The 57,636-nt window shown below is 70.6% G+C and carries 42 protein-coding genes (1 of these 42 running past the window's edge); 27 read left to right on the plus strand and 15 right to left on the minus strand.

Translation table 11 applies throughout. The features are described from left to right. The 4 genes in view from ACFV9M_RS11475 to ACFV9M_RS11490 are tightly spaced (at most 60 nt apart) and all read right to left on the minus strand, a layout consistent with a single transcriptional unit that may run on beyond the window. Positions 1 to 402, minus strand: the beginning of a protein-coding gene (locus ACFV9M_RS11475) for an RNaseH domain-containing protein (protein ID WP_385062687.1). Its footprint begins 2,406 nt before the window's first position; 402 of the gene's 2,808 nt are visible here — the first part of the coding sequence; its start codon is at positions 400 to 402; its stop codon lies off the left edge, out of view. A 16-nt stretch (positions 403 to 418) separates the two neighbouring features. Continuing rightward, positions 419 to 3,730 (minus strand): hypothetical protein, encoded by a 3,312-nt coding sequence (locus tag ACFV9M_RS11480; RefSeq protein WP_385062685.1) that lies wholly within the window; start codon positions 3,728 to 3,730, stop codon positions 419 to 421. Beyond that, entirely contained in the window at positions 3,727 to 4,974 is a 1,248-nt protein-coding gene (locus tag ACFV9M_RS11485) for a hypothetical protein (protein ID WP_385062684.1), read from the minus strand. Before ACFV9M_RS11485 ends, ACFV9M_RS11480 begins: the two co-directional genes overlap by 4 nt. Positions 4,975 to 5,034: 60 nt before the next feature. Further along, on the minus strand, positions 5,035 to 6,327 hold the full coding sequence (locus ACFV9M_RS11490) for a helix-turn-helix domain-containing protein (protein WP_385062682.1): 1,293 nt from the start codon (positions 6,325 to 6,327) through the stop codon (positions 5,035 to 5,037). Positions 6,328 to 7,175: 848 nt separating this feature from the next. Between ACFV9M_RS11490 and ACFV9M_RS11495 the strand changes: the two genes are divergently transcribed. Continuing rightward, the gene (locus ACFV9M_RS11495; protein ID WP_385062680.1) at positions 7,176 to 8,408 is read left to right on the plus strand and encodes a DUF6907 domain-containing protein; all 1,233 of its coding nucleotides are present in this window, start codon (positions 7,176 to 7,178) and stop codon (positions 8,406 to 8,408) included. Positions 8,409 to 9,480: 1,072 nt separating this feature from the next. On the opposite strand, the gene ACFV9M_RS11500 is transcribed toward ACFV9M_RS11495, so the two are convergent. Beyond that, positions 9,481 to 11,010, minus strand: coding sequence for a helix-turn-helix domain-containing protein (locus ACFV9M_RS11500; RefSeq protein WP_385062678.1), 1,530 nt, complete (start codon positions 11,008 to 11,010; stop codon positions 9,481 to 9,483). A gap of 83 nt (positions 11,011 to 11,093) precedes the next feature. Then, positions 11,094 to 11,294 carry a DUF4236 domain-containing protein gene (locus tag ACFV9M_RS11505; protein WP_385062676.1) on the minus strand — a complete coding sequence of 67 codons (201 nt, stop codon included), beginning with the start codon at positions 11,292 to 11,294 and terminating at the stop codon, positions 11,094 to 11,096. A 777-nt stretch (positions 11,295 to 12,071) separates the two neighbouring features. Between ACFV9M_RS11505 and acnA the strand changes: the two genes are divergently transcribed. Beyond that, positions 12,072 to 14,789 carry an aconitate hydratase AcnA gene (gene acnA / locus ACFV9M_RS11510; RefSeq protein ID WP_385062674.1) on the plus strand — a complete coding sequence of 906 codons (2,718 nt, stop codon included), beginning with the start codon at positions 12,072 to 12,074 and terminating at the stop codon, positions 14,787 to 14,789. On the opposite strand, the gene ACFV9M_RS11515 is transcribed toward acnA, so the two are convergent. After that, complete coding sequence (locus ACFV9M_RS11515; protein WP_385062672.1) at positions 14,786 to 15,031, minus strand: hypothetical protein; 246 nt, start codon at positions 15,029 to 15,031, stop codon at positions 14,786 to 14,788. The genes acnA and ACFV9M_RS11515 overlap by 4 nt on opposite strands. A 57-nt stretch (positions 15,032 to 15,088) precedes the next feature. On the opposite strand from ACFV9M_RS11515, the gene ACFV9M_RS11520 reads away from it, so the two are divergent. From ACFV9M_RS11520 to ACFV9M_RS11535, 4 genes are all read left to right on the plus strand, one after another. Next, the gene (locus tag ACFV9M_RS11520) at positions 15,089 to 15,814 is read left to right on the plus strand and encodes a response regulator transcription factor (RefSeq protein WP_385062670.1); all 726 of its coding nucleotides are present in this window, start codon (positions 15,089 to 15,091) and stop codon (positions 15,812 to 15,814) included. Beyond that, a complete protein-coding gene (locus ACFV9M_RS11525; protein WP_385062668.1) occupies positions 15,811 to 17,328 on the plus strand; it encodes a sensor histidine kinase in 1,518 nt (505 codons plus the stop codon). Before ACFV9M_RS11520 ends, ACFV9M_RS11525 begins: the two co-directional genes overlap by 4 nt. A 404-nt stretch (positions 17,329 to 17,732) precedes the next feature. Next, positions 17,733 to 17,945 carry a DUF4287 domain-containing protein gene (locus ACFV9M_RS11530; protein WP_385062667.1) on the plus strand — a complete coding sequence of 71 codons (213 nt, stop codon included), beginning with the start codon at positions 17,733 to 17,735 and terminating at the stop codon, positions 17,943 to 17,945. A 240-nt stretch (positions 17,946 to 18,185) separates the two neighbouring features. Further along, entirely contained in the window at positions 18,186 to 19,256 is a 1,071-nt protein-coding gene (locus ACFV9M_RS11535; RefSeq protein ID WP_385062665.1) for a lytic polysaccharide monooxygenase, read from the plus strand. A gap of 147 nt (positions 19,257 to 19,403) precedes the next feature. On the opposite strand, the gene ACFV9M_RS11540 is transcribed toward ACFV9M_RS11535, so the two are convergent. Further along, positions 19,404 to 20,432, minus strand: a complete 1,029-nt coding sequence (locus tag ACFV9M_RS11540; RefSeq protein WP_385062663.1) for an acetylxylan esterase — start codon at positions 20,430 to 20,432, stop codon at positions 19,404 to 19,406. 228 nt (positions 20,433 to 20,660) lie between these two features. On the opposite strand from ACFV9M_RS11540, the gene ACFV9M_RS11545 reads away from it, so the two are divergent. The 6 genes from ACFV9M_RS11545 to ACFV9M_RS11570 all read left to right on the plus strand — a co-directional run bounded on the left by ACFV9M_RS11545 (position 20,661) and on the right by ACFV9M_RS11570 (position 28,494). Further along, positions 20,661 to 21,650: an ABC transporter permease gene (locus ACFV9M_RS11545; protein ID WP_385062661.1), complete on the plus strand. Its 990-nt coding sequence runs from the start codon at positions 20,661 to 20,663 to the stop codon at positions 21,648 to 21,650. Then, positions 21,644 to 22,525 (plus strand): carbohydrate ABC transporter permease, encoded by an 882-nt coding sequence (locus ACFV9M_RS11550; protein ID WP_385062659.1) that lies wholly within the window; start codon positions 21,644 to 21,646, stop codon positions 22,523 to 22,525. Before ACFV9M_RS11545 ends, ACFV9M_RS11550 begins: the two co-directional genes overlap by 7 nt. 101 nt (positions 22,526 to 22,626) lie before the next feature. After that, the gene (locus ACFV9M_RS11555) at positions 22,627 to 24,264 is read left to right on the plus strand and encodes an extracellular solute-binding protein (protein ID WP_385062892.1); all 1,638 of its coding nucleotides are present in this window, start codon (positions 22,627 to 22,629) and stop codon (positions 24,262 to 24,264) included. After that, positions 24,261 to 25,772, plus strand: coding sequence for a xylan 1,4-beta-xylosidase (locus ACFV9M_RS11560; RefSeq protein WP_385062657.1), 1,512 nt, complete (start codon positions 24,261 to 24,263; stop codon positions 25,770 to 25,772). The genes ACFV9M_RS11555 and ACFV9M_RS11560 overlap by 4 nt, the downstream gene beginning before the upstream one ends. Further along, positions 25,769 to 26,452 (plus strand): hypothetical protein, encoded by a 684-nt coding sequence (locus ACFV9M_RS11565; protein ID WP_385062655.1) that lies wholly within the window; start codon positions 25,769 to 25,771, stop codon positions 26,450 to 26,452. Before ACFV9M_RS11560 ends, ACFV9M_RS11565 begins: the two co-directional genes overlap by 4 nt. Then, a complete protein-coding gene (locus tag ACFV9M_RS11570; RefSeq protein ID WP_385062654.1) occupies positions 26,449 to 28,494 on the plus strand; it encodes a beta-galactosidase in 2,046 nt (681 codons plus the stop codon). Before ACFV9M_RS11565 ends, ACFV9M_RS11570 begins: the two co-directional genes overlap by 4 nt. On the opposite strand, the gene ACFV9M_RS11575 is transcribed toward ACFV9M_RS11570, so the two are convergent. After that, complete coding sequence (locus ACFV9M_RS11575; RefSeq protein ID WP_385062652.1) at positions 28,488 to 30,491, minus strand: alpha-glucuronidase; 2,004 nt, start codon at positions 30,489 to 30,491, stop codon at positions 28,488 to 28,490. The two genes, ACFV9M_RS11570 and ACFV9M_RS11575, sit on opposite strands and share 7 nt — an antisense overlap. A gap of 346 nt (positions 30,492 to 30,837) precedes the next feature. Between ACFV9M_RS11575 and ngcE the strand changes: the two genes are divergently transcribed. The 9 genes from ngcE to ACFV9M_RS11620 all read left to right on the plus strand — a co-directional run bounded on the left by ngcE (position 30,838) and on the right by ACFV9M_RS11620 (position 43,253). After that, entirely contained in the window at positions 30,838 to 32,301 is a 1,464-nt protein-coding gene (ngcE, locus tag ACFV9M_RS11580; RefSeq protein ID WP_385062650.1) for an N-acetylglucosamine/diacetylchitobiose ABC transporter substrate-binding protein, read from the plus strand. A gap of 28 nt (positions 32,302 to 32,329) precedes the next feature. Continuing rightward, the gene (locus ACFV9M_RS11585) at positions 32,330 to 33,256 is read left to right on the plus strand and encodes a carbohydrate ABC transporter permease (RefSeq protein WP_385062648.1); all 927 of its coding nucleotides are present in this window, start codon (positions 32,330 to 32,332) and stop codon (positions 33,254 to 33,256) included. Between the two features lie 2 nt (positions 33,257 to 33,258). Beyond that, a complete protein-coding gene (locus tag ACFV9M_RS11590) occupies positions 33,259 to 34,200 on the plus strand; it encodes a carbohydrate ABC transporter permease (protein ID WP_385062646.1) in 942 nt (313 codons plus the stop codon). Positions 34,201 to 34,507: 307 nt separating this feature from the next. Beyond that, the gene (locus ACFV9M_RS11595; RefSeq protein WP_385062890.1) at positions 34,508 to 35,707 is read left to right on the plus strand and encodes an ROK family transcriptional regulator; all 1,200 of its coding nucleotides are present in this window, start codon (positions 34,508 to 34,510) and stop codon (positions 35,705 to 35,707) included. A 123-nt stretch (positions 35,708 to 35,830) separates the two neighbouring features. Further along, the gene (locus ACFV9M_RS11600) at positions 35,831 to 36,922 is read left to right on the plus strand and encodes a sugar ABC transporter substrate-binding protein (RefSeq protein ID WP_385062644.1); all 1,092 of its coding nucleotides are present in this window, start codon (positions 35,831 to 35,833) and stop codon (positions 36,920 to 36,922) included. A 278-nt stretch (positions 36,923 to 37,200) separates the two neighbouring features. Next, positions 37,201 to 37,992 carry an ATP-binding cassette domain-containing protein gene (locus tag ACFV9M_RS11605; RefSeq protein WP_385062642.1) on the plus strand — a complete coding sequence of 264 codons (792 nt, stop codon included), beginning with the start codon at positions 37,201 to 37,203 and terminating at the stop codon, positions 37,990 to 37,992. Next, positions 37,989 to 39,386 (plus strand): sugar ABC transporter permease, encoded by a 1,398-nt coding sequence (locus ACFV9M_RS11610; RefSeq protein ID WP_385062640.1) that lies wholly within the window; start codon positions 37,989 to 37,991, stop codon positions 39,384 to 39,386. Before ACFV9M_RS11605 ends, ACFV9M_RS11610 begins: the two co-directional genes overlap by 4 nt. Before the next feature lie 208 nt (positions 39,387 to 39,594). Next, positions 39,595 to 41,523 (plus strand): 1-deoxy-D-xylulose-5-phosphate synthase, encoded by a 1,929-nt coding sequence (gene dxs / locus ACFV9M_RS11615; RefSeq protein WP_385062638.1) that lies wholly within the window; start codon positions 39,595 to 39,597, stop codon positions 41,521 to 41,523. 206 nt (positions 41,524 to 41,729) lie between these two features. Then, positions 41,730 to 43,253 (plus strand): amino acid permease, encoded by a 1,524-nt coding sequence (locus ACFV9M_RS11620; protein ID WP_385062636.1) that lies wholly within the window; start codon positions 41,730 to 41,732, stop codon positions 43,251 to 43,253. Between the two features lie 12 nt (positions 43,254 to 43,265). Here ACFV9M_RS11620 and ACFV9M_RS11625 read toward each other — a convergent pair whose 3' ends face one another. After that, the gene (locus ACFV9M_RS11625) at positions 43,266 to 43,655 is read right to left on the minus strand and encodes an NTP pyrophosphohydrolase (protein ID WP_385062634.1); all 390 of its coding nucleotides are present in this window, start codon (positions 43,653 to 43,655) and stop codon (positions 43,266 to 43,268) included. Positions 43,656 to 43,735: 80 nt separating this feature from the next. Between ACFV9M_RS11625 and ACFV9M_RS11630 the strand changes: the two genes are divergently transcribed. From ACFV9M_RS11630 to ACFV9M_RS11640, 3 genes are all read left to right on the plus strand, one after another. Then, positions 43,736 to 44,758 (plus strand): hypothetical protein, encoded by a 1,023-nt coding sequence (locus ACFV9M_RS11630; protein ID WP_385062632.1) that lies wholly within the window; start codon positions 43,736 to 43,738, stop codon positions 44,756 to 44,758. 309 nt (positions 44,759 to 45,067) lie between these two features. Then, positions 45,068 to 45,757, plus strand: a complete 690-nt coding sequence (locus ACFV9M_RS11635) for a hyaluronoglucosaminidase (protein ID WP_385062630.1) — start codon at positions 45,068 to 45,070, stop codon at positions 45,755 to 45,757. A gap of 12 nt (positions 45,758 to 45,769) precedes the next feature. Continuing rightward, positions 45,770 to 45,922: a hypothetical protein gene (locus tag ACFV9M_RS11640; protein ID WP_385062628.1), complete on the plus strand. Its 153-nt coding sequence runs from the start codon at positions 45,770 to 45,772 to the stop codon at positions 45,920 to 45,922. 51 nt (positions 45,923 to 45,973) lie between these two features. Here ACFV9M_RS11640 and ACFV9M_RS11645 read toward each other — a convergent pair whose 3' ends face one another. The 4 genes from ACFV9M_RS11645 to ACFV9M_RS11660 all read right to left on the minus strand — a co-directional run bounded on the left by ACFV9M_RS11645 (position 45,974) and on the right by ACFV9M_RS11660 (position 52,865). Then, positions 45,974 to 48,103 carry a 3-hydroxyacyl-CoA dehydrogenase NAD-binding domain-containing protein gene (locus ACFV9M_RS11645; RefSeq protein ID WP_385062626.1) on the minus strand — a complete coding sequence of 710 codons (2,130 nt, stop codon included), beginning with the start codon at positions 48,101 to 48,103 and terminating at the stop codon, positions 45,974 to 45,976. Beyond that, positions 48,100 to 49,317 (minus strand): thiolase family protein, encoded by a 1,218-nt coding sequence (locus ACFV9M_RS11650; RefSeq protein ID WP_385062624.1) that lies wholly within the window; start codon positions 49,315 to 49,317, stop codon positions 48,100 to 48,102. Before ACFV9M_RS11650 ends, ACFV9M_RS11645 begins: the two co-directional genes overlap by 4 nt. A 123-nt stretch (positions 49,318 to 49,440) precedes the next feature. Next, positions 49,441 to 50,478, minus strand: a complete 1,038-nt coding sequence (locus tag ACFV9M_RS11655; protein ID WP_385062622.1) for a LacI family DNA-binding transcriptional regulator — start codon at positions 50,476 to 50,478, stop codon at positions 49,441 to 49,443. Continuing rightward, positions 50,475 to 52,865: a glycoside hydrolase family 2 protein gene (locus tag ACFV9M_RS11660; protein ID WP_385062620.1), complete on the minus strand. Its 2,391-nt coding sequence runs from the start codon at positions 52,863 to 52,865 to the stop codon at positions 50,475 to 50,477. The genes ACFV9M_RS11655 and ACFV9M_RS11660 overlap by 4 nt, the downstream gene beginning before the upstream one ends. A 208-nt stretch (positions 52,866 to 53,073) precedes the next feature. On the opposite strand from ACFV9M_RS11660, the gene ACFV9M_RS11665 reads away from it, so the two are divergent. The 3 genes from ACFV9M_RS11665 to ACFV9M_RS11675 are packed head-to-tail and all read left to right on the plus strand — an operon-like array spanning position 53,074 to position 56,164. Beyond that, complete coding sequence (locus ACFV9M_RS11665; RefSeq protein WP_385062618.1) at positions 53,074 to 54,387, plus strand: extracellular solute-binding protein; 1,314 nt, start codon at positions 53,074 to 53,076, stop codon at positions 54,385 to 54,387. Then, entirely contained in the window at positions 54,387 to 55,337 is a 951-nt protein-coding gene (locus ACFV9M_RS11670; protein ID WP_385062616.1) for a carbohydrate ABC transporter permease, read from the plus strand. The genes ACFV9M_RS11665 and ACFV9M_RS11670 overlap by 1 nt, the downstream gene beginning before the upstream one ends. After that, the gene (locus ACFV9M_RS11675) at positions 55,334 to 56,164 is read left to right on the plus strand and encodes a carbohydrate ABC transporter permease (RefSeq protein ID WP_385062614.1); all 831 of its coding nucleotides are present in this window, start codon (positions 55,334 to 55,336) and stop codon (positions 56,162 to 56,164) included. The genes ACFV9M_RS11670 and ACFV9M_RS11675 overlap by 4 nt, the downstream gene beginning before the upstream one ends. 72 nt (positions 56,165 to 56,236) lie before the next feature. Here ACFV9M_RS11675 and ACFV9M_RS11680 read toward each other — a convergent pair whose 3' ends face one another. Continuing rightward, positions 56,237 to 57,526 carry a ribonuclease D gene (locus tag ACFV9M_RS11680; RefSeq protein WP_385062612.1) on the minus strand — a complete coding sequence of 430 codons (1,290 nt, stop codon included), beginning with the start codon at positions 57,524 to 57,526 and terminating at the stop codon, positions 56,237 to 56,239. Positions 57,527 to 57,636 lie beyond the last annotated feature (110 nt).

Consider the following 57,636-nt stretch of genomic DNA (forward strand, 5'->3'; position numbering starts at 1 on the left):
CGGAGTCCTTGCGATGCGCACCGCGAGCTCGGGCGGCTGCCGAAGATCAATCATCTCCACCTGCTCGCCGAGGGCGAGGCCGTAGGTCAGGGCGAAGGCTTTACACAGCAGAGCGCTGTCGATCGGCTGCCGAGATACCAGAAACGGTGCCGCGCCCTTGGGCTCAAAGTGCACGTAGCCGCCGGTAATCACCTGGAGCACGGTCGTGGCGATCGTGTACGGCGCCTGGGCCTCCTCCTTGCCGAAGCGCTTCCTGCACTGGCCGGTGAAGGTGCCCCACAGCTTGGCCGTCTCCGTGTCCAGCCGGCGAACATGAACCGTCGCGTTCCCCACCAGATCGGGAGTGCAACGGTAGGCCAGGGTGTGCAGGTACTTACCCGGCTCGAGGTTCTGGTCGTTCACTCGTCCTCTTCTCTTTTCAGTGGGTGAGGGTCGGGTCGATGCCCGCATAGGAGAGGAAGGCGTTCAGGGCTTCCCCGTACAGGTCGTTCATCTGCCGTTTCACCGACGGCGGCCACTGCTCGTGGATACGGCGCAGGACGGTTTCCAGGTCCGAGCTCCAGGTGTCCTCGTGGAAGGCGTAGTCGACCAAGTGCAGGACGGCTTCAGTGCCGCCGCGACGGGCCCGTCCGGCCAGCTGGATCAGATCGACGACGACACCCGCGACGACCTCTTCCTGGAGCGACTTGGGCATGGAGGTGAACTGGGGCGTCGCGCGCAGGATCAGTTCGAGCCGCTGCCATGCCGCAGTGCGTGCTTGCTCCAACGCCTCGTCGGGGTCCGCGGTACCGCCCTCCGGGAGTGCGTGCAGCCCGGCTGCGTTGACGCTCGCGTACATCTCCGCAGGTTCGGCGAACAACGCCAAAGGACGGACGCAGAGGTAGACCGAGCGCACAGCGGAGCGGATACCGACGACGATGTTCAGACCGCGGGCGATGAGGGCCAGGGGGACGACCAGGACGTTTCCGTAATCCGGAAAATCCTCGAACTGCTCGGCAGTGAGGCGAGTGGCGATGTTCTCCCGAGGCAGGTCGGCATCGGGGCTGTGCCGGTCGCCGTCCCTCACGGCCACGCAGAGCCCTTCGCGGTAGGCGCCGGCCTGAGCGATACCTCGGGCCAGCCAGGAACACTGCTGATAGGAGTTGGCCACGACCAGGACGTGCGCGCGGTCCTTGTCCTTGGCACGCTGCCGCTCCAGCTCCCGATGGATGTACTGGTCGTACAGCTCCGAGCCGAGCTCGATCAGGGCACCCTTCTTGCGGCTGGGGTGCTGGCCCGAAATCTTGATCGGCTCGCCGTACATAGGGTGTCCCTCGCCGTACTCGATACGGTGACGCCGAGCGCGGATCGAGCGGGCCTGGGCATCGGTCATCCACCAGCGCACCGGCGCGTGGACGTGCTCGCGTACCGCCTGGGGAAAGTACGCAGTGGCGGACAGGCCCATGACGGGACGCTCGATTCCGGCCAGGCACAGTGAGACAAGGCCGCCCAGCTCGGCGGTGAAGGTGTGCGGGTCGCCGGCGATGCTCTGCGCGACGAGCTCGGCTTCGCTCTCCTTCTTGTCCAGGCCGGTTACCCGATATCCCGTGATCGAGCGCCCCAACAGGCCGAGCGGGAGGACGGCCGAGACGGCGCTCGGGCTGAGCGCCTCAGCGATCCGCTGTGCAGAGCGAAGCCCCGAAGGGCGGTAGTGCTGTACGCAGGAGCGCAGTTCAGAGAGTGCCTCGTCCAGCTCGGTCATGGTCGCCCGGGTCACGAGCAAGTTAACCGCCTGGGCGCGCTGATGCGGGTCCTTCACCCGTGACTCCAGCAGCTGGTGCAGATCGAGCTTCACAGCGTCGAGCAGTTGCTGGCCACGCGGAGCCACCAGCGCCTCCAGCGCACGACGAATCTCGTCCCACCCCACTTCTGTCGGATCGCTCTCTCTGGAGCGTGTCTGCAGGTAGCGGGCGGGCATGAGGTCTCGGAGGCGCCGAGCGAGATCAGCCGGAAGATTCGCCTCTCCGGAGGCGGCCAGGTCCGGCCAGAGCAGACGCACCAGCTGCCGGTCGCGACCGCGGGCCAGGTGCCAGCGCAGCCCGGTGCGGTCCGGCACACGGTTCCCTGCGCGGTCGTCGTCTCGGACGTCCAGGCGCAGCGCGTTGCTACACACGGCGAGCAGGAGAAACTCAGCCATCAGGCGTACCTGGCCCACCGACGGCAGCAGGTTGGCCTCACCCGAGATCGGCAGCCTCTTCGCGTCCGTGTCCATCTCTTGCGGAGCCGCCGTCCAGTGCCTCCGCGAGTGCAGGATCACCTCGCCAGCGCATCGGTCTACCGCCCTCGACTGGAACTGGTCAACCTCGTCGACCAGGACGGCGTGACAGGTGCGCAACGCGAATTCGGCAACGCTCACCCCCTGGACGGGACGCCCGTCAAGGTTCACGCCGATACGCAGGTTGCCCTGGAGAAAGGCGAAGTGATTCGTCACTACCACGTGCGCCGAGCAGGCTTCGTACACGGGGGCGAACTTGCCGCAGGTGGGAATCCAGGGGCAGGCGGATGCCCCCAGGTCCTGCCGGTACAGCGACAGGCAAGGCTCACGGCCAGGCGGATAGTCGGCGTTGGACTCCAGTAGCGGTCGCTGGGCGCATCCGTAGGAGAGGGGGTCCACGTCGCGTTCGCCGTTCTCCCCCCATTCTCCCGGCGCCTGCGGATTTTCTTCGATGAGCCGGGCCAGCTTGTGCGCACGGTCGTGCATGCCTGATGACGACATCAGGTGCGCGCAGCCGGTCTCGTGCTTGATGACGTCGAGACCCTGCAGAACACGCAGGTCGGACCGGATCTTGCGGGTGATGGCCAGACACGCCTTGATGTCGGGCAACACGATGGCCACCCGGTGGCCCTGCTGGGCGAACCATGCGGCCAGGACTCGTACCAAGACGCTCTTGCCCGTCCCGGTTGGCGCGTGGAAGATCTCCAGGCCGCCAGCCGTCAATCGCAGGGCTTCTTGGGGGCTGATGGAGTCGGACGTCTGCAGGACGGAGAACAGGCCCTTGAGGACGGTGTGGAGGTACCGCTTCCCTTCCGGTTCGCCGCTCTCGATCTGCGTGGCCAGTTCGAGTAGATCTTCCGTAGGGATACGCGGGTCGTCCAGCGGGGACACGGTGTCGACATGGGGCAGCCGGTCATGGCCGAATGCCTCGGTGAAGCCGGGATAGGTGGGGATCGTCAACTGGCCATGCACCTGACCGACACTCTGCACGCTGATCTCCCCCGTCTTCCAGAACCCGGGGCCGGCGAACTCGGGAGGTTTCGGCCGCGCGCTGGGCCGCCGGTATCGGGAGATCTGCCGGTCGACGTAGGCCAGCAGGTCACCGCCGACCCGAGGGATCGCCGCCTCGGCAGTGAGCGGGTCTCCGCCTGCGGGTTCGAAGGTGAGCAGCTTCTGGGGCCCATCAGGATCCTCGTCGCCGAGGGCGGTGAGCAGTGCGCGGGCGGCGGGGGTGAAGTTCCGTACATCGCTGAACTTGCCGGGGGCGGTGCGGTATACGTCGACGATGCGACGACGTTCCTCGCTCGTCAGTTTCGGCCACCGGTCCCAGGCCCTGAACTGGCCGGACAGCAGGAAGGCCGCCTTCCTGAAGGGAGCGGCGGGCGCATCGTTGTCAGCGGACGTGTCAGGGAAGTAATAGGCGGCCAGCGCGAGTGAGGCGCACACGGATGTCTGCTCTACGGAGGGCTCGCTCATGACCAGGCCACCCCCGAACGCTCGCAGACCATCTCGCCGAACTCGGACGCCGTGGCCACCTTCAGCCCGTATTTCGCCCCCACTCCCGACAACAGGTGCACCTGGCTGCCGCGGTGGTCCGGAACCACCAGCCACTCTGCTCCCCCGCTGTCGCCTTCCTGAGCGTGGATCAGTTGCGCGAGCGCGGTGCCTGATGTGTAGTCCTTCACGTCGACGCGCACTTGCTCCTTCTTCCGCGCCCGCTTGGGGCCGACGTGTACGCACAGGTCGTAGGCGTCAAGGGCGGGCCACAGTTCCACCTTGAGGCCGCGTTCGACCAACCGATCCCGCAGTGCCAGTTCTGCCAGCCCAGGGACACAGGTGTACCGCCACACACCCCGGACCAGGGACTTGTGCGCCTCAATAGGTTTCGCCTCCGGGATGCGCTCCAGGTCGGGCCAGAGGACTGCCCCCCGCTCGTCCGGGGGCGGAGGGGACGGCTCCGGTAGCAGCTCAGGCGGCACAATTCCTTCTACCGGCCGGAAGCGGTACGTGGCGCCCATCTCCTGGTGCGGTGCGTGCCAGCAGGCGACCACACCGATCTGCTGCCCCGCCTCGCGGCGCAGCGCGACGCGCATCGGCCACCGGCATACGGGGCACGCGAACCACCAACCCCGGTACCTGGAGGCATAGGGGATGTCCTCGTACAGATCCGCGACCAGCGGCGGCAGCCTGAGCTCGCTCAACTCACTGACCGGGCCCGCCGGGTAGCGGATCAGATCGGTACGCCCGCTCTCATAGACCTTCTGGCTGCCCGCCTTGCATAGCTGAGTGAAGGCTGTCTCCTGCGCAACCTCGTCGTCCAAATCCCTCCCGCTGAGCAGCCCGGCACCCCGGCCGCTCTTCTGCAGAATGCGAAGCACCAGGCGCTGCTCAGCGGCGATGTCGAAAGCGTCCTCCGTTACGTACCCGTCGGCATCGACAGCGCGGAGTTCATCGACGTCCCACCCAGGCACACCTTCGGGCAAGAGCAGGGAGGGATCACCACGCACCTGACGCCGGAAATCCGCAAAGGACAGCTCACTGCCCGGCCCGCGCGCCGCCAGCAAAGCGCCATGACACTCCATCAAGACCCCAAGGCGGGCGGAGGGGCTCACGCCAGGGGCCGTCATCGCGTCGGCGGCACGAAGGACCGAGCGAGCTACCAGGGACTTCACCCATAGCTCGTCGACCGGCCGAACGCCATTGTTCGTCGCGTTGTCCATGAGCCCAAAGGGTAAGAGCTGCCACTGACAATTCGCCGGGCCTCGTACGAAACAGACGCATTATGAGCATGCGTCAGCAAGCGCAACGACACCCGTGGTATCAACATTCGGATACCGAAGGCGGTACTCGTCCAGATACTCAACCGCGTGACGTAGACCGACCGGCGTCAGCCTCCACCGGTACCCGACGACGTGACTCCCGTCGGTCGCTAGTACCGGTACTTCGTCGATGAACCCCCGGCTCGGCCGCCCTGCGGATCGGTTCTTGTAGCCGACGCCCAGGTAGAACGGAGCCCGGCCGGACAGCGAGTCCCGGTCCAGCCCATCTGGGCCCGCCTCGGCCACCCGGGCCATGACGCCCCAGAGCCACTCGGACAGCAGAGGCACGTCCGGCTGCTGCTCCGCATGCTCACCCAGTCCAGCGCGGGCGGCCGCCCTCCCTCGCCTTGTCATTTCCACCCGAACCCTGCTCACCTCGCCGGCTTCAGGGTGATGCACCAGATCAGTGCTGGTCACCAGGAGCCCTCGGCGCGCCAACGCGTGTACCGTCGCCCCGGCTCCAGGGTCATGAACTCCGTTGTGCCGCAACCGTTCCTGCAGCCGGGTGTAGCCCACGACGTTCGCTGGTGCGTGGAGAGCGAGGGGGAGCTTGCGCCACTCCGCAGGACGAGGCACAGGCAGATGATGAGTACGGCGCATCCACACCTCCGTCTCCGTCATGCGCTCGTCCCGCAGGATCTCGCCGAGGTAGACCTGCTGCCGTGCGTTCAGTGATTGCCAGGCAGCCTCGGCCGAATCGCTCGAACTCTGCTGGGGCTGACGCCTCGGGCGTACCGGCGCCAAGTCATTAGGACGGGAACGCATCCATGCGTCCACGACCATGCGCACGGGCACGCCGTATGTCTTGGCGAGCGCGGCAGGCAATCGCCCCACTATGTCGCGATCGCGCCAATTACGCCCCAGCACGGGGCGTCCCTGCTCCAAGGCGGAGAGCCTCGGGGCCGACAGACACAAGTCGCGCCCGACGGGCGTCCGGCGCAGCATTTCCACCGCCTGATCGAGCGTCAGGCCAGCAGTAAACCGCAGGTCGACGAGCCCCTCTTCGCCGCGGCGAACCCCGGTGAGCTCCTCCACGTCGCAGTGCAGCGCCGCCGCCATCCTCTGCAGTCGCTGCGGAGTGGGCGTGTGTCGCCCTTGCTCGTAGAAGAACACCATGCGTGTCGAGACCCCGATTCGCCAGGCAAGTTCAGCCTTCGACAACCCCGCACGCTCCCGCAGCGCCACGAGGCGGCTGGGAGTGATCACGCGAACAGGCAAGGGCATCTCTCCATGGAACTGCAATGAAGACTTCATGGCAATGGGCTTACCGATGTCGACTGCGAACGGATGCTTCGTCCAGCCTGTAGCCGACCCGGTCCGTGGGCTCCATGTGATCGACTCAAGCAGGTGCTTCTTGCTGGGCTACAGCCTGGAATCTGTGTGAGCGATGCGTGAGCGGACGGCGCGACATGTGGCGGACGGAGCAGCGCGAGTGAATGCGGCACCACTTCGCTGACCTGTGTAAACAGGATATGGCGGCAGGTGGCGACACCCGTGTCACGATCATGCAGGCTCGAAAGCGGCTCCATGCTGAACCCCGGGTCTCGCCTCTGAGCTGGCATTTCTTAGACCGGCTCCCGGTCAACCGCGAAATTGGTAGTTCGTTGGGGGCGATGGTTGTGGCGTTCCGGCAATGGGTGCGTGCTCTTTGGGCACTCCCAGGGGATGAGCCCCGATCGCGTCCTGGTGTCGAGCGCGCCGCGGTCGCCCGCATCCGCCGCGCCGCCGGCGCCCACCGCGTACGCCACTACATCCGCCCGCGGGTTGACCAAATCGCCCAAATCGCCGCCGCGTACAAGCCGCGCAAGGCCGGCCACGAGGCGGCGACCGACTGCCTCGCCCCCACCGTCACGACGGCGCAGGCAGCGCGGCGCCTCGGGGAGAGCTGCCGCCCACGACGCTCAGGATCTTCGAAAGCGCGCATTTTACGCCCGCCCTACTGGACGGTAACCGGCCTTGGGTGGCGCCCACCTGAACGGAGAAGGGGCACCTCCACCCGATCCGCCAAGGCCACTAAGAAGAAGAGGCAAGCGGCCTCGGAGCCGATGTCCACGGGAACCGGTCCGAGGCCTGACGAGAACCTGAACCAACCAGGAGTGAACGTGAACCCTGCACAGTCCGCCGCCGCCCTCGCCGCCCCGTCACAGTTCGACACCGACGCCCGTCCCGCCGATCCCACCGTCCGCGACCGCGCTGCCCTGGCCCTCATCCCGTCCGCGCCGGCGTGCGTCGCCTGGTCGTGGTGCACCGCCACCGGCAACCACGAGATCCACACCTCCCACGATGTCACCATCGACCAGCCCGGCGGCAGGACCGTCCTGCAGGCCTGTGTCATGGCCGAGGGCGGCTGCGACGGCGACCCCGGCCTCGCCCCGTTCATCGCGTACTGCGAGACCGACCTCACCCCCGATGGGCTGCGCACCGAGGTCGCCCGCATCCGCGCCACCTTGCCCCGTCTGGAGGCGCTGGCGGACATCGTTGACGGCACCCGGACAAAGCTGTCGGCCGCCCAGGTTCTCGACAACCTCGACCGATTCCTTACCACCGACGGAGAGCCGAAGGTCACCGCCTTCGTCGACTACGTCAAGGAACTGGTCGGCGAGTCCGACGACCCCGCCGCAACGGTGCAGGACATCGCCTTCACCATCGCCCACTACAAGGCCGGCGAGGCCGCCGCAGCCCGCCGAGCCCTCACCGAGTTCCTCGCCGGGCGCGACATCACTCAGATTGCGGCCGACGGCCCGAACGGTGACTTGCTGACCGAGCCGCTCTACTTCCGCGAGCGCGATGGCCGCCGCTTCCTGGTGACGCCGGTCGGTGCGGACCCGGCCGCAACGCTGGAGTACCTGCGCGGTGTGTTCACCGCCGAGGAGCCGACCGCGCCAAAGGCACGCACCTGGTCCATCAGCACCGAGAGCGGGACGACCGTGAGCGGCCACCTCCCGGCGTGGGCCGAGGACGACCCGAGCAAGACCGATCTGCCCGACGACAAGCTGCACATCCACCTCGCCGATGTGACGCATTACCAGGCCTTCCCCGGCCAGCCGATGGTGATCAACACTCCGTTCGGCATCGATGGGGGGCGCGACATCTACGAAGAGAACGTGTTCCGCGCGACGATCACGTGCTCCCCGCATTCTTCCGTCCCCGACCACCGTGTCCCGACCGCGACCATTGCGGTCGTCGAGGACTGCGTCATGGAGGACTTGGACGCGAAGGGCGTCACGGACATCGCGGCCAAGCTGCGGGCGCAGGCCGACCGCCTCGACCAGGTCGCCGTCGACCTGGCCGGCGCTCGCGCCGACTGGTCCGAGAACGCCCAGGTGACGGCCTGACCGAGCAGCGGCCCGGTGTCCCAGCGCCCCGACCGTCCCCCTGGAATGGCTTGCGAGGCGTCGACGACCAGGGGGAATCCCCTGCGCCCTGGCGTTCGCCAGGGACTTTTCGGGCACTTTCACGTCTGTCCCGGGGACATCCGAGGGACTTTCCGCTGAGTAAACAGGGAAGGCACGGACAGCGACCGAAAGAAACGAACGCGCTGGTCAGGGCCTGTTTCCCTAGCACTCGATGATGTTCACCGCGAGCCCTCCGCGCGCCGTCCCCTTGTACTTCATGGACATGTTCGCGCTGGTGTACGTCATGGCCTTGATGACCTTGCCGGCCTCGACATACGTGTGTGCCCTCCATCTCGTTGGCAGGCCCCCGTGAACCGCCCGCCCGCCCGCCTTCGCCACCCGCCGTGCCCTTGCCGTCCTTGTCTTGGCCGTGTGAACCGCCTTGGCCGTGGCACTGATCAGCGAACCGGAGGTTAGGGCGAATCGCCCGGTTTCGAGGCGGCTGGGCGGAGGTTCGCCATTACGAAACCCGTGACGCCGTTCTCAGTGCCGCGTTCGGGTCCTCGTCTCATACTCACCACCTGCTGGCGGGACTCTATGACGGCGGCACGCATCTCACTGCTCACCTTGCCGCGCTGCAGGGCGGGGCCGTCGCGGATGCTCTCGGCGGGCGCCCCGGTCGGCAACCACCAACCCGGACGTGGGGGTCAGCCGGATGATCGAAGGAGCACCGGTACGCGTGGTGGTCCGGGCCGGAACTGGCCTTAGTCGGTGCGGTGCGCTTGATGCGCGTGCGCGGCGAGGACTGAACTACGGATCTAAGGAGCGCCGGTGGCACCGCCGGTTCGGGCATTGCGAGGCCCCTTCGGCGAGCACTCTCCGTGAAGACTGGGGGAGGATCAGGTGCTTCTGATGCTCCGTCACCATCTCAAGATCATCTTGCACGCGCGTTGCACAAGGTGATGAAAAACAGCGATGACCAATGGAAGAGCGCGAAAGGGTGTAACCGCAGGTCAGTAGGTGTTTAGGAGTGTCGTGCCCCTCGTCTCCCAGGAGCACGACACTCCGCCGGTCAGATGTCCCGGAAGATCTCGATCTGCGCCCCCACCGAGTTCAGCCGCTCGGCCAGGTCCTCGTACCCCCGGTTGATGACGTACACGTTGCGCAGCACGGACGTGCCCTCCGCCGCCATCATCGCCAGCAGGACGACCACGGCGGGGCGCAGGGCCGGTGGGCACATCATCTCGGCGGCGCGCCAGCGGGTCGGGCCCTCCACCAGGACGCGGTGCGGGTCGAGGAGCTGGAGGCGGCCGCCGAGGCGGTTGAGGTCCGTCAGGTAGATGGCGCGGTTGTCGTAGACCCAGTCGTGGATGAGGGTCTTGCCCTGGGCGACGGCGGCGATGGCCGCGAAGAAGGGGACGTTGTCGATGTTCAGGCCGGGGAACGGCATCGGGTGGATCTTGTCGATGGGCGCCTCCAGCTTGGAGGGCCGCACGGTCAGGTCCACCAGACGGGTGCGGCCGTTGTCGGCGACGTACTCGGGCGTGCGGTCGTGGTCGAGGCCCATCTCCTCCAGCACGGCCAGCTCGATCTCCAGGAACTCGATCGGCACCCGGCGCACGGTCAGCTCGGACTCGGTGACCACGGCGGCGGCGAGCAGGCTCATCGCCTCGACCGGGTCCTCGGAGGGGGAGTAGTCGACGTCGACGTCGATGTGCGGCACGCCGTGCACGGTGAGGGTGGTGGTGCCGATGCCCTCGACCTCGACGCCGAGCGCCTCCAGGAAGAAGCACAGGTCCTGGACCATGTAGTTGGAGGAGGCGTTGCGGATGACCGTGACGCCGTCGTGGCGGGCGGCGGCCAGCAGGGCGTTCTCGGTGACGGTGTCGCCGCGCTCGGTCAGGACGATCGGCCGGTCCGGGCGGACGGCGCGGTCGACCTGGGCGTGGTACTGCCCCTCCGTCGCGGCGATGTCCAGCCCGAACCGGCGCAGCGCGATCATGTGCGGCTCGATGGTCCGCGTGCCGAGGTCGCAGCCGCCGGCGTACGGCAGCTTGAAGGCGTCCATGCGGTGCAGCAGCGGGCCGAAGAACATGATGATGGAGCGGGTGCGGACGGCGGCCTCGGCGTCGATCGCCCCCATGTCCAGCTCGGCCGGCGGCACGATCTCCAGGTCGACGCCGTTGTTGATCCACCGCGTCCGGACGCCGATCGAGTTCAGCACCTCCAGCAGGCGGTAGACCTCCTCGATGCGGGCGACCCGGCGCAGTACCGTGCGCCCCTGGTTGAGCAGTGCGGCGCACAGCAGGGCCACGCACGCGTTCTTGCTGGTCTTGACGTCGATGGCACCGGACAGCCGCCGCCGCCCCACGACGCGCAGATGCATCGGCCCCGCGTAGCCGAGCGAGACGATCTCGCTGTCGAGGGCCTCACCGATCCGCGCGATCATCTCAAGGCTGATGTTCTGGTTGCCGCGCTCGATGCGGTTGACGGCGCTCTGGCTGGTTCCGAGCGCCTCGGCCAGCTGTGCCTGTGTCCAGCCCCGGTGTTGCCGGGCGTCACGGATGAGCCTGCCGATGCGTACGAGGTAGTCGTCTGCCATGAGGCTGAGGTTATCTCAGATATGAGATCGTACCTCTCTCAGGGGGCCATTCGGGTGACGGCGGCGGTGACGGTGACGGCCCGTCAGCGGCGCTTGGCCGTCCGCGTGCGGCGCCACCCGAAGGGGCCGGGCAGGTCCATCGACGTCGTACGGCGTCCGGTGCTGCTGTGGGTGTGGCGCGGGCCGTGCGAGCCGCCGCCGGTGGTGATGGACCACGACCGCCGGTTGATGTTCAGCCGAACGCCCGGCAGGATGCGGAAGCTCTTGCGGAAGGTGAGGGGCATCGGAACCTCCTTCTGTGGACCGTGGGAGTGTGCTTCGCCCTTCGTCTACCCCGGCCCCGCCGCGCCATGACCGGCTCTCACCGGCCTTACGCCGTCAGGGACTTGACTCGGCGTAGCGTCAGCACGGTCTCCGCCTCGCGGACCGGCCGTCCCGTCGCGGCGGCTCCGGCACCGCCCGGTCGGCGGCGTCGTCCAGGGCGACCGGCGTCCTCGCCGTGGGCGGTGGCGCGGGCAGGTGTGGGGCCCGCTCCTCGCCGGGGCCGAGGGCGCTGAGCTTGTGCGGCCGGCGCGGGGAGGGAGTCGCCGTAGTGGGCGCGCAAGGGTGCGCAGACGCCGGTAGCGGCGCGCGACGGTCTGGTCGGAGACGCCCGGCACCCGTGCGATCCGGCTGAACGGCCCGCGCCGGGACTGCGGCGGACTGTGGCGGGGCTGCAGCGGGTCCGCAGCCGGGACTGCGGCGGGTCTGCGGCGGGACTGAGGCAGGGCTGCGGCGGGTCTGCGGCGGGACTGAGGCAGGGCTGCGGCGGGTCCGCGGCGGGACTGAGGCAGGGCTGCGGCAGGGCTGCGGCGGACGCCACGGGGAACCCGGGCATGACCAAACAGCCCCCATGTACTAGAGTTATCTCGACATCGAGATATCTGCCGAGGCGCACCGCAGCCGCACGCACATCGGTCTGGCAGTAAGGGTTACCTAACTTAGCCTTACCTTAGCGGATTGGCCAAGCCCGCGTGGCGGCAGAGTGCGGTGGTACGCGCACATCAATGAAGGAGACTGTCGTGTCGGCGAACAGCTTCGACGCCCGCAGCACGCTGCAGGTGGGCGACGAGTCGTACGAGATCTTCCGGCTGGACAAGGTGGAGGGCTCGGCCCGGCTGCCGTACAGCCTCAAGGTCCTGCTGGAGAACCTGCTCCGCACGGAGGACGGCGCGAACATCACCGCCGACCACATCCGCGCCCTCGGCAACTGGGACTCGCAGGCCCAGCCCAGCCAGGAGATCCAGTTCACGCCGGCCCGCGTGATCATGCAGGACTTCACCGGCGTGCCCTGTGTCGTGGACCTCGCCACGATGCGTGAGGCCGTGAAGGCGCTCGGCGGCGACCCGGCGAAGGTCAACCCGCTGTCCCCGGCCGAGATGGTCATCGACCACTCCGTCATCGCCGACAAGTTCGGCACGCACGAGGCCTTCGCGCAGAACGTCGAGCTGGAGTACGGCCGCAACAAGGAGCGCTACCAGTTCCTGCGCTGGGGCCAGACCGCCTTCGACGACTTCAAGGTCGTACCCCCCGGCACCGGCATCGTCCACCAGGTGAACATCGAGCACCTGGCCCGTACGGTCATGGTCCGGGGCGGCCAGGCCTACCCCGACACCCTGGTCGGCACCGACTCGCACACCACCATGGTCAACGGCCTCGGCGTCCTCGGCTGGGGCGTCGGCGGCATCGAGGCCGAGGCCGCGATGCTCGGCCAGCCGGTCTCCATGCTCATCCCGCGCGTCGTCGGCTTCAAGCTGACCGGTGAGCTGCCCACCGGCACCACCGCCACCGACCTCGTGCTCACCATCACCGAGATGCTGCGCAAGCACGGCGTCGTCGGCAAGTTCGTCGAGTTCTACGGCGAGGGCGTGGCCGCCACCTCGCTCGCCAACCGCGCCACCATCGGCAACATGTCGCCGGAGTTCGGCTCCACCGCCGCGATCTTCCCGATCGACGACGAGACCCTGAACTACCTCAAGCTCACCGGCCGCTCCGAGCAGCAGGTCGCGCTCGTCGAGGCGTACGCCAAGGAGCAGGGCCTCTGGCTGGACCCGAAGGCCGAGCCGGACTTCTCCGAGAAGCTCGAGCTGGACCTGTCCACCGTCGTGCCCTCGATCGCCGGCCCGAAGCGCCCGCAGGACCGCATCGTCCTCGCGAACGCCGCCGAGCAGTTCAAGCAGGACGTCCGCAACTACGTCGACGACGTGGACGAGGCGGGCAAGGAGTCCTTCCCGGCCTCCGACGCCCCGGCCGTCCACCCGAACGGCGCCCCGTCGAACCCGGTCACCGTCACCGCCCCCGACGGCTCGACGTACGAGATCGACCACGGTGCGGTGACGGTCGCGGCCATCACCTCCTGCACCAACACCTCCAACCCGTACGTCATGGTCGCCGCCGCGCTCGTCGCGAAGAAGGCCGTGGAGAAGGGCCTGACCCGCAAGCCGTGGGTCAAGACCACCCTCGCCCCGGGTTCGAAGGTCGTCACCGACTACTTCGACAAGGCCGGTCTGACCCCGTACCTCGACAAGGTCGGCTTCAACCTCGTCGGCTACGGCTGCACCACCTGCATCGGCAACTCCGGCCCGCTGCCGGAGGAGGTCTCCAAGGCCGTCAACGACCACGACCTCGCCGTCACCTCGGTCCTCTCCGGCAACCGGAACTTCGAGGGCCGCATCAACCCCGACGTCAAGATGAACTACCTGGCCTCCCCGCCGCTGGTCGTCGCGTACGCCCTCGCGGGCTCCATGAAGGTGGACATCACCAAGGACGCCCTGGGCATCGACCAGGACGGCAACCCGGTCTACCTGAAGGACATCTGGCCCTCCGAGGCCGAGGTCAACGACGTCGTGGCGAACGCCATCGGCGAGGACATGTTCAGCAAGTCCTACCAGGACGTCTTCGCGGGCGACGCCCAGTGGCAGTCCCTGTCGATCCCGACCGGCGACACCTTCGAGTGGGACCCGGAGTCGACCTACGTCCGCAAGCCCCCGTACTTCGAGGGCATGACGATGGAGACCACCCCGGTCTCCGACATCACGGGCGCCCGCGTCCTGGCCAAGCTGGGCGACTCGGTCACCACCGACCACATCTCCCCGGCCGGTGCCATCAAGGCCGACACCCCGGCCGGCAAGTACCTCACCGAGCACGGTGTGGAGCGTCGTGACTTCAACTCCTACGGCTCCCGCCGAGGCAACCACGAGGTCATGATCCGCGGCACGTTCGCCAACATCCGCCTGCGCAACCAGATCGCGCCGGGCACCGAGGGCGGCTACACCCGCGACTTCACCCAGGACGGCGGTCCGGTGTCGTTCATCTACGACGCCTCCCGCAACTACATCGAGCAGGGCATCCCGCTGGCCATCCTGGCCGGCAAGGAGTACGGCTCCGGCTCCTCCCGCGACTGGGCGGCCAAGGGCACCGCGCTCCTCGGCGTCAAGGCCGTCATCGCCGAGTCCTACGAGCGCATCCACCGCTCCAACCTCATCGGCATGGGCGTGCTCCCGCTCCAGTTCCCCGAGGGCGCCTCGGCCCAGTCCCTCGGCCTGACCGGTGAGGAGGCGTTCTCCTTCACGGGCGTCGAGGAGCTGAACAACGGCACCACCCCGCGCACGGTCAAGGTCACCACCGACACCGGTGTCGAGTTCGACGCGGTCGTCCGCATCGACACCCCCGGTGAGGCCGACTACTACCGCAACGGCGGCATCATGCAGTACGTGCTGCGCAACCTGATCCGCAACTAAGCGGTCGGGCAGGCGGCCCGCAGGGCGGCGAGGGCCGCATCCCCGGTGACGGGGGTGCGGCCTTCGCCGTGCTGCCGGTGGGGGTGCGGCCTTCGCCGTGCTGCCGGTGGGGGTGCGGCCTTCGCCGTGCTGCCGGTGGGGGTGCGGCCTTCGCCGTGCTGCCGGTGGGGGGTGCGGCCCTCGCCGCCCTGCCGGTGGGGGTGGCGGGAGAAGGCGGCCTTCGCCGCGTTCGCCCCGGTCATCACCCACCCTCAGGTGGAACACAGGGTTCCCTCAGCGGGCCGGGACAGGATCGGGACATGACTGCCGCCTCCAGGTCCCGAACCGGCCGCGTCCGCGTGCTCATCGTCGACGACGAGCCCGCGCTCACCGAGGTCCTCTCCGTGGCCGTGGCCGAGGCGGGCTGGCGCCCCTACCCGGCCCCCGACGGACAGAGCGCGCTGCGGCTGGCCCGCGGCTGCGCCCCGCACGCCGTCGTCCTCGACGGGATGCTGCCCGACCTGGACGGCATCCAGGTCCTGCGCCGCCTGCGCCACGAGAACCCCGGGCTGCCGGTGCTCATGCTGACCGCACGGGACACCCTGGAGCACCGCATCGACGGGCTGGAGAACGGCGCCGACGACTACGTCACCAAGCCCTTCTCGCTGGAGGAGGTCGTGGTGCGGCTGCGCGGGCTGCTGCGCCGCGCCGGCGCCGAACGGACCCGCACCGACGACTCCGTCCGGGTCCTCGGCGACCTCGTCGTCGCCGTCGAGTCGCGCGAGGTGCACCGCGACGGCGACCGGATCGCCCTCACCGCCAAGGAGTTCGACCTGCTCGGCCTGCTGATGGACCATCCGCGGCAGGTCCTGAGCAAGGCGCAGATCCTCGACCACGTCTGGTCCAGCTCCTTCGACGGCGGCGGCAACCTGGTCGAGGTGTACATCTCCAGCCTGCGCCGCAAGATCGACCGGGGCCGCGCGCCGATGATCCACACCGTGCGCGGCCTGGGGTATGCCATCCGGCCGGGGGAGGACAGGAGATGAGCCGCCGGCCGAGGCTCGGCGCCGGCTCCCTCCGCACCCGCCTCCTCCTCTTCATCGGCGTCACCCTGATCGCCGTCTGCGCGGCGATGGCGCTCACCACCGTCCTCGCCCAGCGCGCCTACCTGCTGGGCAACCTCGACGACCGGGTCTCCAACGCCGCCGAGCGCAGTCTGGGCGGGGCCTCGCTCCATCCCGGCCTCACCCGCGACCTGACCTTCCTCCACGAGAGCGGCCACCCCGCCGGCATGCTCGCCGCCCGCGTCGACGCGGACGGCACCGTCCTCGCGGCGGCGACGGTCGGCCAGGACGCCCCGCCACGGAACCTGACGGCCGCCCAGGTCGCGGCCGTCTCCGGCATCGCGGCCGACGGCCGGCTGCACACCCGTACCGTCCCCGGCCTGGGCACGTACCGCATCACCGCGCTCGACCGCGACGGCGTCCGCGTGCTGGCCGGGCTGCCGATGGACGACGTCCAGGACGTGATCGGCCGTCTGGTGGTGGTGGAGGCGCTGGTCGCGACGGCCGGCCTCGCGGTCGCGGGCTGCGCCTGCGCCGTGGTGATCCGGCGGCAGCTGCGCCCGCTGGGCCGGGTCGCGGCCACCGCCGTCGAGGTCTCCCACGCACCCCTGTGCCACGGCGAGGTGATCGCGCTGACGCGGGTGGCGGAGCGCGACACCGACCCGGGCAGCGAGGCCGGGCAGGTCGGCGCCGCCCTCAACCGCATGATCGACCACGTCGAGTCCTCGCTCGCCGCCCGCCAGCGCAGCGAGGAACGGGTCCGCCGCAGTGAGGAACGCATGCGCCGCTTCCTCGCCGACGCCAGTCATGAACTGCGCACCCCGCTCGCCTCCATCGCCGGGTACGCGGAGCTCATGAACCGCGGCACGGACCGCATCGAGCCGGGCGTGGCCTGGCGCCGGGTGACCGCCGAGTCCGCGCGGATGACCGGCCTGGTGGAGGATCTGCTGCTGCTGGCCCGTCTGGACGAGGGCCGGCCGCTGGAATCCGCCGAGGTGGACCTGGCCGCGCTGGTCGCGGAGGCGGTGTGGGACGCGCGCGCCGCGGGCGGCGACCACGACTGGCGGCTGGAGCTGAGCCTGGACCCCCCGCCCCTGGTTCTCGGCGACGGGGCCCGCCTCCACCAGGTGGTGGCCAACCTGCTGGCCAACGCGCGGGCGCACACCCCGGCGGGCACCAGGGTGACCACGGTGGTGACCGCGCTGGACGGCCTGTGCGCCGTCCACGTCCGCGACGACGGCCCCGGCATCCCGCCGGACCTCCTGCCGAGCGTCTTCGACCGCTTCACCCGGGCCGACACCTCGCGCGCCCGCACCACCGCGGCCACCGGCGCGGGCCTCGGCCTCGCCATCGCCGCCGCGATCACCGCGGCGCACGGCGGGCGGATCGACGTCCGCAGCGAGCCGGGGCGCACGGAGTTCGTGGTCGAACTGCCGGCCGTGGGGGAGACGGAGGCGGACACCCTGACGTGGGGGGCGGAGGCATCGGTCCCATGAGGACGGGCGCGCACATCGGATGGCCGGGGCGAGGAGGGGTGCGCACATCGGACGGCCGGTGCGAGGAGGGGCGCGCACATCTGACGGCCCGGTGCGAGGAGGGGCGCGCACACCGGATGGCCGGGGCGAGGACGGGCGCGCACACCTGACGGCCCGGTGCGAGGAGGGGCGCGCACACCGGATGGCCGGGGCGAGGACGGGCGCACACACCTGACGGCCCGGTGCGAGTGGCGTAGATCACTTCGCCGGGGCGATCACTTCCCCGCGCCGGGGCGGTCGTAAAGGACGACACCGTCGACACACCGTCGACACCGTCGACACACCGTCGACACCGTCGACACACCGTCGACACCGTCGACACACCGTCGACACCGTCGACACACCGAGGAAAGGACCCGATCGCCATGACCGCACCCGTGAAGGGCCCCGCCGGCTACTTCCCGTCGATCGAGAAGAAGTACGGCCGTCCCGTGGCGGAGTGGAAGGACCTGATCCGCTCCTCACCGCTGGCCAAGCACATGGAGCTGGTGAACTGGCTCAAGGCCGAGCACGGCCTGGGCCACGGCCACGCCAACGCGCTCGTGGCGCACACGCTCGCCGAGGACGCCGGCAAGTAGCGACGTCCGGCCTGTTTACAAGCCCTTCCTTCCGCGCTACCTTCCGCCACAGGTGGAGTGGGAGCGCTCCCATCCGGCGGACCGGAACCCGCCCGGAAGTGCTCCCCCTTCACCCATCCCCTCCCGGTCGGTCCGGGGCATCCCCCTCTCCGCGCCACACCGGTGCCCCGTCCGCCCGTACCCCCTGTACCCGCACGCCGGTCCGTACACGGAAGGACGGACTCCGCCATGAATCATGTCATGATCACGCCATGTATCACCCGCTCGGGATCACGTACCAGAGCCCTCTTCCTCGTCCTCGTCTCCCTCCTCGCCGTCGTCCCCGCCCTCGGCCTGATCGTCGTCACCACCGGCAGCGAGGCCGAGGCCCACGGCACCCCCATGAAGCCCGCCAGCCGCACCTTCCTGTGCTGGCAGGACGGGCTGACCGACACCGGTGAGATCAAACCGGTCAACCCGGCCTGCGCCAACGCCCAGCAGGTCAGCGGCACCACGCCGTTCTACAACTGGTTCTCGGTGCTGCGCTCCGACGGCGCCGGCCGCACCCGCGGTTTCGTGCCCGACGGGCAGTTGTGCAGCGGCGGCAACACCAACTTCACCGGCTTCGACGCCCCCCGCGACGACTGGCCGCTCACCCATCTCACCTCGGGCGCGACGGTCGACTTCTCCTACAACGCCTGGGCCGCGCACCCGGGCTGGTTCTACGTCTACGTCACGAAGGACGGCTTCGACCCGACCCAGACCCTCACCTGGGACGACATGGAGGACCAGCCGTTCCTCACCGTCGACCACCCGTCGCTCAACGGCACCCCGGGCACGGTCGAGGCCAACTACTCCTGGAGCGGCCAGCTCCCGGCGAACAAGTCGGGCCGCCACATCATCTACATGGTCTGGCAGCGCTCCGACAGCCAGGAGACCTTCTACTCCTGCTCCGACGTCGTCTTCGACGGCGGCGACGGCGAGGTCACGGGCATCCACGAGCCGGGCGGTCCGACCGAGCCCGTGCCCGGCACCTGTACGGCGACCCGCAGGACGACGGGCACCTGGACCGGTGGCTACCAGTCCGAGGTGACCGTCACCAACTCCGGCGACGTCCCGATGCTCGGCTGGATGGTCGACTGGACCCTGCCGGCCGGCCAGACGGTCGCCAGCCTGTGGAGCGGCAACGCCACCTACGACGGCCAGGCGGTGATGGTCCACAACGCCGACTGGAACGGCTCGCTCAGTCCGGGCCAGAGCACGACCTTCGGGTACGTCGTCTCCGGCACCGGCGGCGACAGCGCCACCACCCTTCCCTGCCGGGTCGGCTGACCGGCGACCGCACGGCCGGCCGGCGGCCGCCGCCGGCCCGGATCGGGTGGCTGCACCTGGCACGAACCCGGCGACCGTCGCCGGCCCGGACCCGGTGGGCGCACGAGCCGCGTGCCCACCGGGTCCGGTCACGGCGCACGGCAGGGATCAGGCGGCTCCCGCCGGCTCCCGCCCCAGCACCCCCGCCAGCCACCCCAGTTGCCGCCGCACCTGCTCGGCCTCGCCGCCCTCGTGCCCGTTGTACGGATACGCGTGCATCTCCTTGCGCACGCCGTCCCCCTCGCCGTCGCCCGCGCCGCCGCCCGTCTCCCCGTACCGGTTGAAGGCCGCGTACGTCCCGCTGGGCGGGCACACCGTGTCCCGCAGGCCGGTGCCGAAGTGGGCCGGGGCGTGGGCGCGGCGGGCGAAGGAGACGCCCTCGACGTAGGAGAGCGTGCGGTACGCGGCCCGTTCCCGGCCCCGGTGGACGGACAGGTACGCGGCGATCTCGCCGTAGGGACCCGCGTCGGTGAGGTCCAGGGCGCGGCGGATGCCGCACAGCAACGGGGCGGTGACCAGCGCGGCCGCCAGGCCGGGGACCAGGCCCGCGACGGCCAGGGCGAGACCGCCGCCCTGGCTGTTGCCGACGGCGGCGATCCGCGTCCCGTCCACGCCGGGCAGCGACCGCACCGCCGCCACCGCCCGCACCGCGTCCGTGATCAGACGGCGGTAGTGGTAGTCGTGCGGGGCGAGGAGGCCGCGGACGGCCGGGCCGGGGCCTCCGGGCGCGACGGCGTGCGGATCCGGGGTGGCGCCGCCGTTGCCGTACTGGTCGCCCTGGCCGCGGTTGTCCATCAGCAGATGCGCGTACCCGGCGTTCACCCAGGTCAGCCGCTCGTGGGGGAGGCCGCGGCCCCGGCCGTAGCCGACGTACTCCACCACGGCGGGCAGGGGGCCGTCCGCGTCGGCCGGCCGGCTGAACCAGGCACGCACCGGCTCGCCGGCGAAGCCGCGGAAGGCCACGTCCCAGGTGCGGGTCAGCCGCAGGCCGGTCTCCACGGGCGCCACGGACACCAACGGCTCGTGCCGGGACGCCTCCTGGAGCGTGTCGTGCCAGAACGCGTCGAAGTCGTCGGGCTCTGCGAGCGGCGGACGGTACTGCTCCAGCTCCCTGGGCGGCAGGTCGAACGCGGGCACGGCGACACCTCGCAGGAGTCGGTGACAGGGGGAAAACTTGCGGGGACGGCCGGCGTGGACTCCCGGGTTCTACCCCGCTGTCCGGGCGTTCCAACGCCGCGTCCGTGTCGCGGATGATCCCCGCACGCCCATTGACAGCGCTTTCTGGGTGCCCCTAAGTTGCCGCGAAGTTACCGGTAAGAGCTCGAAAGTTTCGGTTCCGCGTCCCCCCCCACGGGAGGCCCGAGCATGAGCACCTCCACCACGCCGGCACCACCCCCCGGCACCCAGGACCCACCCCCCGACCGGACCCCCCGCCCCGCACGGCCCGCCGCGCGCACCGGCCTGCGCGGGGCGCTGCGCCGCGACTGGCAGCTGTACTCGCTGGCCGTCCTGCCCCTGCTGTTCTTCCTCGTCTTCCGCTACCTGCCGATGATCGGCAACGTGATCGCCTTCCGCCGCTTCGAGCCGGGCGGCTCGATCCTGGGCGAGCAGTGGGTGGGCCTGCGGTACGTGGAGATGTTCCTGTCCGACCCGACCTTCTGGCAGGTCTTCCGCAACACCCTCTGGCTGGGCGCGCTGACCCTGGTGTTCTGCTTCCCGGTCCCGATCGTGCTGGCGCTGCTGCTCAACGAGGTGCGCCGCACGGCGCTGAAGCGGTTCGTGCAGTCGGTGTCGTACCTGCCGCACTTCCTGTCGATCGTGATCGTCGCGGGCATCACGATGCAGATGCTCGCCACCGACGGGCCGGTCAACCACGTCCTCGGCTGGTTCGGCTACGACCCGGTCCGGTTCGTCCAGGAACCCGAGTGGTTCCGCACGGTCTACGTCGGCTCCGAGATCTGGCAGACCGCGGGCTGGGGCACGATCCTCTACCTCGCGGCGCTCACCACGATCGACGACGACCTCTACGAGGCCGCCCGCATCGACGGCGCCAACCGCTGGCAGCAGATCTGGCACGTCACCCTGCCCGGCATCCGCCCCACCATGATCACGCTGCTGATCCTGAACATCGGCACCTTCATGGCCGTCGGCTTCGAGAAGATCCTGCTGCTCTACAACCCGCTGACCTACCCGACGGCCGACGTGGTCTCCACCTACCTCTACCGGACCGGCGTGGAGTCCAACAGCTTCAGCTACGCCGCCGCCATCGGCCTGTTCGAGGCGGTCATCGGGCTGGTGCTGATCACCTCCGCGAACCGGCTGTCGCGCCGCACGGTGGGGACGAGCCTGTGGTGAGCCCCGGCCGGCCGTCCCGCGGCCACCGGATCTTCCAGGGCGTCAACGGCGTGATCCTCGGCCTCGTCGTGCTGGTGACCCTCTACCCCTTCGCCACCATCGTCGCCCGCTCCTTCAGCGGCGAACGGCAGATCCGGGCCGGCGAGGTGACGCTGTGGCCCAAGGGGTTCGACCTCACCACCTACGACATCGTCCTCAGGGACGCGATGTTCTGGCGCAACTACGGCAACACGGTGCTCTACACGGTCGTGTCCACCGCCGTCGCCATGACCCTGACGACCTGTTACGCCTACGTCCTGTCGAAGAAGAACCTCAAGGGGCGCGGGGTCCTCGTCGGCGTCGCCGTGTTCACCATGTTCTTCTCCGGCGGTCTGATCCCGCACTACGTGCTGATCACCAGCCTCGGACTGAAGAACTCCGTGTGGGCGATCGCCCTGCCGAACGCGATCAGCGTCTTCAACCTGCTGGTGATGAAGGCGTTCTTCGAGAGCCTGCCGGCCGAGCTGGAGGAGGCCGCACAGATCGACGGCCTGAGTACGTACGGCATCCTGCTCCGGATCGTGCTGCCGCTGTCCAAGGCGGTCATCGCGACGATGGTGCTGTTCTACTCGGTGTCCTTCTGGAACTCCTGGTTCTCGGCCTTCCTCTACATGGACCGCACCGACCTGATGCCGGTCACGGTCTATCTGCGCAACCTCATCGCGGGCGCCACCGGCGCCACCAGCGCCGGTGCCACCACCGAGCAGGGCACCCAGGTCGCGGCGAACATCCAGGCGGTCACCATCGTGCTGACCTCGCTTCCCATCCTCTGCGTGTACCCGTTCGTCCAGCGCTGGTTCGTCTCGGGCGTGATGCTCGGCGCGGTCAAGGGCTGACGGTTCCCCACCCGACGTACGGACCCAAGGGAGTATCCGTGAAGAACGCGGCACAGAAGAAGGCGGAGCGGAAGAAGGCGGAGCGGAAGAACCGCGGACAGCTGTCGCGGCGGCAGGTCCTGGCCGCCGCCGGCTTCATCGGCCTCGCCGGCCTGACCGGCTGCGGCAGCGGCGACGACGGAGGGGGCTCCAAGGACCTCTCCAAGAAGCGGAACGGCGCGATGAAGGAGTACCGGGCCGGCCAGCAGTTCAAGGCGGCCGGGGCACTGTCCTTCTCGGTCCTGCACAACGACAACCCGGGCTACCCGATGAAGAAGGACTGGCTGTTCTGGAAGGAGCTCACCCGGCGCACCGGCGTCACGTTCAAGCCGGTGTCGGTGCCGTTGAGCGACTACGAGAAGAAGCGCAGCCTGCTCATCGGCGCGGGCGACGCCCCCTTCCTGATCCCGAAGACGTACCACCCCTCGGAGGTCGCGTTCGTGGCGTCCGGCGCGATCCTCCCGGTCAGCGACTACACGCACCTGATGCCCCACTTCCGCGACAAGGTGAGGAAGTGGGGTCTGGAGCCCGAGCTCGACTCCATCCGCCAGTCCGACGGCAAGTACTACCTCCTGCCCGGCCTGCACGAGAAGGTCAAGTCCGGCTACTCGCTGTCCCTGCGCACCGACGTCCTCGACCGGCTCGGCCTGGCCCTGCCCACCACCTGGGACGAGGTGCACACCGTCCTCAAGGCGATCAAGGCGGAGTACCCCGACCGCTACCCCTTCACCGACCGCTGGAGCACCAACACGCCCTACCCCGCCGCCGCCCTCTTCAGCTACCTCGGGCAGGCGTACGGAGTCCGGGCGGGCTGGAGCTACGACAACATCAGCTGGGACGAGGCGGCGGGGGAGTTCGTCTTCACCGGCGCGACGGACGGCTGGCGCGAGATGCTCGCCTACCTGGGGAAGCTGGTCGCCGAGAAGCTCGTGGACCCCGAGAGCTTCACCCAGACCGACGACGACGCGGTGAAGAAACTGCTGTCCGAGAAGGCCTTCGCGATCAGCGCCAACCCCCAGGAGCTGGTGCAGAACTACCGCTACAACCTCGAAGAACAGGTCCCGGGCGCGACGATCGAGATGATCCCGGTACCGCTCGGCCCGGCCGGCCCGGTGGTGATCGGCGGCGCCCGGCTGGAGAACGGCGTGATGGTCTCCCGCGAGGCGCTCGACAGCGACAGCTTCGTCGCGATGATGCAGTTCGTGGACTGGCTGTGGTACTCCGACGAGGGCCAGAGGTTCGCCAAGTGGGGCGTCGAGGGCGTCACCTACACCCGCTCCGGCGACCGGTACACGCTCGAGGACGGCATCAGCCTCATGGGCTCCGCCCCCGACGCCCCGAAGGACCTCCAGAAGGACTACGGCTTCTTCAACGGCGTCTTCACCTACGGCGGCAGCTGGGCCCTGGTCTCCTCCTCCTTCAGCGCCGACGAGAAGACGTTCCAGGACGCCATGGCCGAGCGGCGGCAATTGCCCATCGGCCCGGCCCACCCGCTCCGGTCGGTGGAGCAGGAGCAGGCCACCCTGTGGGACACCCCGCTGCGGGACCACGTCACCCAGAACGCGCTCAAGTTCGCCCTCGGCAAGCGCCCCCTGTCCGAGTGGGACGCGTACGTCGGTGAGCTGAAGGCGAAGAACATGGACCAGCTCGTCACCCTGCACAACAAGGCGCGCGAACGCTTCGAGGAGGAGAACGGGTGATCCGCGTCCCCGCGGAGGCCACCGGCCGGCTCTCCGACGCCTGGCGGCACTGCGTCGGCACCGGCCGGACCGAACTCGCCCTGCGCCGCGACCACCAGGACTCCCTCGCCCTCCTCCAGCGCGAGATCGGCTTCCGGCACATCCGGGGCCACGGCCTGTTCAGCGACGGCATGGGCGTGTACCGCCCCTACGAGCACCAGGGCGCCCGCCGGGTCCACCACTGCTTCACCTACGTCGACCAGGTCGTCGACACCTACCTCTCCCTCGGTATCCGCCCCTTCCTCGAACTCGGCTTCATGCCGAAGGAGCTGGCCTCCGGAGCGCGGACGGTGTTCTGGTGGGCCGGCAACGTCACCCCGCCCCGCTCCCACCGCGAGTGGGCCGATCTCGTCCGCGCCACCCTCACCCACCTCGTCGACCGCTACGGCCTCGCCGAGGTCCGCACCTGGCCGATCGAGGTGTGGAACGAGCCCGACCTGCCCGACTTCTGGCAGGACGCGGACGAGAAGGCGTACCAGCGGCTGTACGAGGTGACCGCGCACACCGTGAAGGAGGTGGACGCGGGCCTCCAGGTCGGGGGGCCCGCGATCTCCCCGGGCGCCGACGACTGGCTGGTCCGGTTCGCCGGGTTCGCCGAGGACCGCGCGGTCCCCCTCGACTTCGTCTCCCGGCACGCCTACACCTCCGGGCCCGCCCAGCACGTGCCCTTCGGCGTCCACCAGACGCTCGGCCCGGCGAGCGGCCTGCTGGAGCAGTTCGCCACCCCGCGGCGCCTGCTCCGGGGCTCGCGGTACGCCGGACTGCCCGTGCACATCACCGAGTTCAACTCCTCCTACCGCCCCGACAACCCGGTCCACGACACCGCGTTCCACGCCGCCTACCTGGCCCCGGTCGTCGCCGCGGGCGGCGACCACGCCGACTCGTTCTCCTACTGGACCTTCAGCGACATGTTCGAGGAGACCGGCGTCCCCACCGCCCTCTTCCACGGCGGCTTCGGTCTGCTCACCCACCGCCAGGTGCGCAAACCGACGTACCACCTGTACGCGTTCATGGCCCGGACCGGCCCCGAACTGCTCGCCCGCGGCGACGACCACCTCGTCACGCGCCACCCCGACGGCCGGGTCGCCGTCCTGGCCTGGGCGCCCGTCGACCCGACCGGCGCCACCCCCGGCCCCGACCGCCACGACCTGCGCCTGTCCGTCCCCCTCGCGGCCCGCGGCGAGGCCTTCGTCCGCCGGTCCACCGTGGACGAGGAGCACGGCAACGCCCACACCGCCTGGCGGCACATGGGCAGCCCGCGCTCGCCGGGCCCCGGGCAGCTGGACGTCCTGCACGAGGCCGCCGAGCCCGCCCGCAGCCACCACCGCCTCCCCCTGCACCAGGGCCGCGCGGACCTGCGCCTCACCCTCGCCCGCCACGAGATCACCCTCGTCGAGCTGACCCCGCTCACCGACGAGACCCCGCCCTGGTGGGACGAGCGCCGGCTGCTCGGCCGGGAGGTGTCATGAGCACCGTACGCATCGCGCACCCCGGCACCGGACCCCTCTCCCGCGCCGCCGCCCTCCTGCACACCCTCCTCACCGTCGAGGCCCTGCTCCTGGCCACCGCCGCCCCCGGTCTCGCCGTCCTGCTCCTGCTCGGCCCCGACCCCGCCAACCTGCCCCTCGCCGCCGCCTGCCTGCTGCCGCTCGGCCCGGCCGTCTCGGCCGCCGTGTACGCCCTGCACCACCGCGGGCGCGACCTCACCGACCTGCACCCGGCCCGCGTCTACCGGCGCGGCCTGCGCCTCAACGCCCTCCCCGCGCTGAAGCTGTGGACGCCGCTGCTGGCCTGGCTGACCGTGATCGCCTTCACCCTCACCCACTTCGCCGCCACCGGCCTGCCCACCTGGTGGGCCGCGCTCCTCGGCGCGGTCGGCGCCGGCTCCCTCCTGTGGGGCGCCCACGCCCTCCTGCTCACCTCCCTCTTCGCCTTCCGCGCCCGCGACACCGCCCGCCTCGCCGCGTACTTCCTGCTCCGGCACGGCCGGGCCACCCTTGCCGCCGCCTCCCTGCTCGTCCTGGCCGGCGCGCTGACCGCCCTGCTGACCGAGGCACTGCCCGCCCTCCTCGCCGCCCCGCTGCTGCTCTCCCTGCTCCGCTCGAGCCGCCCGGTGATCGCCCAGACCCAGGAGGACTTCACCGCATGACCGCCCCCGCCACCGGAAACCCCGGCAACCTCCCCCGCACCGCCAAGATCGCCTACGGCGGTGACTACAACCCCGAACAGTGGCCGGAGGAGGTGTGGGACGACGACCACCGCCTGTTCACGCGGGCCGGCGTCGACACGCTCACCGTCGGCGTCTTCTCCTGGTCGCTCACCCAGCCCGCCGAGGACACGTACGACTTCGCCGTCCTGGACCGGATCCTCGACCGCGCCGCGGCCGAGGGCCGCCGCGCCGTCCTCGCCACCGGCACCGCCGCCGTCCCGCCCTGGCTCGCGAAGACGTACCCGGAGGTCGACCGCACCGACTTCGAGGGCCGCCGGCACCGCTACGGCCAGCGCCACAACTTCTGCCCCGCCTCACCGGCGTACCGCCGCCTGTCGACCGCGCTCGCCGGCCGGCTCGCCGAACGGTACGCAGGCCACCCCGCGCTGCTCGCCTGGCACATCAACAACGAGTACGGCGGCGCCTGCTACTGCGACCTGTGCGCCGAGGCCTTCCGCCACTGGCTGCGCGAGCGGCACGGCACGCTCGACGCCCTCAACGACGCCTGGTGGACCACCTTCTGGTCGCACCGCTACACGGACTGGGACCAGATCGAGCCGCCGAGCGCCCTCACCGAGCACTGGCGCGGCCCCGACCACACCGCCTTCCAGGGCATCACGCTCGACTACCAGCGCTTCATGACCGACGCCCTGCTCGGCTGCTTCACCGCCGAGAAGGAGGTGATCCGCGCCCACGACCCCGCCACCCCCGTCACCACCAACCTCATGGGCGCCTACCGGCCGCTCGACTACCACCGCTGGGCCCCCCACCTCGACTTCGCCTCCTGGGACAACTACCCGCCCCTGGACGCCCCGCCCTCCCGGCCGGCCCTCGCCCACGACCTGATGCGCGGCCTGAAGGACGGTGCCCCCTTCTGGCTGATGGAGCAGACCCCGTCCACCACCGCCTGCCGCGACGTGAACCCGCTGCGCCGCCCCGGCGAGCTGCGCCTGGCCACCTGGCAGGCGATCGCCCACGGAGCCGACGCCGCCCTCTACTTCCAGATGCGGGCCTCGCGCGGTGCCTGCGAGAAGTACCACGGCGCGGTGATCGGGCACGCGGGCCGCGACGACACCCGCGTCTTCCGGGAGGCCGCCGCCCTGGGCGAGGAGCTGACCGCCCTCGGTGACGCCACCCTGGGCGCCCGTACGCCCGCCCGGACCGCCCTGCTGTTCGACTGGGACAGCTGGTGGGCGCTGGAGATCTCCGACGGCCCCTCCCGGCTGGTCCGCTACCCGGACGTCGTCCACGCCTACTACCGGGCCGCCCGCGAGGCCGGCGCCGACGTGGACGTCGTCCCCGTCACCGCCGACCTGACCGGCTACGACGTGGTCCTCGCCCCCGTCCTCCACCTGGTCGGGGGCGATCTCGCCGACCGCCTGGAGGAGCTGACCCGGCGCGGCGGCACCGTCCTCGCGACGTTCCTCACCGCCCGCTCCGACGAGTACGACCGGGCCTTCCTCACCGACGTGCCGGGACCCCTGGCCGGCCTCCTGGGCATCCGCGTCGACGAGTGGGACGCCCGCCCCGAGGACGTCGTCCAGCCGGTCACGATGGGGCAGTCGCGGTACGGGGCCCGCCTCGTCTTCGAGATCGTCCAGCCGCGCGGCGCGGAACCGGTCGCCACCTACGGCGCCGACTTCTACGCCGGCACCCCGGCCGTCACCCGCCACCGCTTCGGCAGGGGAGAGGCCTGGTACGTGGCGACCGCCCTGGACCGGCCCGGCGTCGACGACGTCGTCCGCCGCGTGCTGGCCCGCCACGACCTGATCGGCCCCTACGCGGACCGGCCCGCCGTCGAGACCGCCCACCGCGTCACCCCCGACGGCACGCGCCTGCTCTTCCTCCTCAACCACGCCCCGGAGCCGGCCCCCCTCACCGCGCACACCGACGCCACCGACCTGCTCACGGGCAAGCGGATCGAGCGGGGCGCCCCCCTCACCCTCGACCCGCTCGGCGTGGCCGTCCTCCGGCTTCAGTAGACGGTCCGCCCCCGCTCGTCCGGCACCCCCGACTTGCGCAGGAAGTAGCTGTTCACCTGGTCCCGCCACTCCCGGGCGCTCCGCAGCTGCTCCGCGTACCGCTCCGCCACGCGCGCGTGCCGGGCCGGTGCCACCAGGTCCGCGAGGCCCTCCCACACCCGGAGGGCCTCCTCCGTCTCCTCGACGCCCTCGAAGTGGCTGTCGTAGATGTGCTGGATCACCGTCTTGCCGCTGTGCAGGACGTGCCCGTAGGGGACGTGGTGGAAGAACAGCAGCAGCTCGTCGGGGCAGGAGCCGGGCGACTCGTAGACCTCGGACCACGGCTTGCCGTACTGGGCGGCGTACCCGGTGCCGGTGGCGGCGCTGCGGTCGACACCGACACCGTCGCGGTCGGCGAAGTGGTAGGTGCCCCAGGGGCTGTACTCGTAGCCGTCCACGCTCGGCCCGTAGTGGTGTCCGGGCTGGACCATGAACCCCACGCCGAGCGGCGCGGTGTACTTCTCGTACGTCCGCCACGAGCCGTGCAGCGCCGCGCGCAGGCCGCCGGCCAGGCGCTCGGGGGCGGACGGGAAGGTGAGGCCGATCCACTCGCCGAGGATCCGGCGGGGGTCGTCGTCCGGCCGCCAGGCGAGGCGCCCGAAGGTGTACAGGTTCGCCTGGGCGAGCGGATGGCCGGTCCAGAACGGGTCGTCGCCCACGTTCGACACGGCGACGAGTCCGCCCCGCGCCACCTCCCCGACGCTCGGCCCGGCGTCACCGTCCGGCCGGAACCGCAGTGCCTCGCTCCACATCGGGCCCAGCCAGCACACGTGCCGCTGCTGCCCGGTGTACTCCTGCGTGGCCTGCACCTCCACCGCGAGCCGGGTGCGCGGCATCGCCCCGAGCACCGGGGAGACCGGCTCGCGCACCTGGAAGTCCATCGGCCCGTGCTTCACCTGGAGCACGGCGTTCGCCGCGAACTCCCCGTCCAGCGGCGTGAAATGGTCGTACGCGGCGCGCGCCCGGTCCGTCGTGCGGTCCCGCCAGTCCTGCCGGTGGTCGTAGACGAACGCCCGCCAGTGGACGGTGCCGCCGTGCGGGGCGAGCGCGGCGGCCAGCACATCGGCGCCGTCCGCGTGCGAACGCCCGTAGGCGAACGGTCCCGGCTGGCCCTCCGAGTCGGCCTTCACCACGAACCCGCCGAAGTCCGGGATCGCCGCGTACACCCGCGCGGCCGCGTCGGCCCACCAGGCCCGCACGGACGCGTCCAGCGGGTCCGCCGTGGGCAGCCCGCCGATCACCACCGGAGCCGCGAAGGTGACCGACAGATGCGTGCGGACGCCGTACGGGCGCAACGCCCCCGCGATGTCGGCGACCTCACCGATCCGGTCGGTCAGCAGCCGCGCCTCGGCCGCGTGCACGTTGACGTTGTTGACGGAGACGGCGTTGACGCCGCAGGCCGCGAGCAGCCGCCCGTACGCCCGGACGCGCTCCGGCTCCCCCCGCGCCCTCCCGTCCCGCCAGAACAGCGAACCGCCCGCGTAGCCGCGCTCCACCTGGCCCATGACCGGGTGCACGGCCACGTTGTCCCAGTGGTCCAGCATCCGCAGCGCCACCGCCGGCCGGTGGACCTCGCGCGGCCGTTCACCCCGGAAGGCGTCCTCGCCGAGCCGCACCACGTGGAACAGGCCGTACAGCAGCCCCCGCGGGCCGGAGGCGGTGACCGTGGTGGTGCCGTCGGCCCGTTCGCAGGCGAACCCCTCGTCGCCCAGGTCCTCGGGGCCGGCGGTCCGGCACAGCACGAGGTCGTAGGGGGCGGCCGTGCCGTCGCCGTCCCGGACGGCCTCTCCGCCGAACCGGCGGCAGGCGTCCGCCACTTCCCCGTGCACCGTCTCCACGAGCGGCCCCGAGCCGCGGACCAGCGTCCGCCGGACGCCCAGCGGCCGGAAGGCCTCCGGGGGCAGCCAGGCGGGATCGATTCCCTCGGACAGGACGGGCACGGGCACGGGAAGCGGCATGAACCCTCCGGTGACGGGGCGATCGCCGCGCCGGTCCCGCGCGCGGCACCGCCGTTGGGAACTGGGCGCCTGATCATTATGGAACAGATGTGCGGGGCGGGTCGGTGGGTGAACGCCGTCGGTCGCACGTTTTCCGGCACCGGGTTGCTGATCCGCTTGTATTTCCGGGAGGTCTCAACTCGGAAAAGACCCATGGCCTTCCCTGTATCCGATCTTGCCCCGTCGGCCAGAAGTGGACTATACCTGTCGGCGATCCACGTGACCGCACGACCCTGCTTGACCTGACCGCGGTGCCGGCCCGGATCCGGTTCACCGCCTGAGTCCTGGAGAAGGCGAGGACTTGAGCATGGGATCCACTTCCGCATCGGCGTCCGAGAACAACGGCTCCGCGGGTTTCGGCCGCCGCGACCTGATCAAACGGTCCGCGGCACTCGGCCTGATCTCGGTTCCCACCATGAGCTTTCTGGTTTCCTGTGCCAGCAGCGGGGGCGGCGGTGACCAGGACAAGGCGAAGGCCGGGAAGAAGACCGAGCAGAACCCGCTCGCGGTCAACGAGACCGCCCCCCTGGAATTCGTCCTGTTCGACGGCGGTTTCGGCAAGGAGTACGCCGAGGACGCGGTGAAGATCTACGAGCAGGACTTCCCCGACGTCGAGGTGAAGTTCTCGGCCACCCAGAAGATCCAGTCCACGCTCCAGCCCCGCTTCAACCAGGGCACCCCGCCCGACCTCATCGACAACTCCGGTGCCGAGCAGATGGACATGGGCGTCCTGGTCGGCAAGAACCAGCTCACCGACCTCACCGAGCTGCTCGACGCCCCCTCCTACGACGACCCGGCGAAGAAGGTCCGCGACACGCTGCGGCCCGGCATCGTGGAGATGGGCCAGTTCGACGGCGACCCCGTCTGGATCCTGTACTACGCCTACACCGTCTACGGCGTCTGGTACTCGCAGAAGCTCCTCGACTCGCTGGACGCCACGTACCCCGAGACCTGGGACGAGATGCTCGCGGTCTGCGAGAAGGCGAAGAAGAAGGGCATCGCGGGCTGGACGTACGCGGGCAAGTACCCGTACTACCTCCCGTTCTCGCTGTACCCGATGATCGGCAAGGTCGGCGGCCGCGAGGTCCTCGACGCCATCGACAACCTGGAGCCCAAGGCCTGGGAACACCCCGCGGTCAAGACGTGCTTCGAGGCGTACTACGAGCTCTACAAGAAGGGCTACGTCCTCAAGGGCACCCCGGGGCTGGACCACATCCAGTCGCAGACCGCGTGGGCCCAGGGCAAGGCCCTGTTCCTCCCCAACGGCTCCTGGGTGGAGAACGAGTCGGCGAACGTCATCCCGGACGACTTCGGCCTGGCCGTCTCGGCGCCCACCGGCATCGACTCCTCCGACGCGCTGCCGTTCGGCACCCTGTGGGCCTCCGGCGGCGAGCCGTTCGTCGTGCCGGCCAAGGCGAAGAACGCGGCGGGCGGCATGGAGCAGCTGCGCATCATGCTCAGCGAGGCGTCGTCGAAGAACTTCACCGCCAAGGTGAAGTCGCTGACCGCGTACGACGGCGGCACCGACGGCATCACCCTCACCCCCGGGCTGGAGGCGGGCGTCGCCGCGCTGGAGAAGGCGGGCGAGAACGTGCTGAACCCCCGGCTCCAGGACTGGTACGTGAAGTTGCAGAAGGAGCAGATCGGCGTGTCCGGACTCGGCGAGATGATGGCCGGCCGCCTCACCCCGGCCGAGGCCGTGAAGAAGATCCAGAAATTCGCCGACGACACCGCGAAGGACACGTCGATCAAGCACTACAAGCACCAGTAACGGGAATTCACACGGCACCGGAGTGGTGATGCAGCACGGCAAGTACCGCTTCATCGTGGGGTTCCTGGCGCTGCCCCTGGGACTGTACGCGCTCTTCGTGATCTGGCCGTTCGTCCAGTCCATCTACTACTCGTTCACGGACTGGACCGGCCTGAGCCCCGAATTCGAGATGGTCGGCCTCGACAATTACCGCAGGATGCTGGACGACGACGTCTTCTGGAAATCCCTGTGGCACAGCCTGACGTTCGCGGTGGTGGTGCCGCTGATCACGATCGGGTTCGCGCTGTTCCTCGCCTTCATGGTCAATGTCGGCGGACGGAGGAGGAAGGGCGGCCCGGCGGTCTCCGGCGTCCGGGGCTCCTCCTTCTACAAGATCGTGTACTTCTTCCCGCAGGTGCTCTCCATCGCGATCGTCGCGCTGCTGTTCGCCTTCGCATACAACCCGGACAGCGGCGCGGTCAACTCCCTGCTGCGGGGGATCGGACTGGACGGCGTCCAGCCGCTGTGGCTGGGCGACCCGGACCTCGCGCTGTGGTGCGTGATGGCGGTGCTGGTGTGGTCGACGGTCGGGTTCTTCGTGGTGCTGTTCTCCGCGGGCATGGCGTCGATCCCGGCGGACCTGTACGAGGCCGCCCTGCTCGACGGCGCGAACCGGGCCACCACCTTCTTCCGCATCACCCTGCCGCTGCTGTGGGACACCGTCCAGTCCGGCTGGGTCTACCTGGGCATCCTCGCCCTCGGCGCGGAGTCGTTCGCGGTCGTGCAGATCATGACGACCGGACCGGGCGGCCCCGACTACTCGACCACCGTCATGGTCCTGTACGTCTACCAGAAGGCGTTCCGTGACGGTCAGGCCGCCTACGCCACCACCATCGGCGTCGCCCTGCTCGTCGTGACGCTGGCCTTCGCCGCGCTCGTGATGCGGCTGGGGCGGCGCGAGCGGCTGGAGTACTGATCATGAGCACCGAGAAGACCACGGAACCCGCCGCGCCCGCGCCCGTGCCCGTGCCCGCGCCCGTTCCCGTTACGAAGGCGGACCGGGCGCCGGGCCGCCGGCCGCCCGGCCGGAAGGGGGAGGGGCAGGTCCTCAACGCCTTCTCGCACGGCATCCTCGCCTTGTGGGCGGTCATGGTCGTGCTGCCGCTGCTGTGGGCGGTGATGACCTCCTTCAAGGACGACGCCTCCATCTTCGGCTCGCCGTGGTCGCTGCCCGACGCACTGCACCTCGACAACTGGGCCCGGGCCTGGACCGAGGCCGACATGAGCGACTACTTCCTCAACACCGTGCTGGTGGTGGGCGGTTCGCTCGTCGGCACCCTGGTCCTCGGCTCCATGGCGGCGTACGTCCTGGCCCGCTTCGACTTCCCCGGCAACCGCTTCGTCTACTACCTGTTCGTCGGCGGCATGAGCTTCCCGATCATGCTGGCGCTGGTCCCGCTGTTCTACGTGGTCGACACCATGGGGCTGCTGAACACCCTGCACGGCCTGATCCTGGTCTACATCGCCTACTCGCTGCCGTTCACGGTGTTCTTCCTCACGGCGTTCTTCCGCACCCTGCCCACCGAGGTCGCCGAGGCGGCCTTCGTCGACGGCGCCTCCCACAGCCGTACGTTCTTCCGGATCATGCTGCCCATGGCCAGGCCCGGCCTGGTCAGCGTGGGCATCTTCAACTTCCTGGGCCAGTGGAACCAGTACATGCTCCCCACGGTCCTCAACACCGACCCCGACCGGCGCGTCCTCACCCAGGGGCTGGTCCAACTGGCCGTCAGCCAGGGCTACAAGGGCGACTGGTCAGGGCTCTTCGCCGGACTCGTGATGGCGATGCTGCCGGTCCTGGCGGCCTACGTCGTCTTCCAGCGGCAGGTGGTGCAGGGGCTGACAGCGGGTGCGCTGAAGTAGACCTCGCGCCTTCAGGCGGCGTACGCGGGCTCCCGGGACACAGGGGGCGGCGTGCGCCGCCTTATGTGTGCTTCCGTCCGCTTTTCATACCTGGTGCGCCCGCCCGCCCACCCGATTCCCGCAACACCGCGCACCCGCCTCCGCACACCCCGCAACCTCGGCCGGCACCGGCGTCCGTCCCTTTGTTCGAGCACGCGGATAGTGTTCAACCTCTTGACGGGAGGCGACCCGAACAGCTCAGCTTAGAGTTCACTAGTTGGACATGGACGGGGCCCCATCGCTGCGGTCCCGCGCGCAGGAGGTCGTCGTGGAGACTCCGGGGTCGCAGTCGTCGCTGCACCGAGCCAACCTGGAGCGGGTCGTACGGGCCGTGCGTCTGGCCGGGTCCCTCACGCAGGCGGAGATCGCCCGGACGACCGGTCTGTCGGCGGCCACCGTGTCGAACATCGTGCGCGAGCTGAAGGACGGCGGGACCGTCGAGGTCACGCCCACCTCGGCGGGCGGACGCAGGGCCCGCAGCGTCAGTCTCAGCGGCGACGCGGGCATCGTCATCGGCGTCGACTTCGGCCACACCCACCTGAGGGTCGCCATCGGCAACCTCGCCCACCAGGTGCTAGCCGAGGAGTCCGAGCCGCTGGACGTGGACGCCTCCTCGGCCCAGGGTTTCGACCGCGCCGAGCAGTTGGTCGACCGCCTGATCGAGGCCACCGGGGTCGACCGGTCCAAGATCGCCGGAGTGGGGCTCGGCGTCCCCGGGCCCATCGACGTGGAGTCCGGCACGCTCGGCTCCTCCGCCATCCTGCCCGGCTGGATCGGTACCCGCCCCGCCGAGGAGCTGCGCGGCCGGCTCGGAGTGGCCGTCCACGTGGACAACGACGCCAACCTCGGCGCCCTCGGTGAGATGGTCTGGGGCAGTGGCAGAGGCGTACGTGATCTTGCTTACATCAAGGTCGCGAGCGGTGTAGGCGCCGGTCTGGTGATCGAGGGGAAGATCTACCGGGGTCCCGGTGGCACCGCGGGGGAGATCGGGCACATCACACTCGACGAATCCGGCCCGGTCTGCCGCTGCGGGAACCGCGGCTGCCTGGAGACGTTCACGGCCGCCCGGTACGTACTGCCGCTCCTCCAGCCCAGCCACGGCACCGACCTGACGATGGAGGGCGTGGTGCGGCTGGCCAGGGACGGAGACCCGGGTTGCCGTAGGGTGATTGCCGACGTCGGACGCCATATCGGCAGCGGAGTCGCCAATCTCTGCAACCTGCTGAACCCCAGCCGGGTGGTGCTCGGCGGCGATCTCGCCGAGGCCGGGGAGCTGGTGCTCGGGCCGATCCGGGAGTCCGTCGGCCGCTACGCGATCCCCAGCGCGGCGCGCCAACTCTCCGTTCTCCCGGGGGCGCTGGGGGGCCGGGCGGAGGTGCTCGGGGCGCTCGCCCTCGCGCTCAGCGAGATGGGCGATTCGACTCTTTTGGACGGCACCCTGTCCTCCGCCGCACCCGCCTTCACTTAGAAAACGAATGACCCCGTTGCCATCTCGTTAAGTATTTACTTCTTGACGTCGAACTTGCGGCCGAGTTGACTTCGAGCCACCTCGGCCGCAGCGTTGCGGCCCTGTCAGGGAGGCACAACCCACATGAACGCAACGATGCGTAGAGTCGTGATCGGCGCCACTGCCGTTTCCATGGCCCTGTCGATTGCCGCGTGCGGCAAGGCGGGCGACGACGACTCCGACAGCAGCAGCTCCGACAGCAAGTCGATCGGCCTGCTGCTCCCCGACACCGTCACCGCGCGCTACGAGAAGTTCGACAAGCCGTACTTCGAGGCCAAGGTCAAGGAGCTCTGCTCCGACTGCAACGTCGAGTACGCGAACGCCGCCGCCGACGCCGCCAAGCAGGCCCAGCAGGTCAGCAGCATGGTCACCAAGGGCGTGAAGGTCATCGTGGTCTCCGCCCAGGACTCCGCCGCGATCAAGTCCTCCATCCAGTCCGCGGTGGACAAGGGCGTCAAGGTCATCGCGTACGACCGCCTCGCGCAGGGTCCGGTCTCGGCCTACGTGTCCTTCGACAACGTCAAGGTCGGCGAGCTCCAGGGCCAGGCCCTGCTCGAGGCCCTCGGCTCCAAGGCGACCACCAAGTCCAAGGTCGTCATGATCAACGGTGACGACGCCGACCCGAACGCCGCGCAGTTCAAGGAAGGCGCCCACAAGGCCCTCGACGGCAAGGTGACCATCGCCTACGAGCAGTCGGGCCTGTGGAAGGACACCGTCGCCGCGCAGAAGGTGTCCGCCGCGATCACCCAGCTCGGCGCGAAGAACATCGCGGCCGTCTACTCCGCCAACGACGGCATGGCCGGTGGCATCGCCAACACCCTCAAGGGCGCGAAGATCAGCGGCATTCCGCTGACCGGCCAGGACGCGGAGCTCGCGGGTATCCAGCGCATCGTCGCCGGCACCCAGTCCTCCACCGTCTACAAGGCGTTCAAGCCCGAGGCCGACGCCGCCGCCCAGCTCGCGGTCAACCTGCTCGAGGGCAAGGACATCAAGTCCCTCGCCACCCAGACGCTGACCAGCGGCTCCGGCGACAAGGTCCCCTCCCAGCTGCTGACCCCGGTCTCCGTCACCAAGGCCAACATCAAGGACACGGTGGTCGCGGACAAGCTGTACACGGTCGAGGAGATCTGCACCGCCGAGTACGCCGCCGCCTGCAAGACCGCCGGCCTGCAGTAGCTCAGTCGCGCGTCGCGCGCACCCGGGCCCGGGTCCCGCCTAGGGATCCGGGCCACGACCGCCGAGCGGTCCCGCGAGACTCCTCCGACGCCTGCCCCACCTTCACACCCCGCTGCCGGGGCGGGCGTCGGACGGAACCGTTGCCAAGCGCGACGGACTCGCCCATGTTCATCTTGTAAACCTCGTGCGTCGACGGCGCGTTCCGCGTCCCGTCCCGCACACCCTTCCGCGCCTTTCCCAAACAGCGCGGCATCCCCGCCGGTCAGGCGGCGAAGGAGATGGTTCACGTGTCCGCTACGCCCGTGCTGGCGTTGCGCGGAGTCTCCAAGCGATTCGGTGCGGTCCAGGCCCTCACCGACGTCGAGCTGGAGGTCCACGCCGGAGAAGTGGTCGCCCTCGTGGGCGACAACGGCGCAGGTAAGTCCACCCTGGTCAAGACGATCGCGGGTGTCCACCCCATCGATGAGGGCGTCATCGAGTGGGACGGCAAGCCGGTCAGCATCACCAAGCCGCACGACGCCCAGGGACTCGGCGTCGCGACGGTCTACCAGGACCTCGCCCTCTGCGACAACCTCGATGTCGTCGGCAACCTCTACCTCGGGCGCGAGCTGCTCCGCCGCGGCGTCATCGACGAGGTGTCGATGGAGAAGAACGCCCGGGAGCTGCTGTCCACGCTCTCCATCCGCATCCCCAGCGTGCGCATCCCGATCGCGAGCCTCTCCGGAGGCCAGCGCCAGGTCGTCGCCATCGCCCGCGCGCTGATCGGCGACCCGAAGGTCGTCATCCTCGACGAGCCCACCGCCGCCCTCGGCGTCGAGCAGACCGCGCAGGTCCTCGACCTGGTCGAGCGGCTGCGCGAGCGGGACCTCGGCGTCATCCTCATCAGCCACAACATGGCCGACGTCAAGGCGGTCGCGGACACCGTCGCCGTGCTGCGCCTGGGCAAGAACAACGGCTCCTTCCCCGTGAAGGACACCAGCCACGAAGAGATCATCGCCGCGATCACGGGTGCCACGGACAACGCCGTCACCCGTCGTGCGGGGCGTCGCACCGCGGAGGCGGCCAAGTGAGCGACACGTCCAAGACCGTGAAGAGCGACAACGCCGAGGCCGCGGAGGCCGAGAAGAGCGACAGCGCAAAGGCCCCGAAGGCCACCAAGGTCGAGAAGACCGACGGCGTCGTCGAGAAGCAGGCGACCGTCGCCCCCGCCGACGACCCCACCGCGGCCCCCGTCGCCGTCGTCGACCCGCGCCTGCTGGTGCGCGAAGAGGGACTCAAGGGCTACGTCACCGAGTTCAAGCGCAAGGTGAAGGGCGGCGAGCTGGGCTCGCTGCCGGTCTTCATCGGCCTGATCATCATCTGGACGATCTTCCAGCTCCAGAACGACCGCTTCCTGAGCGCCGAGAACCTCTCGAACGTCAGCTACTTCCTCTCGGCCACCGGCATGCTCGCCATCGGCCTGGTGTTCGTCCTGCTGCTCGGTGAGATCGACCTGTCCGTCGGCTCCGTCAGCGGCCTGGCGTCCACCCTGTTCGCCGTGTTCGTGGTCGACCACACCATGAACCAGTGGCTGGCGCTGTTCCTCACCATCCTCACCGGTGTCGCGATCGGCGCACTGCACGGCTGGTTCTTCGCCAAGATCGGCGTCCCCGCGTTCGTCGTCACCCTGGCCGGCTTCCTCGGCTGGAACGGTCTGATGCTGTGGCTGCTGGGCTCCAGCGGCACCATCAACATCCCGGCCGACTCCGGCCCGGTCCACCTGCTCGGCCAGGGCTCCTTCTTCATGGACCAGGCCATCATCGGCGCCTACCTGCTGGCCGGCCTGGGTGTCGTGCTGATGCTCGTCGGCAACTTCGGTGAGCAGCGCCGCCGCAAGGTCGCGGGTGTGCCGTTCCGGCCGACCAGCGAGATCCTGATCCGCGTCGGCGCGCTCGGCATCGCCTCCTTCGTGGCCGCCGCCGTGCTGAACAACGCCGCCGGCGTCTCCAACGCCCTGGTCATCTTCCTGGCCTGCCTGGTGATCGTCGACTTCGTGCTGCGCCGCACCACCTACGGCCGCAAGGTCTTCGCGGTCGGCGGCGGCATCGAGGCCGCGCGCCGCGCCGGCATCAACGTGTCGCTGATCCGGATCACCGTGTTCGCCATCGCCGGTGGCTTCGCGGCGGTCGGCGGTATGTTCTTCGCCGGCCAGACGGCCAGCGCCACGCTGAACGCCGGTGGCGGCAACACGCTGATGCTGGCGATCGCCGCGGCGGTCATCGGCGGCACCAGCCTCTTCGGCGGCCGCGGCTCGGTGTGGTCCGCGCTGCTCGGCATGCTGGTCATCCAGTCCATCCAGACCGGTCTGGACCTGCTCAACATGAACACCTCGATCCAGTACATGATCACCGGTGGTGTTCTGCTCGGCGCGGTCGTCATCGACTCCGTCTCCCGCAAGAGCCAGAAGGCCGCAGGTCGCGGCTGACGCTCCCCGGGACCGCGCCGTCGCGTCCCCCGGCTGTGCCCGGCACCGTCCCCGGTGCCGGGCACAGCGCTGTCATAGGAACCGTCCAACATGGGTACGGCCGACGGGTGACCTATGACGCACGGGCCGGAGCACGCGGGCCGAGACGGAACATTAGACTCGACGAACCCGGCAACAGCTCGATCAGCTCTACTGCAAGGAGGCACGGGTGCCGCTGCTGACCCGCATCACGGGACCGCGCGATCTGGACCGGCTCAGCCCGGAGGAGCTGGACCAGCTGGCGGGGGAGATCCGCGCCTTCCTCGTCGAGGCCGTCTCCAAGACCGGCGGCCACCTCGGGCCCAACCTCGGCGTGGTCGAGCTCACCATCGCCCTCCACCGGGTCTTCGAGTCCCCCAAGGACAAGGTGCTCTGGGACACCGGCCACCAGTCCTACGTGCACAAGCTGCTCACGGGACGGCAGGACTTCTCCCGGCTGAAGATGAAGGGCGGCCTGTCCGGCTACCCCTCGCAGGCCGAGTCCGAGCACGACGTCATCGAGAACAGCCACGCCTCCACGGTGCTCGGCTGGGCCGACGGCATCGCCAAGGCCAACCAGCTCCTCCAGCGCGACAGCCACGTCGTCGCCGTCATCGGTGACGGCGCGCTGACCGGCGGCATGGCCTGGGAGGCGCTCAACAACATCGCCGAGGCCAAGGACCGCCCGCTCGTCATCGTCGTCAACGACAACGAGCGCTCCTACGCCCCCACGATCGGCGGCCTCGCCAACCACCTCGCCACGCTCCGCACGACCGACGGCTACGAGCGCTTCCTCGCCCGGACGAAGGAGATCCTCGACCGCACCCCCGTCGTCGGCAAGCCGCTCTTCGACACCCTGCACGGCGCCAAGAAGGGCCTGAAGGACTTCATCGCCCCCCAGGGCATGTTCGAGGACCTCGGCCTGAAGTACGTCGGCCCGATCGACGGGCACGACATCGAGGCCCTGGAGTCGGCGCTGGCCCGCGCCAAGCGGTTCGGCGGGCCCGTCATCGTGCACTGCCTCACCGAGAAGGGCCGCGGCTACCAGCCCGCCCTCCAGGACGAGGCGGACCGCTTCCACGCCGTCGGCAAGATCCACCCCGACACCGGTCTGCCGATCTCCACCTCCGGCGCCGACTGGACCTCCGTCTTCGGCGACGAGATGGTCAAGCTCGGCGAGGAGCGCGGGGACATCGTCGCCATCACGGCCGCCATGCTCCAGCCGGTGGGCCTGGACAAGTTCGCCAAGGCCTTCCCGGAGCGCGTCTACGACGTCGGCATCGCCGAGCAGCACGGCGCCGTCTCCGCGGCGGGCCTCGCGCACGCGGGCGTGCACCCCGTCTTCGCCGTGTACGCCACCTTCCTCAACCGCGCCTTCGACCAGGTCCTCATGGACGTAGCGCTCCACAAGTGCGGGGTGACGTTCGTCCTGGACCGGGCCGGCGTCACCGGCACCGACGGCGCCTCCCACAACGGCATGTGGGACATGTCGATCCTCCAGGTCGTGCCGGGGCTCAGGCTGGCCGCGCCGCGCGACGCCGACCAGGTGCGCGCCCAGTTGCGCGAGGCCGTCGAGGTCGACGACGCACCGACCGTCGTCCGCTTCTCCAAGGGCGCCGTCGGCCCCGCCGTGCCCGCCGTGGGACGGGTGGGCGGCATGGACGTGCTGCGTGAGCCCGGCACCGACCGGCCCGACGTGCTGCTCGTCTCGGTCGGCGCCCTGGCGCCCATGTGCCTGGAGATCGCCGGGCTCCTCGACCGGCAGGGCATCTCCACCACCGTCGTCGACCCGCGCTGGGTCAAACCGGTCGACGAGGCGATGGCCCCGCTCGCCGACCGGCACCGGGTGGTCGTCACCGTCGAGGACAACTCCCGCGTCGGCGGTGTCGGCTCCGCGATCGCGCAGGCCCTGCGGGACGCGGGCGTCGACGTCCCGCTGCGCGACTTCGGCATCCCGCCGCGCTTCCTCGACCACGCCACCCGCGCCGAGGTCATGGCCGAGATCGGTCTGACCGCCCCCGACATCGCCCGGCAGGTCACCGGACTGGTCTCCCGGCTGGACGGGCGGTACGACGGCTCGGCGGCCGAGGTCGACTCCGTGGAGTCCGCCCGCGACTGACGCGCCGCGAGGGCCCGGACGCGCCGCGAGGGTTCGGCCGTGCCGAAGACGTCCGGACGGACATGCCGAACGCGCCGGAAAGGGCCGGTTGTGCCACCGTGAGGAGTGGTGCGACCGGCCCGTCCGCGTGACACGCCCACGCCGTGGCATACGCACCACGCCCCCTCTCGACCATGTCGAGGACGACAAGCGTGGGAGGTAAGCCCGTGAGCAGCACCCTCTTCCGGACGAAGAAGGTCGAGCAGTCCATCCTCGACACCGAGGAACCGGAGCACGCGCTCAAGAAGTCGCTGTCCGCGCTGGACCTGACCGTCTTCGGTGTCGGTGTCATCATCGGCACCGGCATCTTCGTCCTCACCGGCACGGTCGCCAGGAACAACGCCGGTCCGGCCGTGGCCCTGGCCTTCGTCGTGGCCGGGGTCGTCTGTGCGCTCGCCGCGCTCTGCTACGCCGAGTTCGCCTCCACCGTCCCGGTGGCGGGCTCCGCGTACACCTTCTCCTACGCCTCCCTCGGGGAACTCCCCGCCTGGATCATCGGCTGGGACCTGGTCCTGGAGTTCGCGCTGGGCACGGCGGTGGTGGCGGTCGGCTGGTCCGGCTACGTCGCCTCGCTGCTGGACAACGCGGGGTGGCACCTGCCGGCGGCGCTCGGCACCAGGGACGGCGCCGAAGGGTTCGGCTTCGACATCCTCGCCGCCGCGCTCGTCCTCGTGCTCACCGCCATCCTCGTGGTCGGCACCAAGCTGTCCGCGCGCGTCACCTCGGTCGTCGTCGCCATCAAGGTGACCGTCGTCCTCGTCGTGATCATCGCGGGTGCCTTCCTCGTCGAGACCAGGAACTACGACCCGTTCATCCCGAAGGCGCAGGCGGTGTCGGCGGACGACAGCCTCCAGTCCCCGCTCATCCAGCTGATGTTCGGCTGGGCGCCGTCCAACTTCGGCGTGATGGGCATCTTCACCGCCGCGTCCGTCGTGTTCTTCGCCTTCATCGGCTTCGACGTCGTCGCCACGGCCGCCGAGGAGACCAGGAACCCGCAGCGGGACATGCCGCGCGGCATCATCGGCTCCCTGCTCATCTGCACCGTCCTCTACGTCCTGGTGTCCATCGTCGTGACCGGGATGCAGCACTACAGCAGACTGAACATCACCGCGCCGCTCGCCGACGCGTTCAAGGCCACCGGCCATCCCTGGTTCGCGGGCTTCATCAGCTTCGGCGCCGCCGTCGGCCTGACCACGGTCTGCATGATCCTGCTCCTCGGCCAGACCCGGGTCTTCTTCGCGATGAGCCGCGACGGGCTGCTGCCGCGCTTCTTCTCCCGGGTCCACCCGCGGTTCAAGACCCCGCACCGGCCGACCATCCTGCTCGGCGTCCTCATCGCCGTCCTCGCCGGCTTCACCCCGCTGAGCGAACTCGCCGAACTGGTGAACATCGGCACGCTCTTCGCGTTCGTGGTCGTCGCGATCGGTGTGATCGTCCTCCGCCGCACCCGCCCCGACCTGCACCGGGCGTTCCGCACGCCCTGGGTGCCGGTCCTCCCCGTCCTGTCGGTGGCGGCCTCCCTGTGGCTGATGCTCAACCTGCCCGCCGAGACCTGGATCCGCTTCGCCGTCTGGATGGTCATCGGCATCCTCGTCTACTTCCTCTACGGCCGCTCCCACAGCCGGCTGGGCCGCCACGAGGAGACCACGGTCGAGGAGGTGGCCCACCCGCACCCGGACGGCAACCCCTGACCCGCCCCGCCCTCAGCCGCCGAGCACGGCCCGCGGTCCCGCGACCTCCGCGCCGTGCTCCGTCACCCGGCGGCGCAGTTCCCGGTCGGCCGTGACGACCAGGCGGTGGCGGCCGGCGGCGCGGGCGACCAGGTCGACGACGTGGTCGTCGCCGCTGCCGGGGGCCGACTCCACGCGCACGCCGGGCACCGACTCCACCCCGCGGGCGGCACCCTCGACGACGAGCACGATCTCCTGCGGTCCGGGGTGTCCGGGGAGGCCGTCGGCGGCCAGCCGGCCCCGCAGCCGCTCCGTGGCGCCCCGCCGGTCGCGCCACCAGCCGTCGGGCACCGATCCCACGACGTTCGCGGCGTCGACGATCACCAGCAAGGGGGAGGCGTGGTCCCCGGGCTCAGCGTTCATGGGCCCAGGGTGGCACGGACGCCGGCCGGGCGTGTGCCCCGAGCGGCGGCGCCCGGCGGCGGCCGACATACAGTGAGCGGGTGAACGGCGAATGGCTCATACGCGGCCGCGACGGGCGGCTCAGTGTCTACCTGACGTCACACGACGCCGTGCTGTGCCGGGCGGAGCGGACCAGGGGCGGCCCCTGGGACCCGCCCCGCACGGTGGCCGGCGAACAGAGGGTGCGGCCGGACGGCGTGGCCGTCGGGCAGGGCACCGACGGCTACGCCCATCTGGCCGCCTGGCGGCCGACCGCGTCGGGGGAGGCGGTCCTGGTGCACTCCACCCACTTCCGGCCGCTGCTCGCGGCCCTGGACTGGGCTCCGGCCGGCCACCCCAACACGACGGGCGGACGCACGGGCACGCCCGCCGTCGCCGTCGACGCCCAGGGGCGGGCGCACGTCTTCGTGCGCAACGTCGGCACCGGGATCAGCATGGTCGCCCAGAAGGAGAAGGGCGGCTGGGACCCGTGGCGCGACCTGAAGGGGCAGGGCGTACAGGGCCCGCCGGTCGCCGTGACGGGGGAGTCCGGGCGCGTCGAGGCGTACGCGGCCGTCTCCGGCGCGATCCTCCACTGGCGGCAGGCCGATCCGGGCGCCGTCCCGGTACGGGAGGAACCCCTGGAGGCGGCGGTCCGCCCCGGCACCCTGCGCGCCCTCGCCACCTCCGCCGAGCACACCACCCTCTTCTTCACCGACGACGACTCCGGCGAGGTCTGCGCCTGGCGCCCCGGCGGCAAGCCGGTCCCGCTGCTCGCCGCGGCCGGGCCCGGCCCGGTGGCCGCCGTCCGCTGCGAACTCGACGGCCACGACTGCACGTTGCTCGCCCAGCGCGCCGCGAGCGGTCGCGTCGCCTTCGCCGCCTACCCGACCGAGGACGAGACGGCCGGCGCCTGGTGGACCGAGTCGGGCCCCCACCTGCCGGACGACGCCGTGGTGGCCCTCGCCCGGGACCACGGCGGCCGGGTGGTCGCGGTGACCCTGTCCCCGTCGACCGGCCGCCTCCTCGCCAGCCGCCGCAAGGAGGAGCCGGGGCTGGCGCTGACGGCGTGGCAGGAGGTGTGAGCGGGCGGGACCGGCCCCGGGCCGTGCCCGCGACATCCCGCCCGGCGCGCGGACACGACCCAGCCGCTCAGGCGATCCGCACGATCCACTGCCGGCCGCCGACCGCCGGTCCCGACCGCGACCGCCGTTCCGATCCCGGTCCGCGTCCCGGGGTGGAACAGCGGGGCGGTCGCGGTGTCCGCGTCCGGCACCAGCGCACCGAAGCGGACCCCGTGCCGCGACGGCGGTCCCCGTTGTGCCCGTCCCGTGAGGGATGATCACATGATCTCCGCGACGCCCGATCTCACCTCACCGAAAGCGAGTTCACCCATGGCAGTGGGACGAAGAGTCTTCCTCGGGGCCTTCACCGCCGGCGCGGTCACCGTCGCCGCGGGTACCGAGGCGGCGGCCGCCGACGACGAGTACACGCCGTACACCGCGCCGGCCCAGTTCTACGGGACGTCGACGACGGCGCACACGGTCACCATCAACCACAAGGCCACCTCCGGCGACCGGGCGGCGCTGAACGTCACGTCGGACAATCCCGCCACCTCGGCCATGTACCTGACCGGTGTGGAGACCTCGCGCGGAACGCTGAAGATCTCGCACATGGGGTACGCCGACGGCTCGGACGCCGGTTCCGCCGGTCTGTCGATCGACCTCAGGACGTCCGGCACCGCCTCCCAGGGCATCTTCGTCACCGCGACCGACGGCCCGACCAAGGGCGCCCTGATCGTCCTGCGCAACAACCCCGGCGTGGAGGACCTCGTCGTCAAGAGCACCGGCCGTACCGGCATCGGCATCGCCCGCGGCGCCACGCCCCAGTCCCAGCTCCACGTGGTCGCGGCGGCCGACGCCCCGTCCGCCGTCCTCGCCGAGGGCGCGGTGCGGCTCGCGGACGTCGCGGCCGTACCGACCAACGCGCCCGCCGCGGCCGGCGGCGGTTCCCTGTACGCCCAGGACGGCGCGCTGTTCTGGAAGGGCGGCGACGGCACGGTCACCGAAGTCGCGCCGGCGTAAGGGGGGACGAGGGTGCAACTGACCCCGGAGGAACTCGTCTCCGAGTTCCACGACGCCGTCATGGAGCTGTACTTCGCCCGCAAGCGCATCGCGCTGCTGGAGGAGGAGAACGCCGAGCTGAGGGCACGGCTCGCCGCGGCCGGACCGGACGCCGCGAGCGTATGACGCGAGGGCCTCCGCCGGACGGCGGAGGCCCTCTGCACGTCCCCGTGACGGTCAGGCGGGAACCGACGCCACGCCCGGCGCCAGGAACCGCTTGCCGGTCACCCGCTCCGAGACGCCCTCGCGGTCCAGGTACGGCGTGACGCCGCCCAGGTGGAAGGGCCAGCCGGCACCGGTGATCAGGCAGAGGTCGATGTCCTGAGCCTCGGCGACGACGCCCTCGTCGAGCATCAGCCCGATCTCCTGCGCCACCGCCTCCAGGACGCGCGCCCGCACCTGCTCCTCGGTGAGGACCGTGTCGCCCTGCTTCAGCAGCGCGGCGACCTCGGGGTCCAGCTCGCGCTTACCGCTGTCGTAGACGTAGAAGCCGCGCTTGCCCGCCCCGACGACCGCCTTGAGGTTCGGGGAGACCGTGAAGCGGTCCGGGAACGCCCGGTGGAGCGTCTCCGAGACGTGCAGGCCGATCGCGGGACCGACCAGCTCCAGCAGGACCAGCGGCGACATCGGCAGGCCCAGCGGCTCGACCGCCTTCTCCGCGACCTCGACCGGGGTGCCCTCGTCGATGACGTTCTGCACCTCGCCCATGAAGCGGGTGAGGACGCGGTTGACGACGAACGCCGGGGCGTCCTTCACCAGGACCGCCGTCTTCCTCAGCTTCTTGGCGACGGCGAACGCCGTGGCCAGCGAGGCGTCGTCGGTCCGCTCGCCGCGCACGATCTCCAGCAGCGGCAGCACGGCGACCGGGTTGAAGAAGTGGAAGCCGACGACCCGCTCGGGGTGCTTGAGCTTCGACGCCATCTCGGTGACCGAGAGGGAGGAGGTGTTGGTGGCGAGGATCGCGTGCGCCGGGGCGACCGCCTCGACCTCCGCGAACACCTGCTGCTTGACGCCGATCTCCTCGAACACGGCCTCGATGACGAAGTCCGCGTCCGCGAAGCCCTCGGCCTTGTCCAGGACACCGGTCACCAGCGCCTTGAGGCGGTTGGCCTTGTCCTGGTCGACACGGCCCTTGGCGAGCAGCTTGTCGATCTCGGCGTGGACGTAGCCGACGCCCTTGTCGACGCGCTCCTGGTCGATGTCGGTCAGCACGACCGGCACCTCCAGGCGGCGCAGGAAGAGCAGGGCGAGCTGCGAGGCCATCAGGCCCGCGCCCACCACGCCGACCTTGGTGACCGGCCGCGCCAGCGACTTGTCCGGGGCGCCCGCGGGACGCTTGCCGCGCTTCTGCACCAGGTTGAAGGCGTAGAGGCCGGAGCGCAGTTCACCGCCCATGATCAGGTCGGCGAGCGCCCGGTCCTCGGCGTCGAAGCCCCGCTGGAGGTCGCCGTCCTTGGCGGCGGCGATGATCTCGAGGGCGCGGTAGGCGGCCGGGGCCGCACCGTGCACCTTGCCGTCGGCGATGAACCGGCCGCGTGCGACGGCCCGGTCCCAGGCCTCGCCGCGGTCGATCACCGGGCGGTCGACGACGATCTCGCCCTTGAGGACGGAGGCCGTCCAGATGAGCGACTGCTCCAGGAAGTCGGCGCCCTCGAACAGCGCGTCGGCGATGCCCAGCTCGTAGACCTGTGCGCCCTTGAGCTGCTTGTTCTGGTTGAGGCTGTTCTCGATGATCACCGAGACGGCCTTGTCGGCGCCGATCAGGTTCGGCAGCAGCGCGCAGCCGCCCCAGCCCGGGACCAGGCCCAGGAACACCTCGGGGAGGGAGAACGCCGGAACGGCCGCGGACACCGTGCGGTACGTACAGTGCAGGCCGACCTCGACACCGCCGCCCATGGCCGCGCCGTTGTAGTACGCGAACGTCGGGACCGCCAGGGACGACAGCCGCTTGAAGACCTCGTGGCCGCCCTTGCCGATGGCGAGGGCGTGGTCGTGCTCCTTGAGGAGCTCGACGCCCTTCAGGTCGGCGCCGACGGCGAAGATGAACGGCTTGCCGGTGACCCCGACGCCGACGATCCCGCCGTCCGCGGCCTCCTGCTCGACCTGGTCGATCGCGGTGTTCAGGTTCGCGAGGGACTGCGGGCCGAAGGTGGTCGGCTTGGTGTGGTCCAGGCCGTTGTCCAGGGTGATCAGGGCGAAGCGGCCCCCACCCAGCGGCAGGTCGAAGTGGCGTACGTGCGCGCTGGTGACGACCTCGTCCGGGAACAGCTCGGCCGCACCCTTCAACAGCTCTGCGGTGGTGCTCACTTGTCCCCCTCGAAGTGCGGGTTCTCCCAGACGACGGTCGCGCCCATGCCGAAGCCGACGCACATGGTGGTCAGGCCGTAGCGGACGTGCGGCTGCTCCTCGAACTGGCGGGCCAGCTGCGTCATCAGACGGACGCCCGACGAGGCCAGCGGGTGGCCGAAGGCGATGGCGCCGCCGTACTGGTTGACGCGCTCGTCGTCGTCGGCGATGCCGTAGTGGTCGAGGAAGGCCAGGACCTGGACGGCGAAGGCCTCGTTGATCTCGAACAGACCGATGTCGGAGATCGACAGCCCCGCCTGGCGGAGGGCCTTCTCGGTGGCCGGGATCGGGCCGTAGCCCATGACCTCCGGCTCCACGCCCGCGAAGGCGTAGGAGACCAGGCGCATCTTGACCGGCAGGCCGTTCTCGCGCGCGAAGTCCTCGGACGCGATGAGGGAGGCGGTGGCGCCGTCGTTCAGACCGGCCGCGTTGCCCGCCGTGACCCGGCCGTGCACCCGGAAGGGGGTCTTCAGGCCCGCCAGGTTCTCCAGCGTGGTGCCCGGGCGCATCGGCTCGTCGGCGGTGACCAGGCCCCAGCCGGTCTCGCCGCCCTCCGGGCTGGTGCGGCGCACCGAGATCGGCACCAGGTCGGCCTGGATCTTGCCGTTGGCGTACGCCTTGGCGGCCTTCTCCTGCGAGCGCACCGCGTACTCGTCGGCGCGCAGCTTGGTGATCTGCGGGTAGCGGTCGTGCAGGTTCTCCGCGGTCATGCCCATGAACAGGGCCGACTCGTCGACCAGCTTCTCGCTCACGAACCGCGGGTTGGGGTCGACGCCCTCGCCCATCGGGTGGCGGCCCATGTGCTCGACACCGCCGGCGACGGCGATGTCGTACGCGCCGAAGGCGACGGAACCGGCCACCGAGGTGACGGCGGTCAGCGCACCGGCGCACATGCGGTCGATGGAGTAGCCCGGGACCGAGGTGGGCAGGCCCGCGAGGATGCCGGCGGTGCGGCCGATGGTCAGGCCCTGGTCGCCGATCTGGGTGGTCGCGGCGATGGCGACCTCGTCGATCTTCTTCGGGTCGAGGCCGGGGTTGCGGCGCAGCAGCTCCCGGATCGCCTTCACGACGAGGTCGTCGGCGCGGGTCTCGTGGTAGACGCCCTTCGGGCCCGCCTTGCCGAACGGGGTGCGGACGCCGTCGACGAAGACGACGTCCCTGACGGTACGAGGCACGATGGCTCTCCTCCAGGTGCGGGATGGCACTGCTGCGACGCGCAAGCGCTGAGCGCGCGCTCAGAACCCATGCTACTTATGGGTAACGTGACTGCCCAGTCCGGGACGCCCAAGCGGCGAAGGTCACACCTTCGGGGGTGCGGTCGACCCCCGGGGCGTCAGTACCGGCGTCGGCACCGGGTGCGATCCCGGGCCCGCCCCCGTGATCACCCCGAACAGCGTCCGCGCCGCCTCCGCGCCGAAGCCGAACACGTCATGGCTCATCGCCGACAGCGTGGGATGGGTCAGACGGCACAGCTGCGAGTCGTCCCAGGCCAGCAGGGACACGTCCCGCGGCACGGACAGGCCCATCTCGGCCGCCACCGACAGCCCCGCCACGGCCATGATGTCGTTGTCGTAGACGATGGCCGTCGGCCGGTCCGGCGGCGCGGCCGTCAGCATCGACCGGGTGGCCCGCGCCCCCGCCTCCCCGGAGTAGTCCGTCGCGACCTGCCACGCCCCGGCCAGCCCCAGGCTCCGCGCCGCCTCGTCGAACGCGGCCGCCCGGATCACCGTGTGCCCGAGCGCGGCGGCGCCCCCCACCCGGGCGACACGGCGGTGCCCCAGCGCGGCGAGATACCGCACGGCCTCCGTCACGGCGGTGGCGTCGTCCGTCCACACGGACGTCAGGGAGCCGGTCAGCGAGGGATGCCCCACGGCCACCACCGGCATCCCCAGCCGCTCGGCCGCCGCCACCCGGGGATCGTCGGCCCGGAAGTCCACCAGGATCGACCCGCCGACCTGCCGCCCCCGCCACCACGACTCCTGGATCGCGACCTCCTCCTCCACGGACCGCACCAGCCGCAGCAGCAGCGAGCAGGAGTGCTCGGTCAGCACGCTCTCCACCCCGGAGACGAACTCCATGTAGAACGGCTCCAGCCCCAGCATCCGGGCCGGCCGGCAGACCGCCAGCCCCACCACGTCCACGCGCGAGCCGGCCAGCGACCGCGCGGTCAGGCTCGGCTCCCAGCCCAGCTCCCGCGCCGCCGCGAAGATGCGGTCCCGGGTCGCCTCCGACAGCCCCGGCTTGCGGTTGAAGGCGAGCGAGACCGCGCCCTTGGACACGCCGGCGCGCGCGGCGACGTCCTTGATGGTGACGCGGGAGGGCGGGGAGGCTGTCATCGAGCGGGCTCCTGGCAGTACAGCGCGGCACGGGCGGCGCCGGCGTCCGGAGTCTCCCAGCCCGTGACGCCGATCGTCACCCGCTCCCCGGGAAGCAGGGTGACGAGCCCCCGGTCGGCCCGCGCCCCCGGCGCCAGCCGGTCCGCCTGGAGCAGCAGGTCCCGCACCAGGGTGCGGGCGCTCACCTCGACGCCCCCGGGGACGACGGCCACCTCGAACTCCGGGCGCGGATAGGGGATCTCCCGGTCGGGCACCGGGAAGTGCACGGCCCGCAGCCCTTCCCCGCCGTCGGCGCCCGGCACGTCGGCCACCAGGAACTCCTTCGCCCCGGCGGGCTCCAGCTCCGCCGGCACCTCCACCCCGGCCACCGTCCGCGGGTCCGCCGCGAACGCGGCGCCGGCCGTGGCGAGCACCTCCCCCTCGACGGACATCCGCCGCAGCGACACCGTCCCCGCCCACCGCCCGGCCGCCTGGTTGACGGCCGCCAGCAGCAGCCCGCCGGACCGCCGCCGCACGGTGAGCAGCCGGTCGGCGTACACCCGTCGCAGCTCGTGGTAGAGCGGCTTCTCCCGCCCGTCGCCGTCGATCGCCGCCCAGGACGTCACCGGCCAGCAGTCGTTGAGCTGCCAGACGACGGTGCCCGCGCACACCGGCCAGTGCGCGCGCCAGTGCTCGATCCCGGCGGCGACCGCACGGGCCTGGTTGACCTGGGTGAGGTAGTGCCAGCGGTCGAAGTCCCCCGCCGGGACGGCGAAGTGCCGGGCGAGCCCGCGCTCCAGCTTGCCGTTGCCGTCCTCGGCCTTCTGGTGGTGCAGCATGCCGGGGGAGCCGGCCGCGAGCTCCTCCCCGGGCAGCGCCCGCCGCAGCGTGGCGTACGCCGGCGGGGCCTGCCAGCCGAACTCGGCCACGAACCGGGGCACGGTGAGCCGGTAGTCGGCGTAGTCCTCCCGGTTCCACACCTCCCACGAGTGGTGCGTGCCGTGCGCGGGATCGTTCGGATGGTGCCGCCACGACCCCGACCAGGGACTGCCCGCCGTGTACGGCCGTGTCGGATCCAGCTCGGCCACCACCCGCGGCAGCAGCCCGAGGTAGTACCCCTCCCCCCACGAGGCGCCGCCGAGCCGCTCCTCCCACTGCCAGTCCCGGAACCCCCACAGGTTCTCGTTGTTGCCGTTCCACAGCACCAGCGACGGGTGCGGCATCAGCCGTACGACGTTCTCCCGGGCCTCCGCCTCCACCTCGCCCCGCAGCGGCTGCTCCTCGGGGTAGGCCGCGCACGCGAACGGGAAGTCCTGCCACACCAGCAGGCCCAGCTCGTCGCACGCGTCGTAGAAGTCCTCGCTCTCGTAGATCCCGCCGCCCCAGACCCGCACGAGATCCACGCCGGCGCCGGCGGCCTGCCCCAGCCGCTCCCGGTAGCGCTCCCGCGTCACCCGGGAGGGGAACACGTCGTCCGGGATCCAGTTCACGCCCCGCGCGAAGAGCCGCTCCCCGTTGACGACGAGCGTGAACCCGGTGCCGTGCGCGTCGGCGGAGGTGTCCAGCGCGACGGTCCGGAAGCCGACCCGCCGCCGCCACACGTCCAGCGGCGCCGCCCCGTGGCGCAACGTCAGCTCCACGTCGTACAGAGGCTGCCCGCCGTACCCGCGCGGCCACCACAGCCGCGCCCCCGGCACCTCCACCCGTACGACACCGGCCGTGCCCGCCACCTCGGCCCGCACCCGGCGGCCGTCCACCCGGGCCTCCAGGGTGAGCGCGGCCTCCACCCGGGTCCGCTCCACGTCGACCCGCAACTCCACGACACCGACGCCCCCCTCCACGGTGACGAGCGGGCGCACCCGGGCGATCCGCGCCGTCGACCAGCGCTCCAGCCGCACCGGCCGCCAGATCCCGGCCGTGACCAGGGTCGGCCCCCAGTCCCAGCCGAAGGAGCAGGCCATCTTGCGGACGTACTGGTACGGCTCGGCGTAGGCGGCCGGCCGCTCGCCGAGCCGTCCGCGCACGGCCTCCGCCTCGGCGTAGGCGGACCGGAACCGGACCGCCAGGGTGCCGCTCGTCCCGGTCACGTCGAAGCGGTAGGAGCGGTGCATGTTCCGTACGCGGCCCAGGAGCTGACCGTCCACCAGGATCTCGGCGGCCGTGTCCAGCCCGTCGAAGACCAGATCGGTCTGCTCGTGCCCGGACCCCGCCTCCGGCAGCCGCGTCTCGTACGTCCACTCCCGCCGCCCCACCCACCCGAGCGCGGTCTCGTTCCGGCCGAGGAACGGGTCCGGGATCACCCCCGCCGCGAGCAGATCGGTGTGCACGCACCCCGGCACCACGGCCGGGAGCGCGTCCCGCCCGTGCCGCAGGATCCATCCGTCGGTGAGCGGTGTCGCCTCCAGCATGCGCACTCCCTAAACCGGTAAACCCCAGTGTTCGAGCGTTGTTCCCCATCCTTGGCGGGAATGGGACTTTACCGGTTGAGAAAGCGCTGCCAGAGTGCCGAACCAGCCAACCCGTACGCGCTCCACCACCCCGTACGCGTTCCACCAACCCGTACGCGTTCCACCACCCCGCACGTGCTCGTCCGTCCCGTGAACGGAGCTGATGCACATGAACCGCCGTACAGTCCTCGCCGTCGTCGCGGGAGCCGCCCTGCTGCTCCCCGGCTGCACCGGTACAGCAGGCACCTCCCAGGGCGCGGAGGCGGCGGCGCCCACCGATCCCGCGAAGGTGAGCGGCACCATCACGGTCCTCACCGTCCGCACGGACCTCGTGCAGGACGGGACGATGAAGTCGTACGCCGCAGAGTTCAACAAGACGTACCCCAAGGTGAAGGTCGAGTTCCAGGCCCTCACCAACTACGAGGCCGAGATTAAGATCCGGATGAACACGGAGGACTACGGCGACGTCCTGCTGATCCCCGGCGTGATCAAGAAGGACGACTACCCGAAGTACTTCGCCTCCCTCGGCACCGTGGCCGAGCGCTCCGAGAAGTACCGCTTCACCGACTTCACCGCCGTCGACGGCAAGGTCTACGGCCAGACCCCGGTCGGGGTGATGCCCGGCTTCGTCTACAACAAGCGGGTGTGGCGGGAGGCCGGGGTCACCGCGTGGCCCACCACCTCCGCCGAGTTCCTGGCCGCCCTGAAGGCGATCAAGACGAAGACCGACGCGACCCCCTACTACACCAACTTCGCCGCCCAGTGGCCGCTGACCTCGTGGACCTTCGTCAACGGCTCGGTCAGCTGCGACCCGCAGGCCACCACGAAGCTCGCCGAGGGCGACCCGTGGGCGGCGGGCTCCGACCTGCGCACCGGCGACCGGCTGCTGTACGACATCGTCCGGCAGGGCCTCGCCGAGAAGGACCCGACGACCACCAACTGGGAGCTGTCCAAGCCGCAGTTGGCTAAGGGCGAGATCGCCACCCAGTGGCTCGGCACCTGGGCGATCGTGCAGTTCCAGGACGCCGCGAAGAAGGCCGGCGTGAACCCCGACGACATCGGCTTCATGCCCTTCCCCGCGCAGGTCGACGGCACGTTCTGCGCGACCGTCGGCCCCGACTACAACCAGGCCGTCAACATCCACTCGAAGCACAAGGAGGCGGCCCGCGCCTGGATCGACTGGTTCACCGACAAGTCCGGCTACGACCGGGACAACCTGGCCATCTCCCCGCTCAAGGACGCGCCGATGCCCGAGGTGCTGAAGCCCTACGAGGACGCGGGGGTGAAGCTGATCGAGCTGGACGACTCGGCGGGCGCGGAGGTCAAGCTGATCGACGACGAGTCCGAGGTCGGCATCAACAAGCCCGAGTACCGGCAGGACATCGTCGACCTCGCGCGCGGCGCGAAGAAGGGCAGCCTGGACGACTTCCTGGCCGGCCTCGGCGAGAAGTGGACCGAGACGCGGAAGAACGTGGCCGGCTGATGGCGCACACCACCGAGAAGGCGCGCTCCGAGGCCGCGGCGCCGGCCTCGGAGCGCGCCGCCCCCGCACCGGCCCCGCGGCGGACCCGGGTCTGGCGGACCGTCACCCCGTGGCTGTTCCTGCTCGCCCCGCTCGCCCTCCTGGTCACCTTCACCTACGCGCCGATCGCCAACATGGTCGCGTACAGCTTCACCGACTGGGACGGCGTGAGCCCCGAGCTGCACTACACGGGCACCGGGAACTACACGGAGATCTTCACCCGGGAGGACCTCTTCCAGGTGTTCTTCGTCAGCGGCTACTACCTGGCCGCCTCGGCGTTCCAGATCGTCGCCGCGCTGTACTTCGCGACGGTGCTGAGCTTCGAGGTCCGCTTCCGGAACTTCTTCAAGGGCGTGCTCTTCTTCCCCTCCCTGGTCAACGGTGTCGCGATCGGCTTCGTCTTCCTGTACTTCTTCCAGGACGGCGGCACCCTCGACACGGTCCTCTCACTCTTCGGATACCACACCGACCACGCCTGGCTGGGCACGCCGTTCTCCGCGAACACCTCGCTCGCCGGCGTCTCGGTCTGGCGCCACCTCGGTATGAACTTCGTGCTGTTCCTCGGCGCGATCCAGTCCATCCCGGGGGAGCTGTACGAGGCGTCGGAGCTGGACGGCGCCAACCGCTGGCACCAGTTCCGCCACATCATCCTGCCCGGCATCAAGCCGGTGCTGACCCTGACCGTGATCCTCTCGGTGTCCGGCTCGCTGTCCGCCTTCGAGATCCCGTACATCATGACCGGCGGGGCGACCGGCACCGAGACCTTCGTGATCCAGACCGTGAAGCTGGCCTTCCAGTTCAACAAGACGGGCCTCGCGTCGGCGGCCGCCGTGGTGCTGCTGCTGATCATCCTGGCGGTGACCTGGGTGCAGCGGCGTCTCGTCCCCGACGAGAGGGTGGACCTCGTATGACCCGCCGAGCCGTTGCCCGCGCCCTGGTGTACCTGTCGCTGGTCCTCGCGGCGGTGGTCGTCCTGCTCCCGCTGGGCGTCGTCTTCCTGACCTCGCTGAAGACCGGGAACGAGACCGCGAACGACGGCGGGGCCCTCACGCTCCCGCGCGACCCGCTCCACTTCGACAACTACGTGACGGCGTTCCGCGACGGCGGAATGCTCACGGCCTTCGGCAACACCGCCTTCATCCTGGTGGTGTCCGTCGGCGGCACGGTCCTCATCGGCTCGATGACGGCGTACGCGATCGACCGCTTCACCTTCCGCCTGCGGAAACTGGTGGTCGCCCTCTTCCTGGTCGCCGCGCTGGTCCCCGGGGTGACCACGCAGGTGGCCACCTTCCAGATCGTCCACGGCTTCGGCCTGTTCGACACCCGCTGGGCGCCGATCGCCCTCTACCTGGGCACCGACATCGTGTCGATCTACATCTTCCTGCAGTTCGTCCGCTCGATCCCGGTCTCCCTGGACGAGGCGGCCCGCCTCGACGGCGCCAACTCCTTCACCGTCTACCGCAGGATTATCCTGCCGCTGCTGAAACCGGCGATCGCGACGGTCGTGATCGTGAAGGGGATCGCCGTCTACAACGACTTCTACATCCCGTTCCTCTACATGCCCTCGCAGGATCTTGGCGTGATCTCGACGTCACTGTTCCGCTTCAAGGGGCCCTACTCGGCCCACTGGGAGACGATCTCGGCGGGAGCGGTCCTGGTCATCCTGCCGACCCTGATCGTCTTCCTCGCCCTGCAGAAGTACATCTACAACGGCTTCATGCGCGGCGCGTCCCGGTGAAGTGAGCGAGAGGCGCCCCGGCGACCTCGCGGCCGCCGTGGGACGGACAGGTCCCACGGCGGCCGGGCGCGCTCACGCGGACAGGGCCGCGACCAGCACCGGCGTCACCTGTTCGACCTGCCAGGGCCGCGCCCCGAGCGCCGACAGCGCGGCGGCGATCGACTCCCCGTCGACCGGGGCGGGCGGCTCCCAGCAGACGCGCCGTACGGTGTCCGGCGCGACGAGGTTCTCCTGCGGCATGTTCAGTTCCTCGGCCAGGGCCGACACCGCGGTCCGCGCGGCCGACAGCCGGGCGGCGGCCACCGGGTCCTTGTCGGCCCACGCCCGCGGCGGCGGAGGCCCGGCGACCGGCTGCCCCGGCTGCGGCAACTGCGACTCGCTCAGCGCCCTCGCCCGGTCCACGGCGGCCTGCCACTGCTCCAGCTGCCGTCGCCCCATCCGGTGCCCGAACCCGTTCAGCGCGGCGAGCGCGTGCACGGTGGCCGGGAGGGCGAGCGCGGCCTCCACGATGGCCGCGTCCGACAGCACCTTGCCCGGCGACACGTCCCGCCGCTGCGCGATCCGGTCCCGGGTCTGCCACAGCTCCCGGACGACGCCGAGCTGCCGCCGGCGGCGCACCTTGTGCATGCCGGAGGTACGGCGCCAGGGGTCCTTGCGGGGCTCGGGCGGCGGGGCCGAGGCGATCGCGTCGAACTCCTGCCGGGCCCACTCCAGCTTGCCCTGCCGGTCCAGCTCCTTCTCCAGCGCGTCGCGCAGATCGACCAGGAGCTCGACGTCCAGGGCGGCGTAGCGCAGCCACGGCTCGGGCAGCGGCCGGGTCGACCAGTCGACGGCGGAGTGTCCCTTCTCCAGGACGAAGCCGAGGACACCCTCGACCATGGCGCCGAGGCCGACCCGCGGGAATCCGGCGAGCCGTCCGGCCAGCTCGGTGTCGAACAACCGCGTCGGCACCATGCCTATCTCGCGCAGGCAGGGCAGGTCCTGGGTGGCGGCGTGCAGCACCCACTCGACGCCGGACAGGGCGTCGCCCAGGGCGGTCAGGTCGGGGCAGGCGACGGGGTCGATCAGCGCGGTGCCGGCGCCCTGGCGGCGCAGCTGCACCAGGTAGGCGCGCTGGCCGTAGCGGTAGCCGGAGGCGCGCTCGGCATCGACGGCGACGGGGCCGGAACCGGCGGCGAAGGCCGCGATCACGGCGGCGAGGGAGGCCTCGTCGGCGATGACGTCGGGGATGCCCTCGCGTGGTTCGAGCAGTGGTGTCGGCGCCCCGGAAACAGGTGAAGCAGTAGTTCCGCCGTCGTCCGGAGGGGCGCCTCCGGTGGTTCGCAGTGAGCTGGCTGCTGCGGTTTCTTGGGCGTCGGTCACCTGTCAAGGGTATCCGTGTGTGGACGGCGGCCCCCGCCCGCCACGTCGCCCGGCGCGCGCCGCACGGGGAGAAAACCCCCACCCCCCCCCTCGCCACGCCGCGGGACCCC

The sequence above is a fragment of the Streptomyces sp. NPDC059895 genome, from assembly GCF_042731035.1.
Classification (GTDB): Bacteria; Actinomycetota; Actinomycetes; order Streptomycetales; family Streptomycetaceae; genus Streptomyces.

Bases quoted from the DNA above. Each gene is read 5' to 3' on its own strand.
- ACFV9M_RS11480 (WP_385062685.1), bottom strand. From the start codon at position 3,730: ATGAGCGAGCCCTCCGTAGAGCAGACATCCGTGTGCGCCTCACTCGCG.
- ACFV9M_RS11485 (WP_385062684.1), bottom strand. From the start codon at position 4,974: ATGGACAACGCGACGAACAATGGCGTTCGGCCGGTCGACGAGCTATGG.
- ACFV9M_RS11490 (WP_385062682.1), bottom strand. From the start codon at position 6,327: ATGAAGTCTTCATTGCAGTTCCATGGAGAGATGCCCTTGCCTGTTCGC.
- ACFV9M_RS11500 (WP_385062678.1), bottom strand. From the start codon at position 11,010: ATGGCAGACGACTACCTCGTACGCATCGGCAGGCTCATCCGTGACGCC.
- ACFV9M_RS11505 (WP_385062676.1), bottom strand. From the start codon at position 11,294: ATGCCCCTCACCTTCCGCAAGAGCTTCCGCATCCTGCCGGGCGTTCGG.
- ACFV9M_RS11515 (WP_385062672.1), bottom strand. From the start codon at position 15,031: ATGACCGGGGCGAACGCGGCGAAGGCCGCCTTCTCCCGCCACCCCCAC.
- ACFV9M_RS11520 (WP_385062670.1), top strand. From the start codon at position 15,089: ATGACTGCCGCCTCCAGGTCCCGAACCGGCCGCGTCCGCGTGCTCATC.
- ACFV9M_RS11525 (WP_385062668.1), top strand. From the start codon at position 15,811: ATGAGCCGCCGGCCGAGGCTCGGCGCCGGCTCCCTCCGCACCCGCCTC.
- ACFV9M_RS11530 (WP_385062667.1), top strand. From the start codon at position 17,733: ATGACCGCACCCGTGAAGGGCCCCGCCGGCTACTTCCCGTCGATCGAG.
- ACFV9M_RS11535 (WP_385062665.1), top strand. From the start codon at position 18,186: ATGATCACGCCATGTATCACCCGCTCGGGATCACGTACCAGAGCCCTC.
- ACFV9M_RS11545 (WP_385062661.1), top strand. From the start codon at position 20,661: ATGAGCACCTCCACCACGCCGGCACCACCCCCCGGCACCCAGGACCCA.
- ACFV9M_RS11565 (WP_385062655.1), top strand. From the start codon at position 25,769: ATGAGCACCGTACGCATCGCGCACCCCGGCACCGGACCCCTCTCCCGC.
- ACFV9M_RS11570 (WP_385062654.1), top strand. From the start codon at position 26,449: ATGACCGCCCCCGCCACCGGAAACCCCGGCAACCTCCCCCGCACCGCC.
- ACFV9M_RS11575 (WP_385062652.1), bottom strand. From the start codon at position 30,491: ATGCCGCTTCCCGTGCCCGTGCCCGTCCTGTCCGAGGGAATCGATCCC.
- ngcE (WP_385062650.1), top strand. From the start codon at position 30,838: ATGGGATCCACTTCCGCATCGGCGTCCGAGAACAACGGCTCCGCGGGT.
- ACFV9M_RS11585 (WP_385062648.1), top strand. From the start codon at position 32,330: ATGCAGCACGGCAAGTACCGCTTCATCGTGGGGTTCCTGGCGCTGCCC.
- ACFV9M_RS11590 (WP_385062646.1), top strand. From the start codon at position 33,259: ATGAGCACCGAGAAGACCACGGAACCCGCCGCGCCCGCGCCCGTGCCC.
- ACFV9M_RS11600 (WP_385062644.1), top strand. From the start codon at position 35,831: ATGAACGCAACGATGCGTAGAGTCGTGATCGGCGCCACTGCCGTTTCC.
- ACFV9M_RS11605 (WP_385062642.1), top strand. From the start codon at position 37,201: ATGGTTCACGTGTCCGCTACGCCCGTGCTGGCGTTGCGCGGAGTCTCC.
- ACFV9M_RS11625 (WP_385062634.1), bottom strand. From the start codon at position 43,655: ATGAACGCTGAGCCCGGGGACCACGCCTCCCCCTTGCTGGTGATCGTC.
- ACFV9M_RS11635 (WP_385062630.1), top strand. From the start codon at position 45,068: ATGGCAGTGGGACGAAGAGTCTTCCTCGGGGCCTTCACCGCCGGCGCG.
- ACFV9M_RS11655 (WP_385062622.1), bottom strand. From the start codon at position 50,478: ATGACAGCCTCCCCGCCCTCCCGCGTCACCATCAAGGACGTCGCCGCG.
- ACFV9M_RS11660 (WP_385062620.1), bottom strand. From the start codon at position 52,865: ATGCTGGAGGCGACACCGCTCACCGACGGATGGATCCTGCGGCACGGG.
- ACFV9M_RS11665 (WP_385062618.1), top strand. From the start codon at position 53,074: ATGAACCGCCGTACAGTCCTCGCCGTCGTCGCGGGAGCCGCCCTGCTG.
- ACFV9M_RS11670 (WP_385062616.1), top strand. From the start codon at position 54,387: ATGGCGCACACCACCGAGAAGGCGCGCTCCGAGGCCGCGGCGCCGGCC.
- ACFV9M_RS11675 (WP_385062614.1), top strand. From the start codon at position 55,334: ATGACCCGCCGAGCCGTTGCCCGCGCCCTGGTGTACCTGTCGCTGGTC.